Origin of the sequence: Bianquea renquensis (assembly GCF_014384895.1) — a bacterium.
Classification (GTDB): Bacteria; Bacillota; Clostridia; order Lachnospirales; family Bianqueaceae; genus Bianquea; species Bianquea renquensis.
The window spans coordinates 173,015-230,685 of the sequence record NZ_JACRSQ010000002.1; the positions used below are offsets into that span (position 1 = coordinate 173,015).

Consider the following 57,671-nt stretch of genomic DNA (forward strand, 5'->3'; position numbering starts at 1 on the left):
CGTGACAAGGAAGTTCGGCTGATTGATGAAGAGGGGAATCAGCTTGGGGTCGTGCCAGTGAGGGAAGCGCTTGCCATGGCAAGAGAGCGCAATCTAGACCTGGTCAAAATTGCGCCGCAGGCGAAACCGCCGGTCTGTAAGATTCTAAACTATGGAAAGTACCGTTTTGAGCAGATCAAACGGGAAAAAGAGGCGAAGAAGAAACAGAAGGTCATCGACATCAAAGAGGTTCGCCTTTCTCCCAATATCGAGGAGCATGATTTGCAGACAAAGCTGAAGAATGCCGTGAAATTCCTGAAGAATGGCGATAAGGTAAAGGTCTCCGTCCGTTTTCGCGGGCGTGAATTGTCCCGCACTGAGATTGGCCGCGAGGTTCTCGATGATTTTACAAAAGGAATCGCAGAGGTCGGCGATGTGGAGAAGCCCCCGAAGATGGAGGGGCGAAGCATGGTCATGTTTTTGATGCCCAAGCATTGAGGTCACTCCGAGATGTTTTAGCATAAAGAATTGTTGCGGCGCAAGTCGCTGGCCCTCCCGGGAACAGCGGAGGGGCTATAGTATAGATCTTAAGGAGGAAAAGTTATGCCAAAACTAAAAACGAAAAGAGCTGCTGCAAAACGTTTTCACGCGACGGGAACCGGAAAGCTGAAGAGGTTTAAAGCGTACAAAAGCCATATTCTGACGAAGAAGACCACGAAGAGAAAGCGCAACCTGCGGAAGGGAACCATCACGGATCCCACCAACGCAAAAGTCATGAAAAAGGTTTTGCCGTATCTATAATCGTATTTGGATAGAGAAAATGCACTAAAGTGAACAAGGAGGAAGTATCATGGCAAGAATCAAAGGTGCGTTGCACAGCCGCAAGAGACATAAACGGGTATTAAAGCTGGCGAAAGGATACTACGGCGCCAAATCGAAGCAGTACCGCACAGCGAAAGCGGCGGTGATGCGGGCGCAGGCGAGCGCATATGTCGGACGTAAGCTTAAGAAGAGAGATTTTCGGAAGCTGTGGATTGCCCGAATCAATGCTGGCTGCCGTCAGAATGACATGTCCTACAGCCGCTTTATGTATGGCCTGAAGCAGGCGGATATTAATCTAAACCGCAAAGTTTTGGCGGATATCGCCGTCAACGATCCGGAAGGATTTGCCAATCTGGTGGAGACAGCGAAAGCCAAGCTGGCGTAACCGAATGTCTGAGCTTGAATCGACAGCAGGGCAGCGCGTGGGTCGTCTGGGATCCAGGAGCTGCCCTGCTTTTTACCCAATGAAAAAACCGCCGCAAGGCGGGTAATAAAAAGTTCGCGTTCGTACCCTTCACATAAGGAAGTGGAGAGTACGTGGGCGGCCTTTCACAAATTACGGTATAGTCGTTCGTGGCTATGCCGTTTTTTCTTCTTTGGAACGCTTTTGCTTTAAGCGTTATTGGAACATAGTACATCAAGTTCGACAATACGCTTCTCAGATTTGGACAGTTCACGCCGCAGACTCTCAAGCACTAATGATAAGTTAATTCTTATAATATCCGCTACTTATTTTTACTTATATCAAATTGGCTTACAATCCGTAAGCTAATTTATTCAGACAGTTCACTTTCTATTTCTTCCACTGTCGGCAGACTACTTTTAAATTCCTCACGAAGCACCTTTGTCAGTTCATATTCAGCAATCCCGATTGGCTGTGAAATATCATCGAGTGCATACTCAGCGACAACATCATCCTTATCCTTACAAATAAGTATACCTATTGTTGAATTATCTTGTCCTGTTTTCATCTGTTTATTGACAGCTGTGACATAAAAATTTAATTTACCTGCAAATTCCGGCTTGAATTTTTCCGTTTTCAGCTCCACGACAACATAGCAATGGAGACGGACATGGTAAAAAAGCAAATCCATATAGAAATCACTTTCACCGACATGCAAATGTACTTGTCTGCCAAGATACGAAAAACCCGTGCCTAATTCCAATAGAAATTGTGTAATTTGGTTGATAAGGGCATCCTCTAATTCTTTTTCGTCATATTTTTCTCTTAAAGTCAGAAAGTCAAAATTGTATGGATTTTTCAATGTTTGTTCAGCCAAATCAGACTGTGGCTCTGGCAATTTTAATTGAAAATTGGAAATAGCTTTTCCCTGTCTGTCATACAGACCGCTATCTATCTGATGTTCTAAAACAGTTCTGCTCCAACCATTATCCATCGTTTTCTGCACATAAAACAACGCTTCTGTGATATTTTTACATTTATACATAATCCTCTGATTATGCCCCCACGGAATACCTTTAACTAATTTTTCAATCAGTTCCATTTGGCTTACAGGCTGTAAGCCATTTTCATTGAAGGTATAAAATTTGTACCAATATCGTATGCTTTTTAAATTTTGCACCGAAAAACCCGACATGTTAGGAAAAGTTTTTTGCAAATCCTTACTCATTGTTGTAAGAAACGACTCTCCCCATTTCGCATTTTTCTGTTTGTCAACAATATCTCTGCCTATATCCCAATATAAATCAAGTAGTTCATAATTCACTTTAACAGAAGCTTTTATCTGGCTATGCTTTATTCTGTCTTTTATATTTTCTATCCATGCTTTATATTCATCATCCACAACAAAGCCAACCTCACTGCTTGCCATTTCTATATTCCTCCAATCAGTATATCCTATCCTATGCCTATATATGTATTTTTCATTGGAATGAATTTTTCCACTTTCTTAGTTGAAAGTCTGATGCATATCATAAGCAGCCAAAGAGGGACACTTCCTTATGTGAAGTGTCCCTTCCGCGAACTTTTTATTTTTGCGATTCTGCCTGAAGCTGATCGAGAATTTTTTCCGCCAACCGTTTCTGGGAAGCGGCCTGTGCGGCTAAGGCCATGGCGTAGAGGCGCAAGGCTTCCGTTGCTTGAGACTCTGCGAGAAGGTTTTGCACCTCTGTGAATTCCTGCTGCGTGCGGGATAGAAACTCCTGTTTTTGCATTTGCTCGATTTGACAGAATTGTTCGTAGAAGGAGGGGAGAAGATCCGGATTTTGTATGACAGGGGACAGCAATTGTCCGATATCAGAGATCGAGAGAGTTTGCTTGAGCTTGAAAATCATAATGAGGAGCATGAGATGACAGCGGGTGTATTTTTTTTTGACGGGAGAGGGGAGCAGTCCATCCTTCGTATAGTTGTTGATCATCGTCTTGGTAAAGACCTTGTCCTCCTGGGAGCGAAGATTGGAGGAGAGGAGGCTGTCAAGATAGGTGGTGACCTGATCCATATAGAGATCGATGGAAGGGATTGCGTCGAAGGGAATAGGCTCATCCTGCTGCATGGCAGCAAGAAGTTCTTGTAAAATCGTTTCCATAATGTCATCTGCCTTTTTCTTTTTATTATACAGGGGAAGGATCGAAAAAGCAAGTCCTTCCCTGTATACGATGCCGCCACATCCATTTCATTCTGCTATTTATTGAAAAGTATTTTGTATTGCTCTATATATAAAACATATATCCTATATTCATAAAAATTGCTTAAAATATAAGACAAAAGCTCAATACGAAATACAGCAAAAAGATATAGGAAAAAGTATAATGAAAGATAAAAAACAGAAAGGGCAATGCACATGAGCAAAGAAGTAGAATTCAAAAACAGGGACCGATTTATCCAGCTAGGTATCACGATTGCTGCTCTTCGGAAAATGCGCGGCATGTCCCAGGAGAAGTTGGCAGAAAAGGCAAAGGTCAGCAGATCGCATATCAGTTCCATCGAGGCGCCGAATATTATTCGCCCCTTTTCACTTGAAGTATTCTTCAATATTGCCGATGCTCTTGAAGTGGATCCAGGCGACCTGATTAACGCGTCAATGTTTTCTGATCAGATGATCAATAAACGAAAGAACTAGGGGTTCAGCCCTTGGGCGAAGTCAGGGAAGCCTGAAGTTAGGCTGTGGGAATGAACGATATAGGAAGGAAAAGGACTTAAGGAAGAGCTTACTTGAGAATGGACAGAATAATGGGGGAATGGTGAGGTTGATGTTGTGTCAATGTTATTGTATAATAAGTAGTAATAAAAACTATATAATATCGTAAAATAAAAGGTATAATATGGTGGTTAGGGGGAGTGGTATGAAAATAAAGGAACCTGTCAACGCATATACCCATCTGGCGGGGGGAATAGCGGCGCTTCCGGCGGTGGCCTATCTAATATGTCAGGCAGTGCTGTATGCAGGGGTGTGGCACGTGGTCTCCTTTTCCATCTACGGAGCCAGCTTGATAGGCCTCTATCTGGCAAGTGGCATGTATCACATGCTCACAGTCTCTGACAAGACGGAAATGCGGTTGAAGAAGCTAGATCATATGATGATTTTTCTTCTCATCGCGGGCACATATACGCCGCTGTGCCTGATTCCCCTCCGAGGACCCTGGGGTTGGGCGCTGTTTGGAATTATATGGGGAGCAGCGCTGGGAGGAATTTTATTAAAACTCTTTTGGATCGGCGCGCCTCGATGGCTCAGCACAGCTTTTTATATCGTCATGGGGTGGATGTGTGTCATTGCCATTTATCCGTTGATTCAAAAGCTCCCCGTGGGAGCTTTGAGTCTTTTGCTGGGCGGCGGTGTTCTCTACACGGTAGGAGGAATCATTTACGGGACCAAACGGTTCCCGCTTCATATCAGGCACCTGGGATTTCATGAGATTTTTCATATTTTTGTGCTGGGAGGGAGCGTCTGTCATTACAGTATGATGGTACTCTACTTGCTTCCGATGCGATAGACAAAAGACAGCAATAAATTCAACAAGAAAAGGGCCGGGAGAACACATCGTTCTCCTGGTCCCTTGTCAAGTGTGTGCCTTCTTTATTTGTTCGTCCCGTAATAGGCGTTACAATACATTTGCTTGAGCTCGCTCATGAGCGGATAGCGGGGATTTGCTCCGGTACACTGATCGTCGAAGGCCTGCTCCACCATCTCATCCAGTGTGGACAGGAACGCCTCCTCCTCGATGCCGTATTCCCTGATGGTCTTGTGAATTCCAACCTTTGCTTTCAGCTCATCAATGGCAACCAGCAGGTTGTCGAATTTCTCCTGATCGTTGGTCCCCTTGATGCCGAGGAAGTCCGCACATTCCGCGTAGCGCTCCAGCGTGTGGGGGTACTGGTACTGCGGGAAGGTTCCCATTTTTCTAGGAGCGGTAACGGCGTTAAATTTCATCACCTCATTGATCAACAGCGCATTGGCAATGCCGTGGGGCAGATGATGGAATGCCCCCAGCTTATGCGCCATGGAGTGGCAAACGCCGAGAAAAGCGTTGGCAAATGCCATACCGGCCATGGTTGAAGCGTCCGCCATTTTTTCTCTGGCGACGGGATCATTGGCGCCATTGGCATAGGCACTGGGGAGATATTGGAAAATACTTTTCAGAGCTTTTAAAGCTAACCCGTCTGTATAATCAGTGGCCATCATGGAGGCATAGGCTTCCAGAGCGTGGGTCATAGCATCGATGCCCGAGGCAGAGGTTAATCCTTTTGGCATATTCATCATCAAATCGGCATCGATGATTGCCATGTTGGGCAGCAGCTCATAGTCAGCAAGAGGATACTTTACGCCGGAGGTCTCATCCGTGATAACGGCGAAAGGCGTGACTTCCGAGCCGGTGCCGGCAGAAGTGGGAACCGCAATGAACATGGCTTTCTCGCCCATCTTCGGGAAGGTGTAGACACGTTTGCGGATATCCATAAAGCGCATGGCCATGTCGAGGAAGTCAACTTCCGGGTGCTCGTACATAACCCACATGATCTTACCGGCGTCCATAGCGGAACCTCCACCGATGGCGATAATGCAGTCCGGTTCAAAGGCCTGCATCGCGGCTGCGCCTTCCTTTGCACAGGCTAATGTGGGATCGGGGGCCACATCGAAAAAGGTGGTGTGCGTAATTCCCATCTCATCCAGTTTATCGGTAATCGTCTTGGTGTATCCATTTTTATAAAGGAAGGAGTCGGTGACAATAAAAGCCTTCTTCTTGCCGCAGACGTTCTTCAACTCATCCAGTGCCACAGGCAGACAGCCTTTTTTGAAGTATACCTTCTGGGGTGTGCGGAACCAAAGCATATTCTCTCTCCTCTCAGCAACGGTCTTAATATTAAGCAAATGCTTCACGCCGACGTTCTCGGAGACGGAATTGCCGCCCCAAGAACCGCACCCCAGCGTCAGGGAGGGAGCTAGCTTAAAGTTGTACAGGTCACCGATGCCACCGTGGGAGGAAGGCGTGTTGATAAGAATCCGGCAGGTCTTCATCGTTTCGCTGAAGAGTGCGATCTTCTCTTTTTCTGTTACCGTGTTGATATAGAGGGAGGAGGTGTGGCCAAACCCACCGTCTGCGATGAGGCGGTCTGCCTTTGCAAGCGCATCCTGGAAATCTTTTGCGCGGTACATGGCCAGAACGGGGGACAGCTTTTCGTGTGCAAATTCCTCTTCCAGCTCCACGCTTTCAACTTCGCCGATAAGAATTTTGGCGGTTTCCGGGGCATGGACTCCAGCCAAATTCGCGATGGTGTGAGCGGATTGTCCGACGATTTTAGAATTTAGAGCGCCATTGATGAGGATGGTCTTGCGCACTTGATCCGTTTCCTCAGGGGACAGAATGTAGCAGCCTCTGTCCGCGAATTCTTTTTTAACTTGATCGTACACCGAATCCAGAACGATGACCGACTGTTCAGAGGCACAGATCATACCATTGTCGAAGGTCTTCGAATGAATGATGGAGTTGACGGCGAGAAGAACGTCGGCTGTGTCGTCGATGATCGCCGGTGTATTTCCAGCGCCTACGCCTAGAGCCGGTTTTCCGGAGGAGTATGCGGCTTTGACCATGCCGGGACCGCCTGTGGCAAGGATGATGTCAGCTTCTTTCATAGCGAGGTTGGTCAATTCCAGCGAAGGAACATCAATCCAGCCGATGATTCCTTTGGGAGCGCCAGCAGCAACGGCGGCTTCCAGGACAACTTTGGCGGCCTCGATGGTACATTTTTTAGCGCGGGGATGAGGGCTGATGATGATACCATTGCGAGTTTTTAAAGAGATTAGCGCTTTAAAGATGGCAGTGGAAGTAGGATTGGTCGTGGGGATGACCGCCGCGATAACCCCGATAGGCTCTGCGACCCGTTTTATTCCAAAGGATGTGTCTTCTTCAATAACGCCGCAGGTCTTTGTATCTTTGTACGCGTTGTAGATGTACTCGGACGCGTAATGATTTTTAATCACCTTATCCTCTACAATGCCCATGCCGGTCTCCTCGACTGCCATTTTGGCCAGAGGAATCCTCGCCTTGTTAGCGGCGGTGGCGGCGGCGAAGAAAATTTTATCGACCTGTTCTTGTGTATAGGTTGCAAAAATCCTTTGTGCTTCTCGAACCTCCTTGACCTTGGCGGTTAGGGATTCTAAAGTATCCACTACATTTGTGTCCATGGGAACTACTTTTTCCTTGTTAGCCATTTCCGTTTCCTCCATTTTTATTCAAGGTTAGCGTCCTGCGAACAGGATCTGCGAAATACGTTGCTGCGTGATAGTGTGGTAACTAGATGTTATTTTTTTAACAATATTATTATACTCAAAAAACCATGAAGTTCGCAACTATAAATTTCGACAGACTTTCAAAAGTTTCCTCTTATTTTATGGAAGAAGTGCATAAAAACTGCTTTCATTTATGGCAATATTGACGAAAGCTATGGCGTCCGATGTCCAGAAATTGATGGACGTTTCGAAGGGGGAGGCCGAACTTCCCTCTGACACAGGAAGGACTCCCTCTTCATGCCCGGGAGTCCTTTCTGATTCTGTTAAGCCTATTCGTATGCGACAACGTCGATCCATTTCATAAGAAGCTCTCGCTCGGATTCCTTATTCTCGGTCAGTTGAGCAGCCGCTACGATTGGAAGCCACTCCTGAACATATTTTTTGGAGGTCCCGGTCTTCTTGCAGAACATTGCCATGTACTGGTCCGCCGATTCCGGAGAATTGAGGGCGAAGAGGAGGTAGGTTCTAGCCACATCCGCGCTGGCGTTTCCTTGGCGGGCGGCTACCCAGTCGAGGATATAGGTGCCGTTCTCGTTGATGATGATGTTCTCCGGCGTAAAATTGCCATGGCAGAGCTTCGTGTGTTTGGGCATACTGTCTAGGCGGCTAAGTAGCTCGAACTTCTTAATATCGTCGATTTCGTCCAGGGCGTTGATCTGCCGTGCCAGCTTATCCTTAAGCTTGCTCAGCTTGGGAACGTTTTTAGAGTGGATGGTCAGTTGGATATCCAACATCTGTTCCAGGTATGAATCTGTGTTGGCGGGATCTTCTTTCATGATTTCGGCCAAGGTCTTTCCTTGAATCAGGTCCATGGTGATGGCCCAGCGGCCATCTATGACAGAAACCTCGTGGATTACAGGGACGGGAAGGCCGGTGACTTCCACACGGGAGTGGGTCAGGGCCTCATATAAAGCTGCCGTCTTTGGCATGTGTTCTTTGAAGAGCTTGACAACCATATTATGATCAGTCTTGTAAACATCTACTGTCTCGCTGGAGGAGAGTAATTCTTTTAATTCTGCGCTCATGAGAAACACTCCTTTCTGTAAATAACTGCGCTGTTGGATACGTTGAAAACGTATAGGTATATTATACAACCTATGCCAAAGAAATGCAAATTATTTATACTTGGAAATATGCTGAAATTGCCTGTTGGGCCGAGACTCTTGTTTAACTACCAATTTCTGATACAAAAAAAGCTCCGAATTGAAAACATATTCCAAAATCGGAGCGATCTGTCTACTTTACATGTTCGTGCGTATTGATATGGTCCATGCAGTATTCAAAATTTCCGTTGCACTTGGAACAATAGCGAAATTGCATATTGGGATCGTCCAACTCCGTCTTCCCACACACATGGCATTTGTGGAAGGGGACGTCGTTGATGACTTTACCCTTTGATGGGGATGTGTAAGGGCTGCGGGAGGAATTGACGGCCTGGGTAAATTTTTGGCGCCGCCTCGCGGCTTTAATCTTCGCGACCAGTTGGGGCCCAAAGAACAGGATATAATTTAGCATCGCCACAATGATAAAGGCGCGGGAGCTTAAGCTGTTCGAGGTGATAAATTGCAAGATCAGGAGGCCGCCGGACAGAATGCCAAGCCATTTGACCTTTATCGGAATGATAAAAAACAGCATCACCTGAAGCTCTGGGAAGAGAGTCGCAAAAGCTAGAAACAAGGACTCATTGATATAGGAGGGCGTGCCGTACCCTTTGAAGATAAAGGAGGTCGCAATGGTTGCGAGGATCCCAATCAGATAGTATACATTAAATCGGAATGCGCCCCAGCGGGCTTCTAAGGCAGAACCAATGAAGTAATAGAAGTACAGGGAGATGGCGACCATCAGAATATTTGTGCCGCCGGCGCCCTCGGGGATGAAGATAAAGGTGAGCAGCCGCCAAACCTGCCCCTTCATCACGAGATCCGGATCCAGGATGAGATAACTGAAATACTCATAATTGATAAGAGACATTATATAGGCGGCAATGTTGCCGATGATTATATATCGCATCAAATGAGGGATTGCAAAGCGGCCAAGTTTGCGCTCCAGCTTATCCAGAATACTCAAAAAAGCACCTCCAACGTATATGATTGCCTATTATAGCATATGGATCAAGGGATTACAAGGAGGGGAGGTGTTAAATTATTGTAACCGGCGGTTGTGTCCCCGCTCTGTTTGGGTGAGCTCTCACTGAGGCGAAAATTTAGGAAGGAAAAGCTTGACAAATGGATGGGGTTGAGCTATAATGATATAGCTTTCTGGCTGATGGAAAGCCTTTCGGAATGTAGCTCAGTTTGGTATGAGCGCTTGGTTCGGGACCAAGAGGCCGCAGGTTCAAGTCCTGTCATTCCGATTTATCTGGAACCCGTTGGGCGTCATGCTCAGCGGGATTTTTCTTGTCCAATAGGAAAAATTCCGCTGAGCCATCATGCGGTTCACGATCCAGATACCCATTTTACATCATAGATCCGTTTCTCCTTTGCTTCTTCATCGAGTAAGATCAGTTTTGCATTTTCTGAATCAAACCTGGTGCTATCAAATGAAGCTGAAAGCGTATACTCCTCGAAGTCCATCTTTAAATCGAGTATCAAGTTGCCTGACTGTAGATACGCATAGTTTGCTGAGGACCAGGGATTTTCCGAAGAAAAATTGACAATATTGCCACTTTCCTCATATCCAATGATGCAATCGGTATTCATTTGAACCTCTTCATATGAATCAAATTGATTAAGGGACGGATTAAACGTACAGTTTATCATCGTGGCATAGTCAAAATAGCTTGCACTCAGCGTATATTCGGCGGTTTCAAAGATAACACAATCAGGTTGGAATATGTTAAAATAGTAGTCAAAATCTAATACATTTTCATAATTATGGATAGAATCGTATTCCTTTATTCTAGATTCGATAAATCGTCTGCGCCCGTTTACATAGCTTCCCTGGAAAAATAGAACCCTTGGATACTCGTCCTGTGCCGCGGTATTTATGAGAACATCGTAGTCGGTATAATTTGCGTTCAAATTTAACGAAGCGTAATCGTCTGCCAAGGAGAGAATGGAATTGCTTTGCGTATTAAGAAACACCGGAACATCTTCATCGATGGCGAAATGCGATACCGATAGACTTGTCACATGACTTGTCAGACATTCAAAATCATCGAAAGTGTTGCTTCTGACACTGGGAAAGAATTCACTGATCTTGTCTAATATCGCATTGGTACCATAAAAGGCGCCCAAATCGTTCCAATGACCTGCATCATATTTTACATTAAACACTTGTTCCGATTCCTTTTTTTGCATCAATACATCCGTGGTGTTAACGTAATTTATACCGGCTTCGTCAAGGCGTTGTAGTAAATCGCGCAAGAATTTGCCGGTGAAATTATATCCATCGGGAAGATAATTGCTGTACACCGTTGTTTTAGCAGGATTTAGCCAAAATATAAAGGGGATGTTTCGCTCATCGCAGTAGGTTTGCAATTGCAGCAAAAAGGCAACAAAGCCATCTAACCATTCGATATCATATTCTTCATCGGACAGTTTGAAAAAAACGTAACCATCTTTTCCATATGTATACGTTGGATGAACCATCTCATTAAATAGTTTGTCGTTTAGCCAGGTAAACGTATCGATTGCCCAAGTCCGAAAACCAATGCGGTCCGATACATAATTTTCAACACTGTCAGTAAAGTCCCCCTCGCCAATTGTTGGGAAGGTAGTCAATTTCCGATTATCAATTTCTGATATGCTATCGGGCTCAAGATTGAAACCGCCTATTCCTAAGCCAATAATGCTGCATATAATGATAACAAAACCAAGCTTAAGGCTTTTCATGATTTCTGCCCCCTCAAAATTGAAAATATAAAAATGGACTATACGTGCCGCTGATTATGCTTATGAGACAGAGTATGAATAATGCACATATCAGGATGTATCGAAGGGCAACGATCACTAGCGAACGGCTGGTAAGCAGTTTTTCATAGAAAGACGGCTTCACGAGTTTGCCCAAAATCACGCTTCCAAACAATGAAAGCACAAACAGAAAAATATTTCGGGGGGTAACAAAATAGGGAAAAGAAAAGAGGACATAGTCAGTGCTGGCGAATCCAAATAGCTGTTTGTAATATACGAATGCGTCAGAGAGACTCCCTGTATTAAACAAGACCCATCCTAGCCATACAATAAGTAAAGTAACGGCCCATCGAAAAAATGCTGGAATCTTTTTATATAGATTTTTTGTGCTCAGGAATCTTTCGAGTATAATACAGAACCCATGAGTCACTCCCCATACGATATAAGCAGACCCTGCGCCATGCCATATCCCAGTGACAAGAAAAACTATGAATAGATTAAAATATACATTTCCCTTTCGATTACCGCCCAGAGGGATATATACATATTCCCGGAACCAACTGCCAAGAGAGATGTGCCACCGTCTCCAAAATTCAGTTATTGACTTTGAGATATAAGGGAAATTGAAGTTTTCTTTGACAGAGAACCCAAAAATTTTTGATATTCCAATCGCCATGTCTGAGTAGCCTGAAAAATCAAAATATATTTGGAAAGAAAAGAAAACGACACCCAGCCAAGCAGTTGGCACATCGATTCCCAGCGCAGCCCGGGAAAATATTGTGGTAACCGTTTCTCCTACCATATCTGCCACCAAAACTTTTTTCCCAAGGCCTATAACAAAACGTTCAATGCCGGAGACCAAAGTATCTAAGCTTACGGTGCGGTGTTGAAGCTGCGGTGAAAAATCACAAAAACGCACAATGGGGCCTTGAATCAATTTGGGAAAGTATAGGAGATATAACGACAACTCGAGCAATGAAGTCTGCCCAATCGTTTCATCGCGGTAGCAATCCACCAAATATGAGATGCTGTGGAAGACGATAAAAGAAATTCCCAGCGGTACAATTAAATCTAATAGACGAAACTCCGACTGAAACACCGTGTTTATGGCTGAGATGACAAAATTCAGGTATTTAAAATAGCATAATATACTTATATTCAAAATAATACCGGCGAGCAACAATGCTTTCTTGACTTTTGGCGTACGGGAATACCCTCTTGTAATTAAAAAGTCTGCAAGAATGATGAGGACGATTATTTTGAGACAATCGACACTGCCCCATGCCAAAAAGAATAGGCTTACTGACACCAGGAATAGATTTCTCAGAGATTCCTTTATGCAGTAGTATACGATAATTACAAGGGGTAAGAAAAAGCAAATAAAGAAAATAGAATTAAAAACCAACTGTTTTGACCTCCTGCCGCCAATGATAAAAAGGAGAGTAGACATCTAATTGTAATTATTGTAACATATTCTTAATATTTTGTCAAAAACTTTACAAAGGAGAAAACAAAAAACAGGTTTGTCCACAAAACAGGAGTCGAGATGAGACAATTATGAGTAAAAAATAACATACGATATGGCAGACCAGTCAATGCGTGCTAATGGACGAGAAGGCAGTTCCATATTTTGCGCTGATTCTGGGCTTGCACGTGCATCTCAAAGAAAGGAATGTTGACAGAAGGGGTGTTTTATTGTAAAATTAATGTGTCTAAAATAGAAAAACGTACAATTTTGTAATTATCTGGGAATTTATATTACAAAAGTATTACATTCCGTGAAAAGTATTGCAATATTATACAATATATGCAATACTAAAACGTTAGAGAAGGCTGTGTTATAGCGGCCAAGATATATAGGACATCTACGTTTTAAAATGATTATGGTGCAAAAGGGCGGACGCTATGAAGAATTATGAACAGTTTAAGCGCTTGATCATGTTTGTGATTGGGATTGTCATAATATCCCTATTGGTTTTGACATTTGCTTTTGTATGGTATACGCAGTATAACGACTCTATTATTATGCCCTTTGTCAATCGAGGAAATTGGCTTGTTATTGCAATTTATCTTGTGTTGTTGGTTCTTTTCCAGAGAATTTACAATGGATACAAAGTTGGATATTTGAAACGCTCCGATGTCATCTATTCGCAGACTTTGTCAGTCTTGATAACAAATGTTATTACCTATTTTCAGGTTTCCCTCATTGGACGCGGCTTAGTGAATCCGGTCCCATTTTTCCTTATGACGCTGGTGGACATCCTTTTGATTATCCTTTGGACATATGGAGCCAATGCGATATATTCGAAGCTATATCCGCCCCATAAAATGATTATTGTATATGGAAGTGATTTAGCTGACTCCCTTTCATTTAAGATGAGCCGGCGGGCGGATAAATATGAGATCCGGAATGCCATCAGCATTGAAGAGGGCTTGGAGGCTATTCAGAAGGAGATTCTTCAATATGAATCCGTTATTATATGTGATGTGAAGGCCCCTGAGCGAAACCGTCTTTTGAAGTTTTGTTTTGAAAATTCCATTCGTACATATATAACCCCAAAGCTTTCTGATATTATCATCCGCAGCGCAGATGAGATACATTTGTTTGATACGCCGTTGCTGCTCTGCCGAAATATGGGGTTGTCTTTTGAACAGCGTGTGATCAAACGTTTTATGGATATCGTCCTGTCTGTGGTGTTTTTGCTTGTCGCGTCGCCCTTTATGCTTCTAACCGCTATTGCGATCAAGGCTTATGATAGAGGACCTGTATTTTTCAAACAGAAACGCTGCACTTTGAATAAGAAAGTATTTGAGATTTATAAATTTCGAAGTATGATTGTAGATGCTGAAAAAGACGGAATTGCGATGCCGGCTGTGGACCATGATCCTCGTATTACACCAATCGGAAGGTTTATCCGTAAGACTCGTCTGGATGAGCTGCCGCAGTTATTTAATGTCCTGAAAGGGGATATGAGTATAGTGGGCCCCAGGCCTGAACGTGTTGAGCATGTAGAGGCCTATTCGAGGGAAATACCTGAATTTTCCTATCGTCTTAAGGTAAAGGGAGGCCTTACTGGGTATGCGCAGATTATGGGCAAGTATAATACGTCCGCTTATGATAAGTTAAAGCTGGATTTGATGTATATTGAGAACTACTCACTACTTCTCGATCTAAAGCTGCTTTTTATGACGGTCAAAGTCATGTTTATGAAAGACTCGACGGAAGGCTTTCATAAACAAAACATTACCTCCAATGTTGATCAGGGCAATGCGATCGAAAAAAACAATTAATATATATTTTGAGGTGGTAAGTAATGAAAATATTGGTTCTTTCTCAGTACTTTCATCCAGAGAATTTTCGTATAAATGACATATGCTTGGAATTAGTCAAGAAAGGCCACCAAGTGAACGTCCTTACAGGGTTACCTGATTATAAATCGGGTCAGGTCCCAAAAGAATATAAGCACTTTCGAAATAGAAAGGAAAATTGGCACGGTGTTAAAATAGCGAGGGTTCCTATTATTGCAAGAAGAACAGGAACTTTTTTCCGTTTATTAAATTATTGTTCTTATGTCGCAACCTCTTGTACATATGCTCTTTTTCATAAGAAAGAAGAATGTGACGCCATATTTGTATATCAGACATCGCCCGTATTTCAAGCAATAGCCGGAATCATTTATAAGGCTAAATTTAAAAAAAAGTTGGTACTGTATTGTTGTGATATATGGCCTGAATGTGTTAAAGCATGGAACATTGGAGAGAATAAGTATATTTTTCGAATGGTAAAAAAGATAAGCAGTTGGATTTATAATAAATGTGATAGCATTTGTATTACTTCAAAACCATTTAAAAAATATTTACATGAGGTCTGCGGCGTGCCTCTGAATAAAATAACATACTTGCCGCAACACGCGGAAGATATATATTCGACCTATAGGGGGCAGTATATTGACAATAACTGTATTGATTTTGTTTTTGCCGGGAATATCGGAGCGGTTCAAGATATTCAGTGTATTATTAGGGCGTGCAAAAGAATACAGCCAACAGAAAATTACTGCGTTCATATTGTGGGCGATGGGTCTGAATTGGAGAATTGTAAGAGACTCGTCAACGAGCTGCAGCTTGAGGATAAAATTATCTTTTGTGGAAGACATCCGATTGAGGAAATGCCGAGATTTTACAAATTGGCAGACTGTTTTTTGTTGACATTAAAAGGGGATACAAGCATTGGATTAACCTTGCCTGCAAAGATACAAGGGTATCTCAGTGCAGGAAAACCAATCATTGGGGCTGTTGATGGCGCAGCATATGATGTTATTTGGGAGGCGGATTGTGGAGTTGCAGTATCTTCAGGTGATGACCTCGCTCTGTCACAGGCAATGCTTGATGTAATTAGAAATCCTTCTCTCTATCGAAACAAAGGGGAGAAGGGAAGTCAATATTATACGACCCATTTTTCTAAAGATGTTTTTATAATGTCGCTATTAAAAGTACTAAAATAAACTCTAAAGATCTGGATATGAGGAGAATGCACTATGAGAAACAATGAAGAAGTATTTAAAAATAAGACTTTGCTTATCACAGGAGGAACCGGCTCCTTTGGAAATGCGGTCTTAAAGAGATTTCTTGATACGGATATTCAAGAAATTCGTATTTTTTCGCGGGATGAAAAAAAGCAAGATGATATGCGCAAACAATATAAAAATGAAAAGATTAAATTTTTTCTCGGAAACGTCCGGGACATTGATAGTGTAAAAAATGCCATGTATGGCGTTGATTATGTCTTTCATGCAGCCGCCCTAAAACAAGTACCTTCCTGCGAATTTTTTCCTTTGGAGGCTGTAAAAACCAATGTGATTGGGACAGACAATGTTTTGACAGCGGCAATAGAGGCAAAGGTAAAAAAGGTTATCTGTCTATCGACAGATAAGGCAGCCTATCCCGTTAATGCGATGGGAACTTCAAAGGCCATGATGGAAAAGGTATTTGTTGCAAAATCAAGAACAGTTGATCCATCGGGAACCATAATATGTGGAACAAGGTATGGCAATGTTATGTGTTCAAGAGGATCTGTTATCCCCCTATTTATCGAACAAATAAAATCTGGTATGCCGCTTACGGTTACGGAACCTCAAATGACACGATTTATAATGAGTTTGGACGAAGCGGTTGAACTTGTTTTATTTGCTTTCAAAAATGCTAATCCGGGTGACATTATGGTCCAGAAGGCACCGGCATCCACGATTGGAGACTTGGCACAAGCTGTTAAAGAGCTTTTTCATGCCGACAATGAGATCAAGCTAATCGGAATACGGCATGGAGAAAAGATGTATGAAACACTTCTGACACAGGAAGAAGCGGTTCACGCGGTGGATATGGGAAATTTCTACTGTGTTCCCATGGATAAACGGGATTTGAATTATGAAAAATATTTTAGTGAAGGAAATCCGGCGTTGACTACTGTTGAAGAGTTTAATTCTAATAATACTGTAATATTGAATGTGGAGCAGGTGAAGGAAAAGTTGCTGACTCTGGAATATATCAAGCAAGAGTTAGAAGAGTGGGAAAAACATTAGAACGACAGTTAAATTACAATAATCTACAGATACGGAGACAAAAATGAAAAAGAAAAAGGTGCTTGTTCTAGGCTCGGCTGGTATGGCAGGGCATATCATTACTCTTTATTTAAATGAATGCGGATATGACGTTACAGGGTTTTCTCTATTTGAAAATACAGTATATAAGGGTATAGTCGGTGATGCAACCGACAGTGCACTTATAAAAAGAATTGTGGATGAGGGAAATTTTGATTTTATTATTAATTGTATAGGCATTCTGAATCAGTTTGCGGAAAGTAACCATCCTAATGCAATACTCCTAAACTCATATCTTCCTCATTATCTAGTCAAACTCACTGAAAATATGAAGACCCGTATTATACATATGAGTACAGACTGTGTCTTTTCGGGGGACAGAGGAGGATATAAAAAGGATGACGTGAGGGATGGACAAACCTTTTATGATCGAACGAAAGCATTAGGGGAGATTGAAGATGATAAAAATGTGACACTTAGAAACTCCATCGTTGGTCCGGATATAAATGAAAAGGGTATTGGTCTTTTGAACTGGTTTATGCAGCAGGAAAATTCAATAAACGGTTATACGAGGGCGGTCTGGACAGGACAAACGACACTTCAACTGGCAAAAACGATGGATGCTGTTATGCAGAATGGTGCCACAGGTCTTTATAACTCTGTGCCCGAGTGCTCCATAACAAAGTATGAACTGTTGAGGCTTTTTAACCACTATTTAAGAAATGATGCTCTAACAATTAATCCTGTAGACGGTACATGCCTTGATAAATCGCTAGTCAGCACTCCATTTGAGTTCGGTTATACAATCCCAACCTACGAGGTTATGGTTAAGGAGATGGCGGATTGGATTTTTGCTCATAAAGAGCTCTATCCGCACTACACACTGTAAGGGGAGATTTTATTTTGAAAAAACTAAAGCTTATGACGATTGTGGGTACTCGGCCTGAAATCATAAAGATGTCGGCAATTATGAAAAAATGTGATGAATATTTTGATCACATCATTGTTCACACAGGTCAGAACTATGATTATACATTAAACCAAGTGTTTTTTGAGGAATTGGATCTCCGTGAACCCGATTATTATTTAGGTGTGGTGGGGGAGAATCTGGGTCAGACAATGGGGAATGTATTAGCAAAATCCTATGAGCTTATGGTCAAAGTAAAGCCGGATGCTCTCATTGTCCTAGGCGACACGAATTCTTGCCTCTGCGTTATCTCGGCAAAGAGGCTAAAAATTCCTGTATTTCATATGGAAGCGGGAAATCGTTGTTTTGATGAAAATCTTCCGGAAGAGGTCAACAGGCGGATCGTTGATGTTACAAGCGATGTAAATCTTTGTTATACCGAGCATGCTCGCAGATATTTGAATGCTGCGGGAGTGCCGAGAGAAAGAACATACGTTGTTGGATCGCCTATGGCAGAAGTGCTGTCCAGCGTTTCGGATAAAATTAAGGCTAGCAGAATTTTAGAGGAACTAGGCCTCCAGCCAAAGAAATACATTCTTCTTTCGGCACATAGAGAAGAAAATATTGACAATGAATCCAACTTTTTTGCTTTGATGAATGCGGTAAACGCAATGGCAGAGACCTATAATATGCCTGTTATTTATAGCACCCATCCGCGCAGCAAAAAGTTTATTGAAGCGCGCAATTTCAAATTCCATCCACTCGTTAGAACACTTAAACCCTTTGGCTTTTATGATTATAACTGTCTTCAACAAAAGGCTTTCTGTGTTGTCTCAGACAGCGGGACAATTCCTGAGGAGGCATCCTATTTTAAGTTTCCCGCCGTATCTGTAAGGACAAGCACCGAGCGACCAGAGGCGCTTGACAAAGGAGTTTTTACCATTGGTTCGATTACGACGGAACAGGTTCTGCAGGCGGTTGAACTGGCATCCTCTATGAACGAAAATGGAGATCTGGGGCTTACTGTTCCTGATTATGCCGATGAAAATGTCTCGACAAAAGTGGTTAAGCTCGTTCAGAGCTATGTTGGGATAGTGAATCGAATGACATGGAGGAAGTAGAACATGAATCCAAAAGTCAGTGTTATTGTTCCAGTATATAATGTTGAGAAATATTTGGAACGCTGTATCGATTCTATCCGGCAACAAGATTATGCTGAAATGGAAATTATACTCGTAGATGATGGATCAACGGACAATTCTCCTGCTATATGTGATAAATATGCATCAATCGATAAACGAATAGTGGTTATACACAAGGAAAATGGCGGACTTTCCTCAGCACGAAATAAAGGATTAGAAATTGCAACTAGCATTTTTGTTACATTTATAGACTCAGATGATTGGATTACCCGTGATTACATTTCTTATTTGATGCACATGATTTGCAAAGCGGATGCTGACATTGCAATTATTGAATATTTGAAGGTTAAAAAAGGTCAAAAAATATGTTGTACTACGGGAGACGGTCCGCTAGAAAAATGGAATACGGAAGAGGCACTAATTAAATATTTAGAACGTGAAATATATCCTGCATGTGGAAAAATGTATAAAAAGGCTCTATTTATTGAAAACAAAATCGAATTTCCTTTAGGCCGTATTTATGAAGATATTGATACTATTTTTAAAGCCATCAAATGTGCGAGGATTATTTGTTATAGCAATGCGATAAAATATTTTTATTGGAGAGATGATAAAAGTATCACAAGGACAGCCTTTTCTGAAAAAAATTTGGATGCATTAACCGCATTTAATAATTTATCGAAAGAGTCAAGGGACAGTAATACTGCAATCAAATCCTTGGCGACCTTTAGATTACATAAAAGTTATTTTTCTCTTTTGGGTGTTATAGCGTATTATGGTTGGAGTTCTTCCATTTCGCCTAAAAGACAAGAAGAAATTTTGACGATGTTGTTGCAAAATTTTAAGTTATATTTTAAAGAGTGCATTTTTAGCCAATATGTGCCTTTTAAGCGAAAATGCGTTATGTTAATGATGAGAATAAATTTTAAGTTCACTTGCAAGCTTATTGGATGGGTAAGGAGGCTAGGGTAGCTGTGGAATGTCCAATTGATTTTATCATGATATGGGTGGACGGAAACGACCCTGAATGGCAAAAAGAAAAAAGAAAGTATCAGCCAGGAGATGCTGCTGACGATAGAGAAATTCGATACCGTGATTGGGATAATTTACAGTATTGGTTTCGTGCGGTTGAAAAATTTGCTCCGTGGGTCAACCGTATCCATTTTGTGACGTGTGGACATCTGCCGAAATGGTTGAATCTAGAACATCCCAAATTGAATATTGTGAAACATAGCGATTTTATTCCAGATGAATATCTTCCGACTTTTAATTCACATACAATAGAACTCAATTTGCATAGAATTAAGGGCCTCAGTGAACATTTTGTTTACTTTAATGATGATACGTTCCTAAATGCAAAGGTTAAGCCGGAGGATTTTTTTAATGGGGGAAAACCTGTTGATCGACTCATTATCTCTGCCTTATGCCCAAGTGAAGACGCCACTTCGACAATTATTTATAATAATGTAAGAATAATAAATAAACATTTTAGCAAAAAGGAACTTTTAAAAAAGCATTGGAGACAATTATTTTATCCATTTTATGGGTTGGACGGATTGAAAACATATTTAACACTCCCCTTCAATGTTTTTACTGGTTTCCAAAATGACCATTTACCAAATGCATATACCAAATCACTCTTTGAAGAGGTTTGGAACTGTGAGAGTGAAATTTTAAAAGATACATGCAAGGATAAATTTCGTAGTGAACAAAATGTAAGTCAATATATAATGCGATATTGGAATTTGGCTAAGGGAAATGTATCTCCCTGTTCTTATAGACATGGTAAGATTTTTATAATTGATTCAGATGAGAATGACGAATTGTTACATGCAATAAGCAAGGAAAAGTACAAAATGATATGCTTCAATGATTCATATAAAGGGAATCATTTTGAAGTAGTTAAGCAAAATCTGAATGAAGCATTAGATAAAGTCTTGCCAAAAAAATGTTGTTATGAAAAATAGAGACTGAATATTGGGAGGAGGATTTAAATTGCATCCTGGGGCTCGAGTGATTAGGATATCAGCCGTGTTGTTATCTCCTTTTGTGTATTTAATTGGAAGGGTACAGGGGAATTTTACTGTTATGTATATGGCCTCATTAATTATCCTGATCTGTAATATATCTTTTTCGTTTGAAAAAGTAAGAGATAGGATTGCATTCCTGTGTTTTAATGGTACGTTTTTTTTATTTTTGACAGCTAGGCCCTTAACATGTATTCTACGAAATATACAATGGACAAATATTGGGTATTCATATGACGCGGATCTTTTTGCAGTTACAATGATATATGTATCTCTCCTAACGTTATATGTAAGTGCGAGTTTGACGACTATAGATAACTCACTTGACACCATAGTTAGAGAGGAACAGTCAATATTTATAAAAAACATTCAATTTGTATCTTTTATATTCTTTATTATAGGATTTGTTTGTAGCATGATGGAAGGCATGGAGAGAATACTTTTTATGCAAACCCATACTTATGTAGACATTTACACTGGCGAATATAGAACAAGTATGCCTGCAGTAGTAAAAGGATTTATACAGATAATGAAGCCGTGCATGTGTATCTTTTTAGCTACATTACCTAGCAAACGGAAGTCCTGTTTTGTTTTAGCAGCCTATTTATTTTCGACCCTTCCATCTTTAAGAGTTGGAATGAGATCTCCAACAATGCTGGCTTGTGTCTTTATTTTTGTCTACTATGTTTTACGGGATGCTTTAAGAAAACCTAATGAAATAAAATGGTTTGGAAAGGTTGAAAAGACGATTGTTGTTATCTTATTGCCCTTTGTTATTTGCTTTTTACTAATATATACGGAGCTTAGGAATGGATACAGCAGTAATATATCTTCCAAAATGCAGAACCCCATCGTTAATTTTTTATATGAGCAAAGTACAACTTATAATGCTTTAGTAAAGTTTTGGGACGTAAAAGATAAACTTCCTCAATTAGAATTTCCAGGCTACTTATTTGGCTATGCGTATGATGTATTTTTTCAAAATGGTATTATAAGTGGACTTACCGGGGTTTCTTTTCCAGTGGGACAGACAATGGAAAGGTTGTTAGTTTCTCACGATCTAAAATTACATCTTTCATATGCCGTAAGCGGTGATATGTTTTTTCAAGGACATGGAATTGGAACATCGTATGTCTTAGACGTGTTTGTAGATTATAGTTGGATTGGTGTTATAATATTTAATGTAATTATAGGATGGTATCTGAATAAAGTAAAATATTTATTATCGAAGCACTGGATTTTATCAGCTATGATATTATATAGCTTATTAACGATATTTTATATACCTCGATCTACAGCTTTAGAGCCTTTTGTATTTATTCTTTCACCTTACTTCTGGCTGGGGATAGCGATCTGTTTTATCGGAGCATTATTAATAACGCCTAAGACATATCAAAATGAAAGCAAGTACATTGGAAGGATTCATTCAAAATATATTAAATAAAACGGAATAGGAGTTGCTATGATGGGAAAAGAGATTACATTTAAGGACTTGGTTATAGTTTTTTTACGGAATATCAGGAAGATTCTATTCATTACTATTATCGCGGTGGTACTAATGCTAGCTCTATGTTTTTATTTATCAAAAGGGAACATTGAAGTAAAGAAATTAATTATTTTCTTTATCCTTGGCATTATTTTAGGGGTGGTTGTAGGGGTGTGTATATTTACGTTGCTGTATATACATTCCCCAAAGGTGAGAAGTGCAAGTGATATCAGATGCCGGTATAATTTGCCGATATTTGCTGTGTTGAATTATCATGATACAAACAGCGTTAAGGGGATAAATAAAATTATCAACAAAATAGAGAAGGATGTAGTGAGTGACAACACAACACAAGTAGAGATTGCGAAACAATCAATTGCTATCATGAAGGCACAATACAATTTCATATTTTCAGGTTCAGTTCCGATTGATAGTTCACAATTAAATCAAATATCAAACGAGGATGAAAAAATAGAATATTATGATTGCATTATTGAGAATCCTGGCATGATCAAGGCATTATATGGAAAAGATGGCGTTATACTTATAGAAAAATTAAATGAGACGACTTATGAGAGGTTAAATAAACAGATAATACAAATAGAGGCTTTGAGAAAAGAAATCTTTGGCATAATACTTATAAATGCATAGGTGATAAAATGAACTTATTGGCAGTTGTTGGCGACTATTATCCATTTCCCTCATCAAATACGAATTGTTTTGATCCACTGCTTCACGCATTAGAGGCAAATAAATGGTCCATTGACATTGTAACAGTTCGCAAGTCGGTAGACCTTCCTAAGTATGAAAAAGAGGCAAATGGACGGGAAATTTGGCGCATAGAAGATCCTCGAAGTATGAATACGATTTTATATAACCGATTAAATGAAATACCTGCTCCAAAGGTGCTGAAGTTGTTAAACCGTCTTTTTGCTTTTATTTCAAAGGGGGTCTTTTATCTATATTATTGTATCGGAAAACACGACAAAATCTTTTCTGGATGGCTACAGAATGATACTGTAAATAAATGTGTCCAATTACACCAAGAAAAAAAATATGATGTAGTTCTATCTATATCCCATCCCGTAACTTGTCATGAAATCGCGAAGAAGTTTTTGCGTAAATTGAATGCGAATAATCGTCCAAAATGGATACTATATGAATTTGATCCATATTGCTATAATGAACATATTTATGGTAAAGGCTGTTATAAAAAACTGTCATCTCATCAACATGAGTTATTTGACGCGTGTGACGCAATTTATCTGATCCCAGAATTATATGAATTTTACAAGGAAACACCATTTAACCGATATATGAATAAAATGATCCCGATTGGGTTTCCCAATATGAAGCCTGTTTCTATAAACCATCAAAATGTTAAACCAATATCCATTGTTAAAGATAAAGTAAGCTGTGTTTATGGAGGGGCATTAGGCGCCAAAATACGGAACCCTCAATATGCACTTAATACGTTCGTTAGGTGTACTAGTAATATTAACTTTATTATTATGACAGGATATCCGATTGAAGTTCTACTGCAAAAAATAAATGACCCAAATAAAATTATAACAGTACATGGTTTACAAAATCGCGATACATCGTATGATACTATGCTTCGAGCTGACATTTTAGTCAGTATCGGCAATGCAGTTAGTTTCCAAACCCCAGGTAAAATATTCGAATACATGTCCATGGGAAAACCGATTATTCACTTTCAAAAAATAGATCAAGACCCATGCCTAAAGTATTTGCAAGACTATCCTATGGTTTTGATTATCGATGAAAGGGAAATTGATGTAGAGGAACATGCGCGACGAATTGATGAATTTGCTGAAAAGTACAGAGGTAAAAATTTAACATTTGAAGAGGTGGCAAAATGTATACCCCAATATACATCAAGAAATGTTACCGCATCCTTTGTCGCCTCGGTTAATAAATTAGTGAATGAGGTATAAGATGCAACGCAACAAGAAGAGTATTCTAAATGCAATATCTGCCGTTTTGCTTACAGTGTGTAATGGTTTAATTGGCATAATATCGGTTAAGTTTATTTTAATATTTTTTGGATCAGATTTTAACGGCTTAAATTCTACAGCGAGTCAGTTAGTCAACGTTCTAATGATATTTGAGGGCGGTTTTACCATTGCGACCAATGTAGCTTTATTTAAGCCTTATATTCAGAAAGACTATAATAAAATTAACTCAATTATAACCGCTACTCGTAATACTTTTAAGAAGATAGGTATACTGTCCTTTGTGGCTGGGGTGATTTTATCCTTCGGATATAGCCTCATAATAAATACGGATTTAAATCGCGTTCTGGTTTTCGCAATATTTCTGATGACAATCCTACCTGTCTGCTTCAATTTTTACTATACTACTAAATATAGAATACTTTTACAAGCAGAACAAAAGGAATACGTTATTTCCTTAATCACTCTGGTTACAACATCCTGTGGTTGGATTATCAATATAATTGCAATGTCATTAGGGTGCAGCATGTGGTTTATTCGTTTTTGCCTAATGATTTTTTCTATAATTAATAGCATAGCCATTGGTGCTTATGTTAAGAGGCATTTTTTGTTTTTGGACTTAAAAGCTACACCTAATTATAAAGCAATACAAGGCACTAGGGATGTTTTTGCACAAAAGATTACAAGTGTTTTTTATTCTACTGCTCCTATTATTTGTATTACTATAACAGCAGGAGGCACTCTACTAGCAAGTGTGTACGCAGTTTATAACAGTGTTTTTGTTTTGCTTAAAGGAATTCTGCATGCTGCTACGGATGCACCGAGATTGGGGATTGGAGAACTTGCAGCTCAAGAAGATAGAAACAGAGTATGGGATGTTTTTCAGCAGTATGAACTAGCCATCGTTGTTTTATTATTTGTGTTTCTAGTGACGGCCTCAGCGTTGATTATGCCTTTTATAAAAGTATATACAGCGGGAGTTACAGATATAAATTATGAACAGCCGTTAATTGCAGTTTACTTAGTTTCTATTTGTTTTTTTGAACTCATTCATATACCAAGTGGCCATTTGCTAAATATGACAGGTCATTTTAAGATTTCTAAATATTTTCAGATTATTGCATGTGGAATTATCTGTATTGGATTTGTTATTACTATTCTATTAAAATTGAGCATATATGGGATTTTATCATCGATGCTAATAACAGCGATTAGCCTAAGTTTTATGGAAATAGGATATATCCACGGCAAGTATTTTGAGAAAAAGATAGTATCATTTTTAAGATTAAGCATTCCCTATTTCGTCATTGCAATATTGGTTATAGTTGCAGAAATAAAAGTATTACCTATAATGGATGGATATATTAAATTATGTATCTGGGGAGCGCTTATATTTATAATTAACTGTTTAATTGCCGGTATCATTTCCTTTACTATAAATTATAAATGTTCATTAAAGATAAGTCAGCGCATATTGGGCTTGTTTTTAAGTCGCGTAAAAAAACACTAGATTGGATACTGATTTATACCGTTGCAACTTTCATGCCACTATGTTGATGTCTATAATAGTTATCGCTTTAATACGTCTTGAAAACCTATGGAAAATGCTTCCCTTATGGTAACAATTGAACTATTATACAGTTATCATAGGAGAAGCGTTTTTGTGTTCAGTAGTCTATACAGAACATGTGATCTCAAAAAAGTTTAGATTTCATTCTTTAATTTACAAGTCTCTCCTGACGTGGTATAATTGTCAATACGTAGGTTATGCTTATGTAACAAATGAAAGGAATAGGGCGCGATGAAAGTTCTAATCATGTCAGACATACACGGCAACAGAGCAGCGTTACAGGCGGTGCTTGACAATACAAAGAAAGAAACCAATATTCAGGCATGTATTCTGTTAGGGGACATGATTGATTATGGTATGCATTCCAATGAGGTAATCAATATGGTGAAGGGCCTGCCATATCCCATTCTATGTAACATATGGGGGAATCATGAGAATGCTATATCAACCAATCGATATGCTCGATTTTCATCTGATAGAGGACGCGAGTGTGCTAAGTATACGAGAAGTGTATTGACCGAGGATTCATGGAATTATATTCTAAAAACAATGACATGCAGGGGGAGTGCAGAGTTTACCTGTGGTTCTAAGCGGTGTCTTGCAGTGCATGGAAGCTTAGAAGATCAGTACTGGAACAGCATAAAGCCAGACCAGGAGTTGAGTGGATATCAGAACTATGATTATGTATTCTCAGGGCATTCTCATCTTCCGCATCTTTTTGAAAAATACTATCAGACGGAGGATAGAAGAAGGAGGAACAAAAGAAAAGTAATCTTCATCAACCCAGGTTCAGTGGGACAGCCTAGAAATCTCAATCCTATGGCACAGTATGCTATTTTGGATATGGAGACAGAAAGGGTTGCGTTTGAAAAGGTGAAATACAATATTGAAGAAGAACAAAGGGCCTATCATAGGCAGGTGGATGATTTTTATCGAGAAAGATTGGAGGTTGGAGTATAATGAATTTATATGTGATCAGTGGTGTAACGGGGATGACCGGGAATGAGCTAGCAAGGAAACTCATTATTTCGGGGAATAGAGTAATAGGGTTTGACAATTTCTTTGCTTCTTCCATAAAGTCGGTGGAGGACTTGATGGGGAATCGTAACTTTTCTTTTTATGAGTATGACCTGAACTCGAAAGAGCAGATGGAAGATATAAAGACAGTAGTTTTGTCCACCAAAGATAATTGCGATGCGGTGATCTATATCAATTGTGCGGCGGTTGTCCACACAGAACATTTTTACCATATAAACCGTACATTTGAAACCAATGTGATCGGGATGAAGTCCTTTTTAGACCAGGCGATTGAAGTTGGAGCTAAGACGTATATTAACTGTTCTACCTCAGAAGTCTACTCTATGAATTCATGGGGTGAAGGAGGGGTTTCAGAAGCAGATTATATAACGATGGCAAATGCGGAACACAGCCAGCGGACAAGTTATGCGACAGGAAAACTTCTAACAGAATTTTTCATGAAGGATGCTGTGGATGAGGGAAAAATCAATGGATGTTCCATCCGCTTTGCCAATGTATACAGCAAGAATGAATTGTATCCGAAACATATCATTCCGCATATTTTGAATCAGCTTAAGGCAAATGGCTGTGTAGAATTATTGGAGAATTCAAAGGTAAATTATAGAACATTTCTTCACAATGAGGACAGCTGTGCAGCTGTAATTGCCCTGATGGATTCGCAGAGCGCTTTGGACGGGACGGTATACAATGTAGCGACAGATGAAGAGATATCCATCCTTGATCTTGTGGCACTGTGTGCAAAAAAATTAGGAATCAAAAATCCGAAGATTGAATTTAAGGGATACCGTGCATCCGACCCGGTTAGGCGCCTACTGAATACTGAAAAAATAAGAACAAGGACGAATTGGAGGCCGCAGATTGATCTAAGGAAGGGAATCGATATGTGTGTCGAGGCGATGAGAAAATGAAAATATTAATTCTTACTGTGGCGGGATTGTCAACTCGATTTAGTGAGTCCATCGGGGAACCTTGTCTGAAGTGTATTTTTTATAGAAATAGTATTAAAGAGTCGTTATTATATAGGATGCTCCATCAGAAAGAGGCTTTTGACAAATATGTCATCGTGGGCGGATATATGTTTGAACAGCTTAAAACAACACTCGAGAATGATTTTACGGAAATCCAGGACAAGATTATTTTGATCAAGAACGACCGATATTCAGATTTCGGATCTGGATATAGCCTTTTTCTTGGCCTACAAGCGGTGATGGATTTAGATTTTCAAGAAATAGTCTTTGCCGAGGGGGATTTATATGTTGACAGCGATAGCTTCCAGGAGGTCTGTCATGCCGTCAATAATGTGATTACGTATAATCGAGAGCCCATACTTGCTAATAAGGCGGTCGCTTTTTATTATGATTCCGAGTACCGAATCCATTATATCTATGACACACAGCACAGTGCGCTGAGAATACAAGAGCCCTTTATCGGCATCTTTAATTCCGGCCAGATTTGGAAGTTTGTGCAAAGAGACCGAATTCGAGATATTGTTGAGACTCTAACAGAGGCTGAATACAAAAAAACGAATCTTGTTGTGATTCAGAAGTATTTTGGCAGTCTCGACAGAGAACAGTATGATATGGTAGAATTAAAGGAATGGATCAATTGCAATACAATAATAGATTTTGATAAAATACCATTATAAAAGGGAAAAATAAATGAAAAATTTAAATGAGAAATTAAATATACTGAGAGATGTCATGGCAGAGAGAAAAGTCAGAATTATGATTATGGGTCTTGGCAGTGTGGGCTCGTATTTGTTAGATTATCTAATGTCCACCGCTGATGCTGACATTGAGCTTTATGTGGCGGGCAGAAACAGTGAAAAAATGTTGTCCGATATTAATATAGTTCGAGTTGCATCTGCAATTCGAGGTCAGAACCGAACAAATGTAATTCTGGTTGATCATGTGGATTTGAATGAGGTCTCCTCTATTGAGGACTGTATCAAAACGTATCGGCCCGATATTATAGTAAATAGTAGTAGGGCATATTCAGGCCTAAAATATGGCAGTATTTCTTGGAAAAATATCAGAGCCTACGGAATATGGGCTCCGCTCGCCATCAAGTATATTAAAAATATTATGGAGGCATATGAGGCGGCGGATAGCAATGCGATTGTCATTAACACATCCTACTCAGATGCCGTCATTCCATGGTTGAAATCAGCAGGAAAAGCATACCCGGATTTTGGAAGTGGCAATATTAATCATTTAATTCCAAGGATTCAATTTGCCGTAGCCGAAAAGTATGGGATTCAAGATGCATGGAATCTGGATGTAACATTTGCCACAAGTCATTTCCATGACGTGGTGATAAGCAAGGAAGGGCAAACGGAACAGGTCGATCAGCTTATCGATATCCGCTATGGAGGAGAGAAGCTGGAGCCGGATATGGATGCCATATTTTCCATGTGCAAGATTGCGATGCCTGTAGATGCAAAGCGGAATATGATGAATGCTTCCAGTAATTTTGAAATCATTGAGGGGATCTTATCTGCGATTAGGGAACGAAAGGCTGTGAAATTGCATTGTCCGGGGGTTTTTGGTGAAATCGGGGGGTACCCAGTTGTGATTGATGGAACTGTGGATACAATGCGCGCCTATATTGACGAAGAAAGGTTTGATATAGACAGTATGCGCAAAAAAAATAGAGAATCCATCTATCTGGACGGGATCGAGAATGTGGTGGATGGAGTCTTATATTATACAGATGAATTGGTGGATAAAGTGCGGAAGGCATTTGGAGTTTCTCTCACAAAAGCGGTTAGTTTTGAGAAGATTGAGGAGGTCGCACAGTTTCTGATTGCAGAAGTAATTGAAAAGAATAAATAACCATAGGAGATTGAATAAAATGAAAAAGGTGTACACTTGTTTTTGTACAGACGTAATTCATGAAGGACATCTCAATATCATAAAAAATGCGCAGCAGTATGGAGAGGTGATCATAGGCGTACTCAGCGACGAGGCGATGGTGAAATTTAACCGTTTTCCAACGATTAGCTTTGAAGAACGTATTCAGATGGTCAAGGACATCGAGGGCGTTAGCAGAGTCGTGATCCAGAATGAAATTATGTATGATGCGGTTATCGCAGAGATACAACCGGATTATGTGATACATGGCGATAATTGGACAAGCGGTCCAATGAAAGCCATTCGAGATAACGTTGTCGCCCTGTTGAAGGAATACGGAGGGCGTGTGATCGATGTCCCTTATACGTACAATGACAATGTTAAGCGCATTGATGATCGGCTGAAAGAAAGGTTAGCGATGCCGGAGCTTCGCAGAAAGCGTTTAAAACAGCTTTTGTGCTTGCGACCTATTGTGAAGACGATCGAGGTTCACAATGGCCTGACTGGCTTGATTGCGGAGAAAACAATCGTTGAGCATGAAGGGGAATTTGATCAGTTTGACGCCATGTGGATAAGCTCACTCTGTGATTCGACCGCGAAGGGGAAGCCGGATATAGAATTGGTCGATATGACATCGCGTTTTCGGACAATTGATGATGTCATGGAAGTTACGACGAAACCCATTATTTTTGATGGGGACACCGGTGGATTGACCGAGCATTTCGTTTATACAGTCCGCTCACTTGAAAGAATGGGCGTTTCTGCTGTTATTATTGAGGACAAGACAGGATTAAAAAAGAATTCATTATTTGGAACAGAAGTGGAGCAAGTTCAAGACACCATTGAGCATTTTTCTGAAAAAATTGCAGCCGGCAAAAAAGTCCAGCTGACAGATGACTTTATGATCATTGCGAGGATTGAGAGTCTAATCTTAGATCAGGGAATGGATGACGCGATGAACCGCGCTATGTCGTATGTTAAGGCTGGAGCCGACGGAATTATGATTCATAGCCGTAAAAAATCGCCAGATGAAATTCTGGAGTTTTGTGATCGGTTCCGTCTTGAGGATAAAGAGACGCCAATTGTTGTTGTCCCCTCATCATTCAATTCTGTTAAAGAGTCAGAGCTTGCGGAACATGGAGTGAATATTGTAATTTATGCCAATCAGCTTACACGAAGCGCATTTCCCGCCATGGAACAAACGGCAAGGGATATTTTAAAGTATCATCGCGCACTGGAGGTTGACTCAAGATTAATGCCGATCAAGGATATAATTTCATTGATCGACGAACTATAATGTGCCAAAACGCAGGAGGGCAGAGAAAACGTGGATGTCAAAGAGCTAATCGAGTCGATCGGCGCTGAGTTTTATACGGGCGTTCCAGACTCTCAGTTGAAGGCTTTATGCAATTACCTGATGAATACTTATGGAATCGATCCGCAGCATCACGTAATTGCCGCGAATGAAGGGAATTGTACTGCGCTGGCAGCCGGATACCACTTGGCCACAGGCAAAGTCCCAGTGGTGTATATGCAAAATAGTGGTATAGGCAATAGCATTAACCCGGTGGCATCACTGTTAAATGATAGGGTATATGCGATCCCCTGCATTTTTATGGTGGGCTGGCGGGGTGAGCCGGGCGAACACGACGAACCGCAGCATATCTTTCAAGGAGAAGTTACGATTCGATTACTGGAGGATATGGGAATTACGGTTTATGTCCTTGATAAAACCACCACACAAGCCGATATTAAGGCACAAATGGTGAGATTTCGTCCACTTCTGGACCAAGGGAAGAGTGTAGCCTTCGTCGTTCGCAAGAATGCATTGCAGTATGGCGAAAAAGTGGATTATCACAATGATTTTGCGATGAGACGGGAGGAGATCATTGAGCACATCGCACGCATTGCGCAGCGGGACATTATCGTTTCGACCACTGGTAAAGCTTCGCGGGAGTTGTTTGAGATTCGAGAAAGGGAGGGAGAGTCCCATCAGTATGATTTTCTTACGGTGGGTTCCATGGGGCACAGCTCTTCGATAGCACTAGGCATCGCATTGAACAAACCGAATACGAAGATCTGGTGTATCGACGGGGACGGCGCTGCGTTGATGCATATGGGAGCAATGGCGGTGATCGGAGCGAATAAACCAGAGAATCTGGTTCACATTGTCATCAACAATGAAGCCCATGAAACGGTGGGGGGAATGCCTACGGTAGGGGGACATATGGATCTGGTGAAGATTGCGGAGGGGTGCGGTTATCTCCATGCGCTCTGTGTCGAAGACTTACAGAGCCTGGATACAGCGCTGGCTGAGGCTAAGAAGGCCAGTGAACTGACGTTTATTGAAGTCAAAGCTGCCATTGGAGCGCGAAGTGATCTAGGCAGGCCAACGACGACTGCGAGAGAAAATAAGGAAAGCTTTATGAAGTACCTGAAGAGTTGATCGTTATGGGTAATTTTCTTAAATTTTTATAAAGATGTAGGAACCCTTCTACACAAGTGGTATAATAGAAACGATAGAGGGGGTTTTTTTGTTTGACAGTCGCTCAAGGCGTAATACAATACGACTTTGATAAATAATACGGAGGGGATACAGTGGAAGAAATAGAATTTCATGAGTTACGAAAGCTGGAATTAGATATACTCATCGATTTCGCTGAGTATTGTGATAAGCATGCTCTGCGCTACTATCTTTACGCTGGAACATTATTGGGAGCTGTTCGACATAAAGGATTTATTCCATGGGATGACGATGTCGATGTGATTATGGCAAGGCCTGATTATGAGCGCCTGTTTTTACTTATACAGAAAGAGCCGGTTGGTCCTCATCTGAAGCTTTGCGATTACAGGAATTCAAAACGATGTGTCTTTCCTTTTTATAAGTTGATTGACACCCGTACAGAGGGATTGGAGCGCAATTTCCGAGAGGAGTTTCGATCAGGCGTCTGTATTGATATATTCCCTGTTGATGGGGTTCCATCTGGCAAGCTACAGAGGGAGTTCTTCTTTTTTCGAACGATGTTGAAGAAGAAAATTCTTTACTATTGCATTCATGAATTTAACCCTGATGCTGGTGTGATACGAAAAATTCGTCAAACTCTGTTTTACTATATATTTCGAAATATGGACCATAGAATAATATGCAAAAGCTTAGAGAAATGCTCAAAAAAATATGATTTCGCTAGCAGTAAAGAGATAGCGGTTACTGCATATGGCGATGGAAAGAGAGAGATTGTAAGCCGGCATGTATTGGAGGGGGATACTTGGATGGACTTTGAAGGCCACTCCTTTCGAGTTCCCGCAGGATACAAGGAATGTCTGCAAAGCCTTTATGGAGATTATATGCAATTGCCGCCGGAGGCAGCACGAATACCGCAACATTCCTTCCGGGCATGGTGGAAACAACACAGGAATGGAGAAGGTGCCAGGCGGAATGAGTAGCATAAAACATTTTTTTAAGTCATCGATCGTCTATTTCATAGGAAATGTATTGACCAAAATAATGTCCTTCTTTCTACTGCCGTTATACACCTACCGGATCAGTACGGAGGCTATGGGATACTATGACCTTTCGACCTCATACTTGAATATTTTGATTCCCGTTATCTGCATGGAAATCTGGACTAGTATTATGCGGTATATGTTTGATTACTATGAGATTAGGGGTAAGTATAAGGCTATTTTCAATGGGTTATTGATCTTCGGCGGTTCAGTGGTATTATATACATTGCTCTTTGTCGTTCTGGGACTGACCAGCGATATCCAGTGCCTCATCCTAATTTTTTTCTATGGCATTTTTACAATGTTACAAAATATTTATACATCAATAGCCAGAGGGCTGGAATACAATACAACGTTTGTCATATCTGGTATTGTTGGCAGTCTAGTTAATTTCCTTTCGAATATCATCATGATTCTGGGATTGAACATGACATTAAATTCGCTGTATATTGCCATGATCATTGGTCTAGTGGTTCAGATATTGATCTTGGAGGGGCGAATCCATCTGTTCCGGCATCTCTCAGTTCAATTGTTCGATTGGGAGTTGTTAAAGAGTATGCTGCGCTATTCTATACCTTTATCGGTCAATTCCGCGTGTTTCTGGTTTCTGACCAGTTATAATCGTGTAGGTGTATCCAATGAACTTGGACTCAGCGCCAATGGCATCTACAGTGTTGCGGCAAGATTTACGTCAGTTCTGTCCTTGGTATCCACATGTTTTAATATGGCTTGGCAGGAGCTCGTATATGCCAAAGGAAGCGATGGAGATAGGGCTTCATTCTATAGTGAGGCATCCGATTATTATATACAGTTTTTACTAATAGGAATCGTTCTATGTATACCGGTGGTGAAGGTAGTTTTTCCCTTTATGGTTGCTCCCGAGTATGAGGAAGCATTTACGTTTATTCCTCTGTATCTGCTTGCTACAGGGGCTAGTATCTTCAGCAGCTTCATCGGAAATATTTTTTGTGCAGAAAAAGAGACAAAGGTTATACTTGTATCGACACTGGCCGGTGCAGTTGTCAATGTAGGAATTTTGCATGCTTTTATCGGCAAGATTGGCATCCAAGCCGCAAATGTCTCTTTGTTGTGCGGTTTTCTGGTTAATATCGCGTTCCGCATATTTTTTCTGCGCCGGTCTCTTGCCTACCATCTGAAATGGGGAAAAATCATCCTGCCGGTTCTAATATTTGGAGTGGCATGGTTTCTGTACTTGACACAGGGGACGGTGGTTAATATTTTGTTTGCGGTTATCATCGTCATAGTGTTTGCCTTTTTATACCGGGATATTGTAGTAAGGTTGTTAAAAGGGCTTAAGAGTAAAGCAAAAAATAGAACGAATTAGAGTAATATTGGATCGTGGGGGTTATAGAATATGGCTTGGATCATGAATGACTGTATAATACTTTTTTTTCTTTTATCTTTATGCTATTGCTATCGGAAACAAAAACGAGAGGGGCTCATCTTTCTCGCCACAATAGGCTATTGCTGTCTGCCAGTGCTGCGAATCGGAGAGGCTGGTTTCAACTCAGCATACTGCATTACGGCACTCTTAGTCTGTTTTGCCATTATCGAGCTTGTTAAGACAGGATGGAAATTGCAAAAGCTACAGTTGCGATACGGTGCCTGTATGGTAGGTGCGATTCTCGTGACAGCCCTAGGTTGGCTTCTAAATGGGAATCCAAAGGGAACGGATATCGTTCACTTTATCGGATTGGCCCAATATGTACTCGGTGTTCTCTGTCTCAGTATATTCATCAAACAGATACCGAATGATTCACAGCGGTGGCGGATTATGGTTTACGGGATTGGCATTATAACCGCTATCAATATGGTTTTTACCGTGATTCAGTTTGCATCGTTTACTTTGGGACGTGATATTTTAAGCGTGTTGTATGCATATCCAGGGAAACAGGGACCTCTGAATGACATGATTGAGGTACAGTATTTTTCTAGAGCATTTGGGGCGAGCTATTCGCCGTTAGTTCTGGCGTCCATTGTCCTTTTGTCCTGCGGCATTATTATGGGACAGGTAAACCAGCCCTTCAGCTGGAAGTGGATTCTTCTATTTTCTATGACCCTTATGCTAGGATTTTTAGCTTTTAGCAAAACGGTTATGCTGGGAATTCTGATTCTTTTAGTGATATTCGCAGTTTGTCTCGTCGTCAGCTCTGAGCGAAGGAGATTGTTGCGAAGATTTGTTCCCTATGCCATCGCCACAGTCGCTGTCGCAGTGCTAGCGGCTGTCATTGCCATAGCAATCGGATTGAAAAGCCAAGTTTCGTACTATTATGGATATTATTTAAACCCCTTGGAGGCTTTTGACAGCCGGTATGGAAATTTAACCAATACACAAGACAGAGAACCGGATACCACAGATATCCTCGACTCAGAAGAAACGGGAAATATGGCCGACGTTTCAGATATTATAGCAGAACACCCCATAATCGGAGTTGGACCGGCACCGGTAGAAGGAGAGTTTTTAGGCGATTCTCAGATTATGACGGTTTTACACGACGGAGGAATACTGGCCGCGGTCTGTTATGGAGGCTGCTATCTCTGGCTGGTTATCGGTTGTATTCGAAGAAAAGAGTATAGCCGGGTGCTGATTATCGCAGGGTTGGCCATTGCCTGCGTATCGATTCCGGTTTTGACCTATGGGCTCAGCATTCCGTTTGTGGCGTATTGTTTGTCGGCTGATGTACAGGAAAAGGAAAAACGCCAGCCGGTTCGCCTGGGAGGCGCGAGATGAATATCATATATCTGACATCCTTAACCCCATATGGCAAGGGAGAATCCTTTGTCCTGAATGAAATTGACGCTTTGCAAGCGATGGGGCATCGAATCACGATCATTCCCATTCGCCCGGGAACGGACCTGGAGGTTCCGGGATACACAGTCTTTCGCTGCTCGGCTCACGGATTGAGATGTTATGTTGGCGCGGTTCAGACCCTTGTGAAAAATCCGGTTCGCTCTTTGACTGCATGCTGGAACATGCTGTCGAAAGCCGGTTCTTTTGCAAAAGCGTGTAAAAATTTATATTTTTTTCCGAAAGCGCTAGCGGTGGCCAGATATTTGTCAGAAGATGGCACCATCGACTTTATTCACTCCCATTGGCTGGCCACAGTTTCAACCGTTGGCTATATTGTATCGGCTATCACAGGGATTCCTTGGGGGATGACTGGCCATCGGTGGGATATATACGAGAATAATGCCGTTCGAAAAAAAATAGAAACGGCTTGTTTCCTACGCACCATTGATCAGAGGGGGAAGCGGCACATTTTGCCACTCATATCAGAGGAGGACAGGAAAAAAGTAATGTGTATCCATTTAGGTATCCAGATCCCTTCTCTTCAGAAAACGAAGAGGAAGCATCAAAATACGATTTTTCATGTTTGTATGCCTGCTTTTTTTGTAAAGGTTAAAGGACATCGGTATGTTGTGGAAGCGTTTCGCATTTTAAAACAAAAGAATATCCGGGATATTGACTGTACTTTTTGGGGGGAGGGAGACCTGAGAGAGTCAATAGAAAACCAAATCGTGCGGGAAGGTCTACAGGATTGGATCAAAATAGGAGGATATATTGAAAATAAAAAATTGTTAAAGGCGTATGAGGAGCGACGATATGACGCGGTTCTACTGCCAAGCTTATCATTATCGGCGCAAGAGCATGAAGGGATTCCAGTCAGTCTCATGGAGGCTATGGCGTATGAGATCCCGGTCATATCGACCAATACGGGCGGGATCCCAGAGCTTCTGTCCAAAGGGGCGGGTATTATGATTGAGCAAAAAAGTCCGATTGCAATTGTTGAGGCATTGCTGCGCCTAAAGGAGGATCAAGAATTTTATGCTGCCGTGTCGCAAAAGGGTAGAGAACGGGTGTCTAAGGAGTTTAATAACGAACTAAATACACAGAGGCTTTTACGGTATTTTCGAAAGCCTAGCATGTCCAAAAGGAGAAGACCATGAAAACAAGAGTTGTTCAGATGATTCCAACGCTGGGCAGCGGTGGTGCAGAACGTTTAGTGATGGATATTGTAAGATATATAGATCACTCGGAGTTTGAAGTATCACTTGTGTCTCTATATTCCAAGGAGCAGACAGCGGAGATCTATAGAACCTTTTGCAGTGACCACAACATCCCGATTTATTATCTAAATAAAAAGCCGGGATTTGATCTGCGTATGCTTTATAAGCTGGTAGCATTATTTCGAAAATTGAAGCCACACGCGGTTCACACCCATTTATACGCTGGGATTTATGCGGTCATTCCGAATTTGTGTTGTTGCATTCCGGTTCGTCTTCATACGATTCACAATGTGGCAGAAAGGGAACTTCCGGCAATGCATAGAAAAATTATGCGGTGGGCCTATCATCACAGCGGGACCCATCCGATTGCAATTTCGCCCCAAGTGAAGAAAACGATACAGGAGCAATATGCGCTGCCAAGCAAAAAGATTCCCCTTATCTGTAACGGAATCGATACAATGCTCTATCAAAGAGAGAAAAAAATAGTTGAATCATTAGAGACTCGATATATCTGTGTCGCTCGTTTTTCACCACAAAAAAATCATGCCATGTTGATAGAGGCGTTTGCATCTGTGAAGTCACAGATAGCGAATGCAAAGCTGTACCTGGTGGGCGGCGGTGAATTAGAAGACCAGATTTGCGCACAAGTTAACCAACTGGGACTACAGGAGTCGGTTATATTGACCGGTGAGACCAGTGATGTAAAGCAATATCTGTCATCATGCGACGTTTTTGTGATGGCGTCGGACTACGAAGGGTTACCTCTATCTATGTTAGAAGCGATGGCAATGAATCTTCCTGTTGTCTCAACTAAGGCGGGGGGGGTTGTCGATATTGTGACTCATGGCGTAGAAGGATATCTAGTGGATATCGGAGACGTACAGGCCCTTGCCGCTAACATGATCACACTACAGGACAGAACTCTGCGCGAATTGTTGGGAGCCAATGCGAGAAAACGAGCGGAAAAGTATGATATACGATGTATGGTTAAGCGATATGAAAGGATCTATAGGAGCCAAAAGTAGACGGTACGTATCATAAAATTAATATTCTAGAGTCTTAATATTTTATTACATTTGGAGAATTTCATTTTTTTTGTAAATGGACAGTGTTATAATACTAATATTTATGTCTGGATTATGATCAGAATATCCTATATAGGAGAAGCTAGCAGGTGTTAATGTGAAATTAAATAGTCGAAAGTGCCTCATGATGGGGGCCGATGTAGCTGTGGTTCTAGTCGTCTTTGCTATTATTTCATTGCTATTTGGTTATACCTTGAATTTACGACAGATTGGAATTTTAATTTTTGTGATAGTGTTGCAAGAGACCCTCTTTGTAGTTATGGGTATTTATACAATTTTATGGAGATATGCGGAGGTTCTTGACTATTTTCGCTTAGGATGTATATGTTTATTTTCGGGTGTCGTTTTCTTTATATGTGATGTATTTGTAGCAGAGCCGAGATATGGTGGGGTTGCTTGTATTTTCTTTATGCTACTCAATGCCAATGCTATCATCTTTCTTAGGGTTCTGTATCGGTATTTACAGTACAAGGTCCGAAAGGGAAATATAACAAAATGTGAAAATCAACCTGCCGTGGCGAAGCGGTTGCTCATTATAGGAGCAGGGACAGCATCGATTCATGTCTTTAGGGAGACTAGGACAAGCCAAACCGGTTATATCCCCGTATGTTTTGTTGACGATGATCCCAATAAAATCAATCGAAGAGTCAATGAGGTGCCGATTGAAGGGCCTAGTGACAGAATTCCGCAACTGTGCAAAAAATATAGGGTCGACGTTATTCTATTTGCGATTCCCTCTTGCGGGGAAGAGAGGCGTAAGGAGATCCTGAGCATTTGTTCTACAACAGGCTGTGAGGTCAAGACGCTGCCATTTATCCATGAAATCGTCTTTCATTCGGGTGCAGGCTTATTTGAGCAAGCCCGCAAGGTGAAGATCGAGGATCTTTTAGGTCGAGCGACGGTGGTTTTTGACGACCAATCCGTTCAAGCGTATATTCAAGAAAAAGTCTGTTTGATTACAGGCGGAGGGGGATCGATTGGATCTGAGCTATGCCGGCAGATTGCAAAATATAATCCTAAGAAATTGATTCTTGTTGATATATATGAAAATAATGCATATGACATTCAGCAAGAACTAATTCAACGGTATGGAAACCGATTGCAGTTGTGTATTGAGATTGCTTCTGTTCGAGATCGTAGCAAAATGGAGTGCCTATTTCAAACGTATAAGCCCGAGATCATTTTTCATGCGGCGGCGCATAAGCATGTGCCTCTCATGGAGACAAATCCCGAAGAGGCAGTCAAAAATAATGTCATGGGCACATTCATAGTCGCATCATTATCCAATGAATATGCAGCTCAAAAGTTTGTCCTCATTTCTACGGATAAGGCGGTCAATCCGACGAATGTCATGGGAGCGACGAAGCGATGCTGTGAGATGATTGTACAATACATGGCACAGCAACGGACCCAGACAGAGTTTGTGGCAGTTCGATTTGGTAATGTTTTAGGTTCAAACGGGTCAGTTATCCCATTGTTTAAGCGAGAGATTGATAACGGAGGCCCGGTAACGGTCACGCACCCGGATGTTATTCGTTACTTTATGACAATACCCGAGGCGGTGTCTTTGATTCTGCAGGCTGGCCATATGGCGAAGGGCGGCGAAATCTTCGTTTTAAATATGGGAGAGCCCGTGCATATTTTAACCCTGGCAGAGAATTTGATTCGATTGTCTGGTTTTGAGCCATACAAAGATATTGAGATCCAATTCACGGGGCTGCGGCCAGGTGAAAAGCTGTACGAAGAGCTCCTTATGAATGAGGAGGGACTCAAACAGACCAACCATAAACGGATCTTTATTGGAAAACAGATCAAAATCCAGGAAGACGAATTTTTGCACAATTTATGTGGTTTAAAGGAGGCCGCCGATCACAATGACAAGGGCCAAATTTTAGATTGGCTTAAGGTACTGGTGCCTACCTTCGATCACAATCGCGATTTAAATACGTCACAGATTCTGAATTGGAGAGAAGAACATGAAAGTTGAATTTTCACCCCCGGATATCACAGAATTGGAGATCCAGGAAGTTGCCGACGCACTGCGATCTGGATGGATTACGACAGGAAAGAGGACGAAGCGATTCGAAGATGAGATTGCGAGATATTGTGGAACGGAAAAGTCAGTTTGTTTAAATTCTGCAACGGCCGCTCTAGAGTTGACTTTGCGTATACTGGGTATCGGGCCCGGCGACGAGGTTATCACATCAGCATATACCTATACTGCGACGGTCAGTGTCATATGCCATGTTGGGGCGAGGCCTGTTCTTGTGGATGTTAAGAAAGATTCCTATGAGATGGATTATGACCAAGTTGAGCAAGCAATCACGGAGAAGACAAAAGCCATTATCCCAGTTGATCTAGGCGGAATACTGTGCGATTACGATAGAATTTTTTCTATCGTCGAGCAGAAGAAACCAATATTTATTCCCCGTCATGCGATGCAGGAAAAATTTAATCGAATTATAGTGATTGCAGACGCGGCCCATGCATTCGGAGCAACAAGAAAGGGCCTTACCTGCGGAAACATAGCGGATTTTACTTGCTTCTCTTTCCATGCAGTGAAAAACTTGACAACAGGCGAAGGCGGCGCTGTCACTTGGCGGCATATTACCGAAATTGACAGTGATGCCTTATACCGGCAGTACATGCTGTACTCATTGCATGGTCAGTCAAAGGATGCGCTGGCGAAAACGCAGCTGGGGGCATGGGAGTATGACATTATGCTGCCGGGGTATAAATGTAATATGACGGATGTGACTGCCGCTATAGGTCTTGTTCAGCTTGCGCGATATCCAGAGATGTTAGAAAAACGCCGTAAAATCATATCGAGGTATCTTGTGGGTCTTGGAGAAAGAAACCTTCAATTTGCACCCCATTACACCAGCTCATCAACGAGCTCCGGGCATTTATTCCTTGTTCGGATGGAGGGACAACAGCGTGAGATTCGGGATCGGGTGATTCAGGATATGGCGAGCAAAGGCATTTCCACGAATGTCCATTATAAGCCATTGCCGATGCATACCGCGTATAGACGAATGGGTTTTTCTATTGATGAGTATCCCAATTCATACCGTCAGTTTGAAAATGAGATAACGCTTCCCCTGCATACGAAATTGACCGATGAAGAGGTTGAATTTGTAATTGATGAATTTACAGAAATTATCCAAAGAATTGGATTATAGATGGATGGAGGCGCGACCCGTTGAAAAAGTGGAATGAACTGCCGCACGCCATGCAAAATCAGCAAGTATACCAATACTACGTTGGTTTAAAAAATAAGAAAAACCAATTGCGATGGAAGCGCAGATTTGACATAGGAATTTCGTTTTGCCTATTGGTGATATTGTTTCCCGTTATGCTTATCATTAGTATTTTAATCGCCACAACCTCAGAGGGGCCTATATTATTCCGTCAAAAGCGGGTGACGCAATATGGGAGAATTTTTACGATTTATAAGTTTCGGACTATGGTGAATGACGCGGAACGGCTAGGAACTCTTGTAACAACCAAAAACGATGCACGAGTCACTGAGGTCGGCGGTTTCCTCAGAAAATACAGATTGGACGAGTTGCCACAGCTCATCAATATCCTAAAGGGAGATATGACATTGGTCGGCGCCAGGCCCGAGGTGATTCACTACGTGAAATGCTATACGGATGAAATGAAAGCGACGTTACTATTGCCTGCAGGCGTGACCTCTGAGGCAAGTATACAATATAAGGACGAAGAAAAAATACTGTCCAAGGCTGACAAAGCAGATGAAGTCTATATTCGCTGTGTCCTGCCTGAGAAGATGAAATATAATTTAGCGTATCTAAACGAATTTTCTGTCTTTCAAGATTTGAAAGTGATCATTCACACAGTTTTTGCGCTGTTTCATAAATAAGATTTTAGGAAGGATCAACCGATGGTGAAGAGAATTTGGTTTGTCAGTCACTATGCAATGCCGCCGGCTTATGAGATGAGAGAAAAAACATTGAAGCACGCGTACTATCTTCAAAAAAAGGGATATGAGGTTACGATTGTGTCGGCGAGTACCATACACAATACGAATGTCAATCTGATGCGGAACACGTCCACACAGTATCGGATGCAGAAATACGATGGCATTCCCTTTATTCATATAAAATGTTGCGATTACCATGATCGTGGGACTGTCTGGAGAATTCTAAACCTGCTGCAGTTTGCTGTTAAATTCAGGCTCATAGGACAGAAATTTCCACTTCCGGATGTAATTATAGCGGAGGCAAACTGCATCAATTACTCTCCCATCTATTATTTTTGTCGAGACAATAAGATTCCTTTTTATGTGGATGTACGGGATTTATGGCCGGAGTCAATAGTGGAATACTTAGGTTTTTCAAAAAATAATCCAGTGATTCGCTACTTATATCACCGCGAAAAGAAAATGTACATGCGCTCAGATGGGATCATTTTCTCTATGGCTGGCGGCAAACAATATATTAAAGAAAAGGGGTGGGATACGGCTGTCCCCCCCTCCAAAATTCACCACATCAATAATGGCGTCGATTTGAAAGCATTTGAATATAACAAGGATCATTTTCAAATTCAAGATTCGGATTTAACCGATGCACATACATTCAAGGTAATCTATTGTGGATCCATACGCCTGGTGAATGGATTGGGTACCCTGGTCGATACAGCTGCTGAACTTAAGAGGATGAATCGAGGAAATATTAAGATATTGGTATATGGGGATGGAGACGAGCGCGCTAGTTTGGAACAGCGCTGTAAAAGAGAAAAATTGGATAACATCATTTTTAAGGGGTTTGTTGAGAAAAAGTATATACCATTTATTATATCCTGTGGAGATTTAAATTTTATTCAGGTTAAGCAGACCGCGATTATGCGTTTTGGAAGCAGTTTGAATAAATTGTTTGAGTATTTAGCTAGCGGCAAACCCGTGTTATCCGATTTGCAAGTTCGATATGATATCATCAAACGCTATGGGGCAGGGACGACGATGACTACCCAGGCCCCAGCAGATATAGCCAACGAGATGATTCGGTATGCCGAAATGGACCCAAAAGAATACGAAACAATTTGTCAAAATGCGCGCCGCGCAGCAAAAGCATATGACTATAAACGGTTGACAGATAAGTTAATTGCCATTATAACGCCGAAAAAGGAAGGTTGCACAAAATGAAAGAAAAATTATTAAAAAAGATTGAGGAGCGCAGCATTGTGGTCGGTGTAATTGGATTAGGGTATGTCGGTTTACCCTTAGCTGTTGAAAAAGCAAAAGCAGGCTTTAAAACCATTGGATTTGACGTCCAGCCGGAAAAAGTGCGTATGGTCAATGAGGGCCATAATTATATCGGGGATGTTGTAGATAAAGATTTGGTGCAGCTGGTGCGCGATGGTGTGCTCTCCGCAACAACAGATTTTTCATTTATCCAGGATGTAGATTTTATTGCAATCTGTGTGCCAACACCTTTGGACGCACATCAACAGCCGGATATCAGCTATGTAAAAAATAGCGCCATCAACATCGCAAAATATCTCAAAAAAGAGACAATGGTTGTCTTAGAATCAACAACCTACCCGGGGACGACAGAAGAGTTAATAAAACCCATACTTGAAGAGGGATCAGGACTGCGCTGTGGCGACGATTTTTATCTAGGATTCTCACCGGAACGCGTTGACCCAGGTAATCTCGTCTACCATACAAAGAATACCCCCAAGGTTATCGGAGCCATTGGCAGAGATGCAACGGAAGTCATCGGCGCCATGTATCGGGCTGTACTCGATGGAGGTATTTATGAGGTATCGTCTCCAGCGGTGGCAGAGATGGAGAAGATTTTAGAGAATACGTATCGCAATGTCAATATCGGGCTTGTGAATGAATTGGCGATGTTATGTGATCGCATGGGCATTAATATCTGGGAAGTCGTGGACGCGGCGAAGACGAAGCCGTATGGATTTCAAGCTTTTTATCCTGGACCGGGTCTGGGCGGGCACTGCATTCCCCTTGATCCATATTATCTTTCCTGGAAAGCGAGGGAGTACGGTTTTCATACGTCCATGATTGAAAGTTCCATGATGATCAATGACAGGATGCCGGAATACTGTGTTGACCGTGCGGCCCGAATCTTAAATCAGGATCGAAAGGCTTTAAATGGAGCTAAGGTGTTGGTGTTAGGGGTGGCCTATAAGCAGGATATTGATGATTACCGAGAGAGTCCGGCGCTGAAAGTGATCGAATGCTTTGAAAAGGTTGGAGCCGAGACGGAGTACTATGATCCGTTTATTCCGTCCTATAGATATAAAGGGGTCGAGCGAAGGGGGCTAGAAAGACTCGATGCCGAAATTTTGAAATCCTTTGATCTGACAGTCATTACCACGGCACATACAGCCATCGATTATGAGGTGGTTGCCCAAAATTCTCGCTGGGTATTCGATACCAAGAATGCCATGAAGGCTATCGTAGATCGCAAAAATATTATCTTGCTGTAAAGGATGCTGAGATTATGAAATATGCTTTGATCGGATGTGGACGGATATCGTACAATCATATAGCCGCGGCCATGGCGAATGATCTGGAGATCACAGCGGTGTGTGACGTCGTACCTTCGCATATGGAAAACAAGGTGGAAACCTTTCATCTGCCGAAAGAGGTCAAGCAATATACAGATTACCTTGAAATGTTAGAAGAGGAAACCCCGACTCTTGTCGCCATTGCGACTGAAAGCGGAAATCATGCCAGGATAGCAGTGGATTGTATCCGCCATGGATGCAATGTGATCATTGAGAAGCCGATTGCACTGTCATTACGGGACGCAGACCAGATTCTTCAATTGGCAAAAGAAAAAAATGTCAAGGTGTGCGCATGTCATCAGAATCGATTCAATAAATCCATTCAAAAGATCCGAGAGGCTGTGGAGCAGGGGCGCTTCGGCCGTATGTTTTATGGAACGGCTCATATTCGATGGAATCGAGGGCCGCAGTATTACTCCCAAGCACCTTGGCGGGGAACATGGGAGCAAGATGGAGGCGCCCTTATGAATCAGTGCATCCATAACATTGATCTGCTCCGGTGGATGATGGGGGATGCGGTAGCGGAAGTCTTTGCGTATACGGATCGCCTGAATCATCCATATATAGAGGCGGAAGACCTCGGCATTGCGTTGGTGAGGTTCCAGAATGGAAGTTACGGTATTATTGAAGGGACAACCGATATATATCCCCAAAATTTAGAGGAAACCCTATATCTTTTTGGCGAGAGAGGGACTGTCAAGGCTGGTGGGAAATCGGTCAATCGAATCGACGAGTGGAGATTTGCCGATGGAGAGGATAGCGCAGATCAGATCAAAGAGGCGTTTAAGGAAGATCCACCGAATGTCTATGGCTTTGGGCATACCCCATTATATCGGGATGTGATCGATGCGGTTTTGCAGGACCGTGCGCCGTATGTTGATGGCTATGCGGGCAAGCGGGCGTTGGAGTTAGTTCTGGCCATTTATAAATCCGCGCAGGAGAAAAGGCCGATTTCACTTCCCCTCGCGGCGGCAAGCACAGAAGATTGGATTGGACGATTCCCTAAATGAATACGTATTTCGTACACGAAAGCAGCTATATTGATGGACAGGTGGAAATAGGAGACAGAACAAAGATTTGGCATTTTTGTCATATACAATCGGGTGCTGTTATTGGAGCAGATTGTAGTTTGGGTCAAAATGTCAATATATCCAGCCATGTTAAGATTGGAAACCATGTGAAGATTCAGAATAACGTATCAGTTTATGAAGGTGTGGAGCTGGAGGACTATGTTTTTTGCGGACCGTCTATGGTCTTTACCAATGATTTAACTCCTAGAAGCCAGTATCCGAAGGGAAGCGCTGGCTATAAAAAGACCCTGGTTAAAAGGGGAGCCACCATAGGGGCGAATGCCACAATTGTCTGTGGCATTACCATCGGAGAGTATGCCATGATTGCAGCAGGAGCTGTTGTCACAAAAAATGTAGAACCATATGCGTTGATGGCGAATGTTCCGGCAAGGCGGGTCGGCTGGGTCTGCGTATGTGGCGCGAAATTGCAGGATGATTTGGTATGTCCTCATTGTCATAGAGCATACAAAAGCGTTGGCTCAAATCTTTTCCAAATTGAGGAATAAGGTGGAGGAATACATGGAATTTCGAGATTTACGGAAGCAGTATCAGGTATTGGAAAAGCAAATGAATTCTGCTATGATTCAGGCTGTATCCGATGGACACTATATCATGGGGAAGCAAGTTCTTGAGTTGGAAGAAATTTTGGCTGACTATGTAGGAGTCAAGCATTGTATTTCGTGCGGCAATGGGACCGACGCTTTACTTCTAGCGCTTATGGCCTGGGGTGTACAAAAGGGGGATGCGGTCTTCGTCCCAGATTTTACTTTTTTTGCCTCGGCGGAGGTCGTGGCTGCGCTGGGCGCTACTCCAATTTTTGTTGATGTTGATATGAGTACGTATAATTTAGATCCACACAAACTAGAAGTAGCAATTCTTGAAACGAGGAAAAGAACTTCTCTCACACCAAAGGCTGTGGTGGCGGTGGATCTATTCGGTCAGCCGGCTGATTATGAAAGGATTCGAAAAATCGTTACTCAGTATGGATTACTTCTGCTGGAGGATGGCGCACAAGGCTTTGGAGGTCGTATTGATGATCGGAAGGCGTGTAGCTTTGGCGATATGGCAACGACTTCCTTTTTTCCCGCCAAACCGCTGGGCTGTTATGGAGATGGAGGAGCAATTTTTACCGATCACGATGAATGGGCGCAGATCCTTCGTTCTCTGCGAGTTCATGGAAAAGGAACAGATAAATACGATAATATACGAATCGGTATGAATTCTAGACTTGATACGATTCAGGCGGCAATATTGTTAGTCAAATTTGAGGCTTTCAACCAATATGAACTCCGCGAAGTCAATCGTGTCGCGGAGCAGTACCGCAGACTTTTGCCAGATACAGTGATACAGCCCATGGTCCCGGAAGGATATGTATCAAGCTGGGCTCAATACACAATTCAACTGGGGAATAAGAGTGAGCGCGATGCACTGCAAGCGTATCTTAAAGAGCAAGAAATACCCTCTATGGTATATTACCCGAAGCCTATGCACTGCCAGACAGCGTTTCAACACATTCAAGACGGAATGGAGTACCCTGTTACGGACAGATTATGCAGTACGGTGCTGTCTTTGCCAATACATCCATACATGAGCGAAGAAGAGATTATCAGAGTTTCAACCGCAATACAAAGTTTTATAACGAGATGATGGGGACGCCCAGAAAGAGGGATTGAGATGACAGCTATGGCTGATAAGAGAATCAAAAGCATCACGATATTCAAATGTGCATATGTTTGTCTACTTATCTTATCCTTTCTTAACTTTAGCAGTCAGAATGTTTCCTTACTCGCATCTATTCTAGCGATAGTGGGAGGCGCTCTTATTTTTTGGGGACTCGTGCGGAAACGGTTATTTACAATGCCAGGGATCGTATTCTTAACCATATTTTTGGGCATCTATCTTGTTTCTTGTATGATTAATCTAAAATATGGTATAATAGGAAATATAAAGAGTTTTATCTGGCTGCTGCTTCAATTTTTTTTACTCTATACAGTGGATGATACGGTAGAGGATTCCTACTATAAGAGAGAAGCAGTTCTTCTTATGCGTCTGTATTCCATCCTAATCTTTATAACCTCTTTGATTGCTCTGATCATGGCGGTCCTGCATATAGAACAGGTATCAGAGGGATTAGGAGGTACGATTATCAGGGGGGTGTATGCTGGACGCCTGTACGGAGAATATACAGATCCCAATTATGGCGCTATGTTTGCGGTGATAGCGATTTTCTTTTCTTCCTATCTTTGGCAGCATTCCTCTTATCTGCCGTCGCGATTTTTTTTCTCGGTGAATGTACTCGTTCAGTGCACATACTGTTTTTTGTCCGGTTCTAGAACCGCTATACTTTCATTGCTGATCTGTATGGTTATGGGCCTTGCCCTCTGGGTGTATAAACGATTTGTTAGGGGAAATGCACTTCGGCAAAGATATTGGAGAATTTTTATATCTGTTATATTGGCTGCTTTCATCATAGGGATACTGTTTTTCTTATACCGCGCGTGTCTTGCCCATGTAGAGGATACGCTTGCGGTTGATGTGGAAGAAGCAGCGGATCACTATATAGGGCGTGACCTATCAACCGCTGATTTTACAAGCGGTCGCTTTAAGATTTGGTTTAGCGGAATGGAAGTATGGAAAACAACGCCATTCTTTGGAACGTCGCCCAGAAATTTATTGCCCTATGCGAAGGCTGTGCTCCCGGATACGTATATCGCAACTCAAAATTATGTCGCCATGCACAATGTATTTTTGGATCTTTTAGTAGAAACCGGCGTGTTGGGCCTGCTCAGTATGCTGGGCTTTATTGGATATATGGCGGTGTGGATCTTCAAGCGCTGGGGCAAAACGGCGTATGAAGACTTCCCCTTCAGTCTGTGCATAGCGGTAACCGTGACCGCAATCGGCATATCCGCATGTTTTCTAACGGAAATACTGTTTATCAATTCAGTTGGCGCGTTCTTTTTCTGGTCGTGTCTAGGATATTTAGTTCACTTTAGCAAGGAAAAGCAGAGGCAGTGAAGGGAGGCGGAGTATGGGCGACGTTCGCATATTGGCCGGGTTTTTGACCGGAAGCTATGGAGGGGTCGAGAGGTATATGATGGAAAATTTCAGACTGTTGAATCGAACAAAATTCTCCATGGATTTCTTGACCAGCGCTTCTGACGTTCCCTTTGAAGCGGAATTGAGGCAGGCAGGTGCAACAGTTTACCATATTCCATCCTTTAAGCACCCGGTTCGCTGCTACCGGGAGATCCGGAAAATTTTGCGGCGTCGCACCTACGGCTGCATCCATTTGAACATCTCCACCGCTTTATTGGCGGTGGCGGCCGTTGCAGGGAGAAGGGAAAAGGTACCTGTGCTGGTCCATTCTCATAGCAGCGGATATCACGACCGGAATCGAACGCGGGAGGTCGTGTATACATTTCTCCACAGGATATGCAAACCTATGCTAAAGCGGAATACGGACTATTTTGGCGCCTGCTCTTTGGAGGCGGCCGCCTGGATGTTTCCTGGAGATGTTGTCAAGTCAGGAAGGGTGCATATCTTAAAAAATGCGATTGATATCCATACATTCGAATACGATGAGTCGGTTCGCACAAAAGTGCGAAGGGAGCTAAATGTCGAGGCGGATACCGTGGTGTTAGGGCATGTCGGAAATTTTATGCCAGTTAAAAATCATCGCTTTCTGCTGGAAATATTTCAAGCGTTTTTAGCTTTGAATTCCAATGCCCGTCTGCTCTTGCTTGGCACGGGAGAGTTACAGAGCGAGATAAAGACTCGAGCTCAGGAGGCAAAACTATCGGACAAGATTCTTTTTTTAGGATATCAGCCGAATCCGCAGGACTTTTATCAAGCCATGGATGCATTGGTTTTACCTTCGCTTTTTGAAGGGTTTCCCCTTGTAGCGGTTGAAGCCCAGACAGCAGGGCTGCCCTGTTATCTCAGCGATGCGATCACAAAAGCGTCGGCGCTGACGGATCTTGTGCACTTTATCAGTATACACAGATCACCCACCGTGTGGGCGTCAGAAATGAACCGGACATTACACTCGCCGAGATATTCCAGGCATGAGGAGATGGTGGACAAGGGCTATTCGTTGGAGCAGGGGATCCGGTCTCTAGAGGAAATTTACAGTCAAATCATAAAGGAAAAGGAGAATTCCCATGTATGATTATCTTATTGTAGGAGCGGGCCTCTATGGGGCGGTCTTTGCCTACGAGGCCACAAAGCGTGGAAAGCGTTGTCTCGTCATCGATAAACGGTCCCACATTGGCGGCAATATCTACACGGAAGAAATAGAGGGCATTCAGGTTCACCGGTATGGTGCCCATATTTTTCATACAAACCAGGAGGCGATCTGGAGGTATGTCAACCAGTTTGCAACCTTTAACCGATATACCAATTCCCCCATTGCCAATTATAAAGGAGAGATTTATAACTTACCCTTTAACATGAACACTTTTCACCAGCTCTGGGGCGTTATCACGCCGGAACAAGCGCAGAAGGTCATTGCCAAGCAGAGAGAGGCCGCCGGAATTGAGGAGCCTACGAATCTTGAAGAGCAAGCGATCTCTCTCGTCGGCTCCGATATCTATGAGAAGCTGGTAAAGGGCTACACAGAAAAACAGTGGGGGCGAAGTGCCAGGGAATTGCCATCTTTTATCATTAAGCGGTTGCCTGTACGGTTTACCTACGACAATAATTATTTTAATGACCGGTATCAGGGCATCCCCATTGGGGGATATACGCAGATTGTGGAAAAAATGTTGCAAGGCAGCGAGGTCCTGCTCAATACGAATTTTTTTGACCGGCAGGACGAATTCAGGCAGTGCGCGTCAAACATTGTTTTCACAGGCATGATTGACGAGTATTTCCGTTTTCAATGTGGCGTGCTAGAATATCGGAGCCTCCGGTTTGAGCAGGAGATACTGGATATGGAGAATTATCAGGGCAACGCGGTGGTCAATTATACCGATGCAGAAACTCCGTATACCCGGATTATTGAGCATAAGCACTTTGAATTCGGCGCGCAGCCGAAAACGGTGATCACAAGGGAGTACTCCAAAGAGTGGAAGGCGGGAGATGAGCCGTACTACCCTGTCAATAATGATCGCAATACCCAGATATACCAGCGCTACAAGGTGTTGGCAGACCGAGAACAGAATGTATTGTTTGGGGGGAGATTGGGCACGTACCGGTATTTTGATATGCATCAGATTATCGGCAGCGCGTTAGACGCGGTAAAAAAAGAGTTCGGCGAGTAAGGAGATGGTTATATGCCGATGGTAAGTGTTATCATGCCAGTTTATAAAGTGGAGAAGTTTGTTGGGCGCTGCATCGAGAGTCTTTTGGGTCAGACATTGACGGATTTTGAATTTTTTGCAGTGGACGATGGGTCGCCTGACCAAAGCGGGGAGATTTGCGATGCGTATGCGCTGAAGGATGCGAGGATTCGAGTGATCCACAAAGAAAATGGGGGTGCGCCCAGCGCGCGAAATACAGCGATGGAGCTGGCTACGGGAAAATATCTGTATTTCTTGGATTCGGACGATTGGGCGGAGCCAACGATGCTGGAAGATATGGTTACCCTGGCTGAGGCCAACGCCTCCCAGCTGGTGGTTTCAGGATATTTTATTGACACCTACGATGGCGATACCAAGATCCATGTGCAGGACAAGAAATGTGAGGATGCGGTGTATCAAAGTGCGGAGCCTTTTCGGCGGGCGGCGTATAAGCTTTTTGATGAGAATCTGCTATATACCCCCTGGAATAAGTTATATCTCCGCGAGTATGTTATGGAGCACAATATACGCTTTCCTCAGACCTACTGGGACGACTTTCCCTTCAACCTCATGGTGATACGGGATATCGAGCGGGTTTCGGTCACGTCCAAACAGTACTATCACTTTCTCCGAGCGAGACAGGAATCGGAGACGGCCATGTACAGACCGGATTTATATGAAAAGAGGGAAGAGGAAAATCGCTGGCTCAAGGGGTTGTACCGCTATTGGCATGTTGCGGATCAGGCTAGCTGTGAGATGCTGGCGAGACGATATATTGAACGGTTGGTGGGATGCATTGAGAATGTGATGAATCAAAGCTGCACTCTCTCAGGGGCGGAAAAAAGCGATTTGATACGGACCATGCTGCACAATCCGGAAGTATCAAAGGCATTAAAGAGAGCAAGGCCGCGGTCAATGGCAATGAAAGGCGCACTGCTTCCCATACGCTGGAAAAGCGTCCCACTTTCAAAAATTATGGGGAGTTCTATTTCCTTCGTGAAGAGGCATAATACGAAGCTCTTTTCCACTGTGAAAGCCAATCGCTAGCAGACACGGCATAATACGAGGGAAGGTTACGGATGAGAAAAGAAAATTCTATAAAAAATATTTCATTTGTTTTAGTTGGGCAAGTTGCAAATCTGATCATTGGCTTTATCACAAGAAAAATCTTTGTTCTCTTTCTAGCGCGAGAATATCTCGATCTAAATGGCCTTTTTACGAATATCATTTCGGTCCTGTCCCTGGCGGAGCTGGGCATGGGCTCTGCGATGGTATTTAGTTTATATGAACCCTTGGCGAAGCGGGATACGCAAAAGATCCAGGCCCTGATGGGCTTTTATTCAAAGGCCTATAAATTGATTGCCCTTGTGGTACTTGTTGCAGGGATCGCCATATATCCGTTCCTTGATATCTTTATGGGGGCGGAGAAGCCGCAGAATATCGCAAATGTAAATCAATTTTATTTTCTGTATCTAGCCAATTCGGTCATATCATATTTATGGGCTTATAAGCGCTCTCTTATCTTAGCAGATCAAAAGAATTATATTTTGGTTTTATATAAGCAGGTTCTGTATTTTGTGCTGAATGTTGTGCAGGTGTTGCTGCTGATTTTCACAGGAAGCTTTCTTTTTTATATGATGGCGCAGGTCCTCAACACGGTGGTGGAAAATCTCCTGGTTTCGCGCAGAGCGGATCAGTTGTATCCATATATTCGTCACAGGCAGGGGATCCCCCTCGATCAGGAGAGCAAGCACAGCATCTTTAAAAATTTGCGCGCCCTTGTCTACCACAAGATTGGCGATGTGATGATCAGCAGTACCGATAATATTTTGATCTCCATGCTCGTTGGGATGAGCTGGGTTGGACTGTACAACAATTATTATATGGTGCTAGGTTCTCTAAATACCATTATTGCACAGATTTTTAGCTCGATTACCGCCACGGTTGGAAACCTCAATGTGAGCGAGGGGGAGGAGCAATCCTACTGTGTTTTTCAGAGGATCCTATTTGCCAATTTTTGGATGATGGCCTTCTGCACCATCACACTGCTGTTGGAAATACAGCCCTTTGTGGAGCTTTGGCTTGGGGAGAATTTTTGGCTGCCCGTCTCCACAGTCATCATTTTAGGAATCAAGTTCTATCTGACGGGACTCCGCAAAACGGTTTTAATGTTTCGCGATGCCATGGGATTGTTCTGGTATGACCGGTATAAGCCAATTGCAGAGGTCATCCTGAATCTTGTCGCGTCCATCCTGTTGGCGAAGCCCTTTGGAATCTCCGGTGTATTTGCCGGGACGGTTGTCAGCACTTTGCTGACGAGCTTTTGGATCGAGCCGTATATCCTGTATCGCAGGGGATTTCCCTCGAAACCACTGCGGCACTATTTTTATCGCGTGGTCTGCTACACGGGGATTACAGTGCTGTTGGCCCTTTTGACATGGGGGATCTGTAGCCTTTTGCCGGGAAATGGGATACTCGGCATTGCGGTTCGTTTGCTAACATGCATTTTTGTGCCCAATGGGGTGTTAGCCCTTTGCTTTCACAGAACGGATGCCTTTCAATATTATTGGAGTATCGCGAAGGGGATTGGTTCAACTGTTTGGAAGAAATGCCATCATAGTCAGGGGTGATCAAATTGAGTATGATTAGCATCATTGTACCGGTGTATAATGCCAAGAATTTAAAGATGTGCGTTGAATCGTTGATCCATCAGTCCTATCCCTCCCTGGATATTTTGCTGATTGACGATGGTTCAACGGATGACTCGGGCGCAATCTGCAACGCCTACCAGGCTGCGGATTCCAGAGTCCGTGTCGTTCACCAGGCAAACGCCGGTGTATCCGCCGCCCGAAATACTGGCTTGCGGCTCGCGACAAGTCCATATATTATGTTTGTGGATAGCGATGATTCTCTCGAATTAACAGCATGTGAAGAGGTAATGAGAGAGATGAACCGCGAACCTTCGGATCTTATTATATTCGGCTATTTTCTACACCAGAAACCCACAGCGCAAATTCGGCCGGGGAAGCGGCGCTATGCATCGAAAGGGGAACTGCGCGAAGACTTTTCCACTTTGTATGATTCCTATTTGATTCATTGTGTATGGAATAAAGTGTTTGTCCGAGACCGAATTGACAGAGAATTTGATGTGTCGCTTTCCCTGGGTGAGGATCTGATATTCGTTTTAGACTATATGAAGAACGCTCAGTCTATACGCTGCATCGATACATGCTATTACCACTATCAGTGGGATAGTCCCTCATCTTTAACCATGCGCTATCGAGATGATTATTTTGCCATTGGGAAAAGACTGTATAGAGCAGCCTCCACATTTTGTCAAGATTATATCGGTGAGAATGCTGACAAAACCGGCCTCTGTAATGTCTTTCTGTGCGATTGTTTTCGCGCGATGCAGAATATGATCTGGTCCTCACCCTTACCTAAAAAGGAAGTGAAACATCGGCTGAGACAATGGGTCAGCGACCCGGATGTGGGATATGCGGCAGCGCACGCTGCTTTGAAAAATAGAGAGGGGAAGCTCCTAGCAAGAGCTATCCAGCGCGGGCGTGTGGAGTCTATATATTGTTTTTATGCAGTGAAGAGATATATCAAGAAGATTAAACGGTAGCTTGAGCGGATTTGATAAAAACGAGGGACAGCAAATGAATAAACCAGAACAATTTAAACGGACGATCGCATTCTTGCTAAACGCATTGATTTTAGTGTCGCTGAGTCTAGTCTATGCCTATATATGGCATGTCAACTACAATACCATCATCATCCAGCCCTTTCTGGGAAAAGGCAATTGGCTTAACATCGCAATCTATCTAGTGCTGCTCTATTTCTTTTCCAGAATCTATGGGGCGAACCGTGTTGGGTATCTGACGAAGTCGGAGGTCATGTATTCCCAGATTCTGTCCCTTCTCATCGTCAATGTGATCACGTATTTTCAGGTTAGTTTGATTGGGCGCGGACTGATGGCGGTCCTCCCCTTTATTGTGATGACAGTGGTTCAGGTTGGAATCATCGCAATATGGGTCTTTCTATCCAGTTACCTATACTTTAGCTTGTATCCGCCCCACAGAACGCTTTTTATCTATGGCAATGAGGCGGGAACAATGCTGGAACACAAAATGAGCACACGATCGGACAAGTTTCGCATTGAAGCGTCCATCCATATCCGAGAGGGCCTGGAGACAATTCAGAATAGAATTTTGGACTATGATGCGGTTATTATCTGTGACGTGAAGACGCAAGAGCGAAATAAGCTTTTAAAGTTTTGCTTTGATCATTCAGTCCGCACCTATATCACGCCTAAACTGTCGGATATTATCATCCGTGGCGCTAATACGATGCATCTTTTTGACACTCCGCTTTTGCTATGCAAAAATATGGGACTTACCTTAGAGCAACGTTTTGTTAAGCGGGCATTGGATCTCATCTTGTCACTGTTGATTCTGATTGTGCTATCGCCGGTTATGGCGGTGACAGCGGTCTGCATTAAAGTCTATGACCGGGGGCCCGTCCTGTTTCGTCAAGAGCGGTGCACCATCGACGGCCGAATCTTTAAGATCTGTAAATTCCGAAGTATGGTCACCAATGCAGAAGAAAAAGGGATCGCACAGTTGGCCACGGAGCATGACAGCCGGATTACACCGGTTGGAAGGGTTATCCGCAAATTGCGGATTGATGAGATTCCGCAGCTTTTTAACGTTTTGAGCGGGAACATGAGCTTAGTGGGACCGCGGCCGGAACGGCCGGAGTTTATTGAGATGTATTCGAAAAAGATTCCAGAATTCTCCTATCGCCTGAAAGTCAAAGGGGGGCTGACCGGGTACGCCCAGATTCTGGGGAAATATAATACGACTGCTTACGATAAGCTTAAGTTAGATTTGATGTATATCGAGAATTATTCCTTCAGTCTCGACTTAAAACTTTTGCTGATGACGTTTAAAGTCATTTTTCAGAGAGAGAGCACGGAGGGCTTTTCCGATGTCATTGTCGCGGAGAGGGAAGATGAGGCGCCGGAAGAGCCGGAGACTAAAGAAGAGAAATCCGCCTCCACTGAGAGGCGTTAAAGAAAGGGAGAGAGCTATGCAAATTCAGACATTTAATTTATGGAACCCTGGCGAGGCGATCGTGGAGGATCAAACCTCGTCTGCGTACACGCCCTATCTGGTGGCGTATCTTCAAGAGCCGCTTCGTGGAGAGGAGGAGCGCCGTCCAGCTATCCTGATCTGTCCCGGCGGTGCGTACTGCTTCTGCTCCCCAAGGGAAGGGGAGCCCATCGCAATGCAATATCTTGCGAGAGGGTACCAGGCTTTTGTGGTATATTACAGCATCGCTCCGTCCAGATTCCCAGCGGCGCTGAAGGACGCGGCAAAGTCCATGGACATCATTCGCAGCAATGCGGTTCAATGGGGGATCGAGCCGAATTCCATTGTCATCTGTGGTTTCTCCGCCGGTGGACATTTGGCGGCAAGCATGGGAACGATGTGGGATTGTGCAGAACTGAGGGCATGTGGCCTTGGCGGTGAAAAAGTCCGCCCTGACGCCATGATTTTGGCCTATCCTGTCATCACAGCAAAGAAGGAGTATGCCCATGAGGGATCATTTGTGGCGCTGTTAGGGGCGGAGGCGATCCAACGGGAGGAAACGCGGAATGCCTTTTCTCTGGAAACTTGTGTGAATGAGACGACGCCTCCCGCGTTTATTTGGCATACAGCGGAGGACACAAGCGTTCCGCCCATGAATAGTTTATTGTTCGCGCAGGCGCTCGATCAGTATAAGGTGCCCTATTCACTACATATCTTCCCTAAGGGCTACCACGGACTGTCACTGGCGACAGCTGAGACAGCGGAAGGAGCCCAGGCAGCTGTTCGGGCGGATGTGGCCACGTGGGTTGAAGAGAGTGATGAATGGTTTCAGGAGAGACGTTCCCTGTAGTGGATGTACTGCGCTTCATGTGAAAAAATCTAGCATTTTAAGCCCGTCTGCCGTACGGGCTTTTTTGTCCTCCTATAGGATTGGGGTGTCTGAGCCCTAGGGGGAGAGGGGCTGAGAATGTCCGCCGGAGAGGAAGTAGCCCCCCAGCCGGCGTGCAAAACCCGAAGGAAGGGCCAAGCCCCACGAGGAAAAGGGCTGAGAATGTCCGC

The 57,671-nt window shown here is 42.6% G+C and carries 51 protein-coding genes and 1 tRNA gene (2 of these 52 running past the window's edge); 44 read left to right on the forward strand and 8 right to left on the reverse strand.

What is annotated here, in order from left to right:
• The 3 genes from infC to rplT all read left to right on the forward strand — a co-directional run.
• Window positions 1-477, forward strand: partial view of a translation initiation factor IF-3 gene (gene infC, locus H8730_RS02300; RefSeq protein ID WP_177715052.1) — the 3' portion only. The gene continues 18 nt to the left of window position 1, outside the view; 477 of the gene's 495 nt are visible here — the last part of the coding sequence; its start codon lies off the left edge, out of view; the stop codon is at window positions 475-477.
• A gap of 105 nt (window positions 478-582) precedes the next feature.
• Complete coding sequence (gene rpmI, locus H8730_RS02305; RefSeq protein WP_177715054.1) at window positions 583-780, forward strand: 50S ribosomal protein L35; 198 nt, start codon at window positions 583-585, stop codon at window positions 778-780.
• A gap of 49 nt (window positions 781-829) precedes the next feature.
• A complete protein-coding gene (rplT, locus tag H8730_RS02310) occupies window positions 830-1,186 on the forward strand; it encodes a 50S ribosomal protein L20 (RefSeq protein WP_177715056.1) in 357 nt (118 codons plus the stop codon).
• Between the two features lie 388 nt (window positions 1,187-1,574).
• Here rplT and H8730_RS02315 read toward each other — a convergent pair whose 3' ends face one another.
• Together H8730_RS02315 and H8730_RS02320 are read right to left on the reverse strand one after the other, a co-directional pair.
• Window positions 1,575-2,633, reverse strand: coding sequence for a PDDEXK nuclease domain-containing protein (locus H8730_RS02315; RefSeq protein WP_177715058.1), 1,059 nt, complete (start codon window positions 2,631-2,633; stop codon window positions 1,575-1,577).
• A 157-nt stretch (window positions 2,634-2,790) separates the two neighbouring features.
• Entirely contained in the window at window positions 2,791-3,348 is a 558-nt protein-coding gene (locus tag H8730_RS02320; RefSeq protein WP_177715060.1) for a DUF1836 domain-containing protein, read from the reverse strand.
• A 255-nt stretch (window positions 3,349-3,603) separates the two neighbouring features.
• On the opposite strand from H8730_RS02320, the gene H8730_RS02325 reads away from it, so the two are divergent.
• A complete protein-coding gene (locus H8730_RS02325; RefSeq protein ID WP_249289243.1) occupies window positions 3,604-3,882 on the forward strand; it encodes a helix-turn-helix domain-containing protein in 279 nt (92 codons plus the stop codon).
• A 223-nt stretch (window positions 3,883-4,105) separates the two neighbouring features.
• A complete protein-coding gene (gene trhA, locus H8730_RS02330; RefSeq protein WP_177715064.1) occupies window positions 4,106-4,753 on the forward strand; it encodes a PAQR family membrane homeostasis protein TrhA in 648 nt (215 codons plus the stop codon).
• An 83-nt stretch (window positions 4,754-4,836) separates the two neighbouring features.
• On the opposite strand, the gene adhE is transcribed toward trhA, so the two are convergent.
• The 3 genes from adhE to H8730_RS02345 form a co-directional block, all read right to left on the reverse strand.
• Entirely contained in the window at window positions 4,837-7,467 is a 2,631-nt protein-coding gene (gene adhE, locus H8730_RS02335) for a bifunctional acetaldehyde-CoA/alcohol dehydrogenase (RefSeq protein WP_177715066.1), read from the reverse strand.
• Window positions 7,468-7,814: 347 nt separating this feature from the next.
• Window positions 7,815-8,570, reverse strand: a complete 756-nt coding sequence (locus H8730_RS02340; protein ID WP_177715068.1) for a phosphotransferase family protein — start codon at window positions 8,568-8,570, stop codon at window positions 7,815-7,817.
• Between the two features lie 211 nt (window positions 8,571-8,781).
• Window positions 8,782-9,612, reverse strand: coding sequence for a rhomboid family intramembrane serine protease (locus H8730_RS02345; protein WP_249289245.1), 831 nt, complete (start codon window positions 9,610-9,612; stop codon window positions 8,782-8,784).
• 211 nt (window positions 9,613-9,823) lie between these two features.
• Here H8730_RS02345 and H8730_RS02350 point away from each other — a divergent pair.
• Window positions 9,824-9,898 (forward strand) — tRNA-Pro (locus tag H8730_RS02350).
• Between the two features lie 82 nt (window positions 9,899-9,980).
• On the opposite strand, the gene H8730_RS02355 is transcribed toward H8730_RS02350, so the two are convergent.
• Window positions 9,981-11,378 (reverse strand): alginate O-acetyltransferase AlgX-related protein, encoded by a 1,398-nt coding sequence (locus tag H8730_RS02355; protein ID WP_249289247.1) that lies wholly within the window; start codon window positions 11,376-11,378, stop codon window positions 9,981-9,983.
• A gap of 13 nt (window positions 11,379-11,391) precedes the next feature.
• Window positions 11,392-12,801, reverse strand: a complete 1,410-nt coding sequence (locus H8730_RS02360; RefSeq protein ID WP_249289250.1) for an MBOAT family O-acyltransferase — start codon at window positions 12,799-12,801, stop codon at window positions 11,392-11,394.
• A 500-nt stretch (window positions 12,802-13,301) separates the two neighbouring features.
• Here H8730_RS02360 and H8730_RS02365 point away from each other — a divergent pair, with 500 nt between their 5' ends.
• From H8730_RS02365 to H8730_RS02550, 38 genes are all read left to right on the forward strand, one after another.
• Window positions 13,302-14,687 carry a sugar transferase gene (locus H8730_RS02365; protein ID WP_249289252.1) on the forward strand — a complete coding sequence of 462 codons (1,386 nt, stop codon included), beginning with the start codon at window positions 13,302-13,304 and terminating at the stop codon, window positions 14,685-14,687.
• 23 nt (window positions 14,688-14,710) lie between these two features.
• Complete coding sequence (locus H8730_RS02370) at window positions 14,711-15,898, forward strand: glycosyltransferase family 4 protein (protein ID WP_249289254.1); 1,188 nt, start codon at window positions 14,711-14,713, stop codon at window positions 15,896-15,898.
• A gap of 33 nt (window positions 15,899-15,931) precedes the next feature.
• Window positions 15,932-16,972 (forward strand): polysaccharide biosynthesis protein, encoded by a 1,041-nt coding sequence (locus tag H8730_RS02375; RefSeq protein ID WP_249289256.1) that lies wholly within the window; start codon window positions 15,932-15,934, stop codon window positions 16,970-16,972.
• Window positions 16,973-17,015: 43 nt separating this feature from the next.
• Window positions 17,016-17,879: an SDR family oxidoreductase gene (locus H8730_RS02380; RefSeq protein ID WP_249289258.1), complete on the forward strand. Its 864-nt coding sequence runs from the start codon at window positions 17,016-17,018 to the stop codon at window positions 17,877-17,879.
• A 14-nt stretch (window positions 17,880-17,893) separates the two neighbouring features.
• A complete protein-coding gene (gene wecB, locus H8730_RS02385) occupies window positions 17,894-19,018 on the forward strand; it encodes a non-hydrolyzing UDP-N-acetylglucosamine 2-epimerase (RefSeq protein WP_249289260.1) in 1,125 nt (374 codons plus the stop codon).
• Between the two features lie 3 nt (window positions 19,019-19,021).
• Window positions 19,022-20,011, forward strand: a complete 990-nt coding sequence (locus tag H8730_RS02390; RefSeq protein WP_249289262.1) for a glycosyltransferase family 2 protein — start codon at window positions 19,022-19,024, stop codon at window positions 20,009-20,011.
• Window positions 20,012-20,013: 2 nt separating this feature from the next.
• On the forward strand, window positions 20,014-21,006 hold the full coding sequence (locus tag H8730_RS02395; protein WP_249289264.1) for a Stealth CR1 domain-containing protein: 993 nt from the start codon (window positions 20,014-20,016) through the stop codon (window positions 21,004-21,006).
• A gap of 64 nt (window positions 21,007-21,070) precedes the next feature.
• On the forward strand, window positions 21,071-22,510 hold the full coding sequence (locus H8730_RS02400; protein ID WP_346726544.1) for an O-antigen polysaccharide polymerase Wzy family protein: 1,440 nt from the start codon (window positions 21,071-21,073) through the stop codon (window positions 22,508-22,510).
• 21 nt (window positions 22,511-22,531) lie between these two features.
• Window positions 22,532-23,203: a hypothetical protein gene (locus tag H8730_RS02405; RefSeq protein WP_249289266.1), complete on the forward strand. Its 672-nt coding sequence runs from the start codon at window positions 22,532-22,534 to the stop codon at window positions 23,201-23,203.
• Window positions 23,204-23,211: 8 nt separating this feature from the next.
• Window positions 23,212-24,510: a glycosyltransferase family protein gene (locus tag H8730_RS02410; protein ID WP_249289268.1), complete on the forward strand. Its 1,299-nt coding sequence runs from the start codon at window positions 23,212-23,214 to the stop codon at window positions 24,508-24,510.
• Window position 24,511: 1 nt separating this feature from the next.
• On the forward strand, window positions 24,512-26,038 hold the full coding sequence (locus H8730_RS02415) for a hypothetical protein (protein WP_249289270.1): 1,527 nt from the start codon (window positions 24,512-24,514) through the stop codon (window positions 26,036-26,038).
• Window positions 26,039-26,329: 291 nt separating this feature from the next.
• The gene (locus tag H8730_RS02420; protein ID WP_249289272.1) at window positions 26,330-27,058 is read left to right on the forward strand and encodes a metallophosphoesterase family protein; all 729 of its coding nucleotides are present in this window, start codon (window positions 26,330-26,332) and stop codon (window positions 27,056-27,058) included.
• Window positions 27,058-28,044, forward strand: a complete 987-nt coding sequence (locus tag H8730_RS02425; RefSeq protein WP_249289274.1) for an NAD-dependent epimerase/dehydratase family protein — start codon at window positions 27,058-27,060, stop codon at window positions 28,042-28,044. Before H8730_RS02420 ends, H8730_RS02425 begins: the two co-directional genes overlap by 1 nt.
• Complete coding sequence (locus tag H8730_RS02430) at window positions 28,041-28,781, forward strand: DUF6564 domain-containing protein (protein WP_249289276.1); 741 nt, start codon at window positions 28,041-28,043, stop codon at window positions 28,779-28,781. Before H8730_RS02425 ends, H8730_RS02430 begins: the two co-directional genes overlap by 4 nt.
• Window positions 28,782-28,794: 13 nt before the next feature.
• Window positions 28,795-29,970, forward strand: a complete 1,176-nt coding sequence (locus H8730_RS02435) for a Rossmann-fold NAD(P)-binding domain-containing protein (protein WP_249289278.1) — start codon at window positions 28,795-28,797, stop codon at window positions 29,968-29,970.
• A gap of 19 nt (window positions 29,971-29,989) precedes the next feature.
• The gene (aepX, locus tag H8730_RS02440; RefSeq protein ID WP_249289280.1) at window positions 29,990-31,285 is read left to right on the forward strand and encodes a phosphoenolpyruvate mutase; all 1,296 of its coding nucleotides are present in this window, start codon (window positions 29,990-29,992) and stop codon (window positions 31,283-31,285) included.
• A 30-nt stretch (window positions 31,286-31,315) separates the two neighbouring features.
• Window positions 31,316-32,434: a phosphonopyruvate decarboxylase gene (gene aepY, locus H8730_RS02445; protein ID WP_249289283.1), complete on the forward strand. Its 1,119-nt coding sequence runs from the start codon at window positions 31,316-31,318 to the stop codon at window positions 32,432-32,434.
• Between the two features lie 152 nt (window positions 32,435-32,586).
• The gene (locus H8730_RS02450; protein ID WP_249289285.1) at window positions 32,587-33,432 is read left to right on the forward strand and encodes a LicD family protein; all 846 of its coding nucleotides are present in this window, start codon (window positions 32,587-32,589) and stop codon (window positions 33,430-33,432) included.
• Window positions 33,425-34,837 carry a lipopolysaccharide biosynthesis protein gene (locus tag H8730_RS02455; RefSeq protein WP_249289287.1) on the forward strand — a complete coding sequence of 471 codons (1,413 nt, stop codon included), beginning with the start codon at window positions 33,425-33,427 and terminating at the stop codon, window positions 34,835-34,837. The genes H8730_RS02450 and H8730_RS02455 overlap by 8 nt, the downstream gene beginning before the upstream one ends.
• 30 nt (window positions 34,838-34,867) lie before the next feature.
• On the forward strand, window positions 34,868-36,244 hold the full coding sequence (locus tag H8730_RS02460) for an O-antigen ligase family protein (RefSeq protein ID WP_249289289.1): 1,377 nt from the start codon (window positions 34,868-34,870) through the stop codon (window positions 36,242-36,244).
• The gene (locus H8730_RS02465; protein WP_249289291.1) at window positions 36,241-37,461 is read left to right on the forward strand and encodes a glycosyltransferase family 4 protein; all 1,221 of its coding nucleotides are present in this window, start codon (window positions 36,241-36,243) and stop codon (window positions 37,459-37,461) included. Before H8730_RS02460 ends, H8730_RS02465 begins: the two co-directional genes overlap by 4 nt.
• Window positions 37,458-38,546: a glycosyltransferase gene (locus tag H8730_RS02470; protein ID WP_249289293.1), complete on the forward strand. Its 1,089-nt coding sequence runs from the start codon at window positions 37,458-37,460 to the stop codon at window positions 38,544-38,546. The genes H8730_RS02465 and H8730_RS02470 overlap by 4 nt, the downstream gene beginning before the upstream one ends.
• 187 nt (window positions 38,547-38,733) lie before the next feature.
• Window positions 38,734-40,593 (forward strand): polysaccharide biosynthesis protein, encoded by a 1,860-nt coding sequence (locus H8730_RS02475; protein WP_249289347.1) that lies wholly within the window; start codon window positions 38,734-38,736, stop codon window positions 40,591-40,593.
• The gene (locus tag H8730_RS02480; RefSeq protein WP_249289295.1) at window positions 40,583-41,788 is read left to right on the forward strand and encodes a DegT/DnrJ/EryC1/StrS family aminotransferase; all 1,206 of its coding nucleotides are present in this window, start codon (window positions 40,583-40,585) and stop codon (window positions 41,786-41,788) included. The genes H8730_RS02475 and H8730_RS02480 overlap by 11 nt, the downstream gene beginning before the upstream one ends.
• Before the next feature lie 20 nt (window positions 41,789-41,808).
• On the forward strand, window positions 41,809-42,492 hold the full coding sequence (locus H8730_RS02485) for a sugar transferase (RefSeq protein ID WP_249289296.1): 684 nt from the start codon (window positions 41,809-41,811) through the stop codon (window positions 42,490-42,492).
• A gap of 21 nt (window positions 42,493-42,513) precedes the next feature.
• Window positions 42,514-43,773, forward strand: a complete 1,260-nt coding sequence (locus H8730_RS02490) for a glycosyltransferase family 4 protein (RefSeq protein ID WP_249289298.1) — start codon at window positions 42,514-42,516, stop codon at window positions 43,771-43,773.
• Window positions 43,770-45,083, forward strand: a complete 1,314-nt coding sequence (locus tag H8730_RS02495) for a nucleotide sugar dehydrogenase (protein WP_249289300.1) — start codon at window positions 43,770-43,772, stop codon at window positions 45,081-45,083. Before H8730_RS02490 ends, H8730_RS02495 begins: the two co-directional genes overlap by 4 nt.
• Window positions 45,084-45,097: 14 nt before the next feature.
• Entirely contained in the window at window positions 45,098-46,174 is a 1,077-nt protein-coding gene (locus H8730_RS02500) for a Gfo/Idh/MocA family protein (RefSeq protein WP_249289302.1), read from the forward strand.
• A complete protein-coding gene (locus tag H8730_RS02505) occupies window positions 46,171-46,740 on the forward strand; it encodes an N-acetyltransferase (protein ID WP_249289303.1) in 570 nt (189 codons plus the stop codon). The genes H8730_RS02500 and H8730_RS02505 overlap by 4 nt, the downstream gene beginning before the upstream one ends.
• A 13-nt stretch (window positions 46,741-46,753) precedes the next feature.
• Window positions 46,754-47,881: a DegT/DnrJ/EryC1/StrS family aminotransferase gene (locus H8730_RS02510; RefSeq protein ID WP_249289304.1), complete on the forward strand. Its 1,128-nt coding sequence runs from the start codon at window positions 46,754-46,756 to the stop codon at window positions 47,879-47,881.
• 189 nt (window positions 47,882-48,070) lie between these two features.
• On the forward strand, window positions 48,071-49,252 hold the full coding sequence (locus H8730_RS02515) for an O-antigen ligase family protein (protein ID WP_249289305.1): 1,182 nt from the start codon (window positions 48,071-48,073) through the stop codon (window positions 49,250-49,252).
• 13 nt (window positions 49,253-49,265) lie between these two features.
• Window positions 49,266-50,405, forward strand: coding sequence for a glycosyltransferase (locus tag H8730_RS02520; RefSeq protein WP_249289307.1), 1,140 nt, complete (start codon window positions 49,266-49,268; stop codon window positions 50,403-50,405).
• Entirely contained in the window at window positions 50,398-51,498 is a 1,101-nt protein-coding gene (gene glf / locus H8730_RS02525; protein ID WP_177714547.1) for a UDP-galactopyranose mutase, read from the forward strand. The genes H8730_RS02520 and glf overlap by 8 nt, the downstream gene beginning before the upstream one ends.
• 12 nt (window positions 51,499-51,510) lie before the next feature.
• The gene (locus H8730_RS02530) at window positions 51,511-52,563 is read left to right on the forward strand and encodes a glycosyltransferase family 2 protein (protein ID WP_177714549.1); all 1,053 of its coding nucleotides are present in this window, start codon (window positions 51,511-51,513) and stop codon (window positions 52,561-52,563) included.
• Window positions 52,564-52,595: 32 nt separating this feature from the next.
• Window positions 52,596-54,146 carry a lipopolysaccharide biosynthesis protein gene (locus H8730_RS02535; RefSeq protein WP_177714551.1) on the forward strand — a complete coding sequence of 517 codons (1,551 nt, stop codon included), beginning with the start codon at window positions 52,596-52,598 and terminating at the stop codon, window positions 54,144-54,146.
• 11 nt (window positions 54,147-54,157) lie between these two features.
• Window positions 54,158-55,144 carry a glycosyltransferase family 2 protein gene (locus H8730_RS02540; protein ID WP_249289349.1) on the forward strand — a complete coding sequence of 329 codons (987 nt, stop codon included), beginning with the start codon at window positions 54,158-54,160 and terminating at the stop codon, window positions 55,142-55,144.
• A gap of 34 nt (window positions 55,145-55,178) precedes the next feature.
• Window positions 55,179-56,594 carry a sugar transferase gene (locus H8730_RS02545; RefSeq protein ID WP_177714555.1) on the forward strand — a complete coding sequence of 472 codons (1,416 nt, stop codon included), beginning with the start codon at window positions 55,179-55,181 and terminating at the stop codon, window positions 56,592-56,594.
• Window positions 56,595-56,610: 16 nt separating this feature from the next.
• Window positions 56,611-57,462 (forward strand): alpha/beta hydrolase, encoded by an 852-nt coding sequence (locus H8730_RS02550; RefSeq protein WP_177714556.1) that lies wholly within the window; start codon window positions 56,611-56,613, stop codon window positions 57,460-57,462.
• Between the two features lie 96 nt (window positions 57,463-57,558).
• Here the strand turns inward: H8730_RS02550 and H8730_RS02555 are convergent, their stop codons facing one another.
• Window positions 57,559-57,671 carry the end of a hypothetical protein gene (locus tag H8730_RS02555; protein ID WP_249289309.1) on the reverse strand. It continues 1,156 nt past the right edge of the window, so 113 of the gene's 1,269 nt are visible here — the last part of the coding sequence; its start codon lies beyond the right edge, outside the window; it ends in the stop codon at window positions 57,559-57,561.

Excerpts from the sequence above, each read along its gene's own strand:
- rpmI (WP_177715054.1), top strand. The coding sequence starts at position 583 with ATGCCAAAACTAAAAACGAAAAGAGCTGCTGCAAAACGTTTTCACGCG.
- rplT (WP_177715056.1), top strand. The coding sequence starts at position 830 with ATGGCAAGAATCAAAGGTGCGTTGCACAGCCGCAAGAGACATAAACGG.
- H8730_RS02315 (WP_177715058.1), bottom strand. The coding sequence starts at position 2,633 with ATGGCAAGCAGTGAGGTTGGCTTTGTTGTGGATGATGAATATAAAGCA.
- H8730_RS02320 (WP_177715060.1), bottom strand. The coding sequence starts at position 3,348 with ATGGAAACGATTTTACAAGAACTTCTTGCTGCCATGCAGCAGGATGAG.
- H8730_RS02325 (WP_249289243.1), top strand. The coding sequence starts at position 3,604 with ATGAGCAAAGAAGTAGAATTCAAAAACAGGGACCGATTTATCCAGCTA.
- trhA (WP_177715064.1), top strand. The coding sequence starts at position 4,106 with ATGAAAATAAAGGAACCTGTCAACGCATATACCCATCTGGCGGGGGGA.
- adhE (WP_177715066.1), bottom strand. The coding sequence starts at position 7,467 with ATGGCTAACAAGGAAAAAGTAGTTCCCATGGACACAAATGTAGTGGAT.
- H8730_RS02340 (WP_177715068.1), bottom strand. The coding sequence starts at position 8,570 with ATGAGCGCAGAATTAAAAGAATTACTCTCCTCCAGCGAGACAGTAGAT.
- H8730_RS02355 (WP_249289247.1), bottom strand. The coding sequence starts at position 11,378 with ATGAAAAGCCTTAAGCTTGGTTTTGTTATCATTATATGCAGCATTATT.
- H8730_RS02365 (WP_249289252.1), top strand. The coding sequence starts at position 13,302 with ATGAAGAATTATGAACAGTTTAAGCGCTTGATCATGTTTGTGATTGGG.
- H8730_RS02370 (WP_249289254.1), top strand. The coding sequence starts at position 14,711 with ATGAAAATATTGGTTCTTTCTCAGTACTTTCATCCAGAGAATTTTCGT.
- H8730_RS02375 (WP_249289256.1), top strand. The coding sequence starts at position 15,932 with ATGAGAAACAATGAAGAAGTATTTAAAAATAAGACTTTGCTTATCACA.
- H8730_RS02380 (WP_249289258.1), top strand. The coding sequence starts at position 17,016 with ATGAAAAAGAAAAAGGTGCTTGTTCTAGGCTCGGCTGGTATGGCAGGG.
- H8730_RS02390 (WP_249289262.1), top strand. The coding sequence starts at position 19,022 with ATGAATCCAAAAGTCAGTGTTATTGTTCCAGTATATAATGTTGAGAAA.
- H8730_RS02405 (WP_249289266.1), top strand. The coding sequence starts at position 22,532 with ATGGGAAAAGAGATTACATTTAAGGACTTGGTTATAGTTTTTTTACGG.
- H8730_RS02410 (WP_249289268.1), top strand. The coding sequence starts at position 23,212 with ATGAACTTATTGGCAGTTGTTGGCGACTATTATCCATTTCCCTCATCA.
- H8730_RS02415 (WP_249289270.1), top strand. The coding sequence starts at position 24,512 with ATGCAACGCAACAAGAAGAGTATTCTAAATGCAATATCTGCCGTTTTG.
- H8730_RS02420 (WP_249289272.1), top strand. The coding sequence starts at position 26,330 with ATGAAAGTTCTAATCATGTCAGACATACACGGCAACAGAGCAGCGTTA.
- H8730_RS02425 (WP_249289274.1), top strand. The coding sequence starts at position 27,058 with ATGAATTTATATGTGATCAGTGGTGTAACGGGGATGACCGGGAATGAG.
- H8730_RS02430 (WP_249289276.1), top strand. The coding sequence starts at position 28,041 with ATGAAAATATTAATTCTTACTGTGGCGGGATTGTCAACTCGATTTAGT.
- H8730_RS02435 (WP_249289278.1), top strand. The coding sequence starts at position 28,795 with ATGAAAAATTTAAATGAGAAATTAAATATACTGAGAGATGTCATGGCA.
- aepX (WP_249289280.1), top strand. The coding sequence starts at position 29,990 with ATGAAAAAGGTGTACACTTGTTTTTGTACAGACGTAATTCATGAAGGA.
- H8730_RS02455 (WP_249289287.1), top strand. The coding sequence starts at position 33,425 with ATGAGTAGCATAAAACATTTTTTTAAGTCATCGATCGTCTATTTCATA.
- H8730_RS02460 (WP_249289289.1), top strand. The coding sequence starts at position 34,868 with ATGGCTTGGATCATGAATGACTGTATAATACTTTTTTTTCTTTTATCT.
- H8730_RS02465 (WP_249289291.1), top strand. The coding sequence starts at position 36,241 with ATGAATATCATATATCTGACATCCTTAACCCCATATGGCAAGGGAGAA.
- H8730_RS02470 (WP_249289293.1), top strand. The coding sequence starts at position 37,458 with ATGAAAACAAGAGTTGTTCAGATGATTCCAACGCTGGGCAGCGGTGGT.
- H8730_RS02475 (WP_249289347.1), top strand. The coding sequence starts at position 38,734 with ATGGGGGCCGATGTAGCTGTGGTTCTAGTCGTCTTTGCTATTATTTCA.
- H8730_RS02480 (WP_249289295.1), top strand. The coding sequence starts at position 40,583 with ATGAAAGTTGAATTTTCACCCCCGGATATCACAGAATTGGAGATCCAG.
- H8730_RS02490 (WP_249289298.1), top strand. The coding sequence starts at position 42,514 with ATGGTGAAGAGAATTTGGTTTGTCAGTCACTATGCAATGCCGCCGGCT.
- H8730_RS02495 (WP_249289300.1), top strand. The coding sequence starts at position 43,770 with ATGAAAGAAAAATTATTAAAAAAGATTGAGGAGCGCAGCATTGTGGTC.
- H8730_RS02500 (WP_249289302.1), top strand. The coding sequence starts at position 45,098 with ATGAAATATGCTTTGATCGGATGTGGACGGATATCGTACAATCATATA.
- H8730_RS02505 (WP_249289303.1), top strand. The coding sequence starts at position 46,171 with ATGAATACGTATTTCGTACACGAAAGCAGCTATATTGATGGACAGGTG.
- H8730_RS02510 (WP_249289304.1), top strand. The coding sequence starts at position 46,754 with ATGGAATTTCGAGATTTACGGAAGCAGTATCAGGTATTGGAAAAGCAA.
- H8730_RS02520 (WP_249289307.1), top strand. The coding sequence starts at position 49,266 with ATGGGCGACGTTCGCATATTGGCCGGGTTTTTGACCGGAAGCTATGGA.
- glf (WP_177714547.1), top strand. The coding sequence starts at position 50,398 with ATGTATGATTATCTTATTGTAGGAGCGGGCCTCTATGGGGCGGTCTTT.
- H8730_RS02530 (WP_177714549.1), top strand. The coding sequence starts at position 51,511 with ATGCCGATGGTAAGTGTTATCATGCCAGTTTATAAAGTGGAGAAGTTT.
- H8730_RS02535 (WP_177714551.1), top strand. The coding sequence starts at position 52,596 with ATGAGAAAAGAAAATTCTATAAAAAATATTTCATTTGTTTTAGTTGGG.
- H8730_RS02540 (WP_249289349.1), top strand. The coding sequence starts at position 54,158 with ATGATTAGCATCATTGTACCGGTGTATAATGCCAAGAATTTAAAGATG.
- H8730_RS02545 (WP_177714555.1), top strand. The coding sequence starts at position 55,179 with ATGAATAAACCAGAACAATTTAAACGGACGATCGCATTCTTGCTAAAC.
- H8730_RS02550 (WP_177714556.1), top strand. The coding sequence starts at position 56,611 with ATGCAAATTCAGACATTTAATTTATGGAACCCTGGCGAGGCGATCGTG.